This window comes from Allocatenococcus thiocycli, from assembly GCF_921292965.1.
Classification (GTDB): domain Bacteria; phylum Pseudomonadota; class Gammaproteobacteria; order Enterobacterales; family Vibrionaceae; genus Vibrio; species Vibrio natriegens.
Genome location: NZ_CAKLCK010000011.1, coordinates 57,672 through 115,342 on the forward strand (window position 1 = coordinate 57,672; position 57,671 = coordinate 115,342).

Genomic DNA, 57,671 nt, shown 5'->3' on the forward strand with positions numbered 1-57,671 from the left:
AATCGATTGTTATATAAAATATTTATACTAATTAAACGAAAAATAAGTGCATGATAAGCCGAGAGAACAATCGAAAAAATCGTGATGAAACTATCAATAGCAAATTGCCTAATAATCTTTACATAAGGAAAATAGCTGTTATAACTAAATAGTCGAAGACAGAAGTAGTCCAACCCTTTGGTTGCCCGTGGAGTAGCAATGAACGATTCACAAAACACAAACGTAGCAGCATCAATCCTTGCTGAAAAAATCCAAAAATGGACCGGTGATACCACACAATTTGATACTGAAATCCTAGGGCTTAGATTAAGTCGCTGGACAACGCCTACACCACCAACCAGCTACACTCACAACCCAAGCATCTGTCTGATTGCCCAAGGAAAAAAGCGTGTTTTTCTGGGTGACGATAGCTTCACGTATGATGCCAATCATTTCCTGATCTCGTCAGTTGATCTCCCTATCACTGCCAACATAATGGAAGCAAGCGAAGATGAACCCTACCTTGGACTGATAATGGAACTGGATTTACAAGAGATTTCCCAACTCATTGTAGATAGTGAGTTTTCTTTTAAGACCAGCAAGGAAGCACAGAAAGGTATTGCTGTAGGAGAACTGTCAGGCTCGCTACAAGATGCGTTTATTCGCCTTATGACGCTACTAGACGAGCCTGATAACATTAAGATCTTGGCTCCGATAATCAAACGAGAGATTTTTTACCGATTATTAATGACTGAGCAAGGCGCACGATTAAACCAAATCGTGACGACAGGTAGCCATAGTCACCAAATCGCCAAAGCCATTGACTGGCTAAAGAACAACTTTGTCAAACCATTAAGCGTAGGCGACCTTGCAGCGTACAGTGGTATGAGTAAATCTGCTTTTTACACGCATTTCCGTTCAATGACATCGATGACGCCATTACAGTTCCAGAAGAAATTGCGACTCAGTGAAGCGCGTCGATTGATGCTGACAGAAAACTTAGATGCAATGGCAACAACATTTAAAGTTGGATATGAAAGCCCTTCCCAATTTAGCCGCGAATACAGTCGCTTGTTTGGTTTGCCACCATCGAAAGACATTAAAGCGCTCAAAGAAGCCAACATCTCTTAAATTTGCTTCTACTCAACCCGTTATAAAATAATGAAAAAGTGGGCATATCGCCCACCCCAGATGCTCTCTAAAACGCAAACGGCTAGAAAACACTCGTTAATCGCGGTGTTTGCGGAATCACTTGCTCTAGCTGCTTAAAACATACTTACAACGCTTCAACCAGACCTGCGCCATCTTTAGCTTTGCACACATAAATCGATGCTTTTAAACCTGTCGCAGCTTCATATTTAGCTTCTACCGTCGATTTCACTTCATCCACCAATGCAGGTGGAACGAGAGAGACGATACAGCCACCGAAGCCACCGCCGGTCATACGCACACCTCCTTCTTCGCCAATCACCTCTTTCACCATCTCAACTAGGACGTCGATTTCTTTGACGGTAATTTCGAAATCATCACGCATTGATGCATGAGACTGAGCCATCAGTTCACTCATTCGTTTAATATCATGCGAACGGAGCGCTTTTGCCGCTTCGACTGTGCGATCGTTTTCAGTGATCACGTGATGCGCACGTTTTGCCACCAATTCATCCAACTCAGAAACTTTCTCGTTGAACTGCTCAATGGTGACATCGCGTAGAGCTTTAACACCAAAGATTCGTGCCGCTTCTTCACACTGTTCACGACGAGTGTTGTATTCGCTGTCTACCAAGCCACGTTTTTTATTCGAGTTGATGATCACGACTGCCATGTCCTCTGGCATAGAAACCGCTTCTGTTTCCAGGCTGCGGCAGTCCAATAACATGGCGTGGTTTTCACGGCCTTCTGCCGAAATCATTTGATCCATGATGCCGCAGTTACAACCAACAAATTCGTTCTCGGCTTGCTGACCATTTAATGCGATTTCCGACTGGCTTATTTCCAGGTTGAAGAGCACTTTGAACGTCTGACCAATCACGACTTCCAGTGCCGCTGATGAGCTCAACCCCGCACCTTGAGGAACATTGCCGCTGACAGAGATATCAGCACCGGTAAACTGGTAGCCACGAGCCAACAGACACTTCACGACACCGCGAATGTAGTTTGCCCACATTTTGTCTTCTTGGTATGTGATTTCTTGAGTGATATCGAATTCATCAATCGCGTTGGCGTAATCAACCGATATTACGCGTACTAGGTTGTCGTCACGCTTTGCTGCCGCAACAACCGTCTGATAGTTAATTGCACATGGCAGTACAAAACCATCGTTGTAGTCGGTGTGTTCACCAATCAGGTTTACACGACCAGGCGCTTGGATAATATGGCTTGGCGCATAGCCCAACACGTTCTCAAAAGACGCATTCACATTTTGGATTAAATCAGACATATTGAATTCCTAATCTCATAAATTCTTTTCAATTTCTCTTTAACTGGCAGATAGTCCGAGAAAATTTTGTTAAGCCCTAAATATTTGGAATTGCAGCTAGGCGACAAGTAAATTCAGCCCTATGAGCATAGATTTCCTATGTGATTAGGGCGGCCGGCGATCCGGTGGATTTATGCAGGCAACAACGCTGCGGTTTCAAATATGACGGGGTTACTGTTCTTTGTAGTGCAAATCACTTAGATCACGCAGACGCTGTGCCGCTTGCTCTGCGGTTAAGTCGCGTTGACTTTCGGCCAGCATTTCGTAACCCACCATAAACTTACGAACTGTCGCGCTACGTAAAAGTGGCGGGTAGAACAATGCGTGAAGCTGCCAATGGTCTACATCTGTGCCTTGTTCAAAGAAAGGGGCGTAGTGCCAACCCATTGAGTAAGGGAAAGAACATTGGAATAGATTGTCATAACGGCTGGTCAGCTTTTTAATAGCAACAGCAAGATCGTCACGCTGCTCATTACTTAACTCGCTCATACGGCGAATGTGTGTTTTGGGTAGCAGCATGGTTTCGAATGGCCACGCCGCCCAGTAAGGGACAACCGCCAACCAATGCTCGGTTTCAACGACGATACGGGAGCCATCTTTTAGCTCAGCTTGAACGTAATCCACCAGCAGGTTGCTACCATGTTCCTGGTAGTAAGCCTTTAGGTTTTGCTCTTTACGTTCAATCTCATTTGGTAAGAAACTGTTCGCCCAGATTTGACCATGTGGGTGAGGCTGAGAACAGCCCATGGTTTCACCCTTATTCTCAAACGCCTGAACCCAAACGTAATCTTTACCTAGCTCTTCAATTTGCTCGTTCCACGTATCAATCACGCCACGGATTTTGTCTACCGGTAGTTCAGGTAAGGTTTTGCTGTGGTCAGGACAGAAACAAATCACTCGGCTCAAACCGCGTACACCTTGGGTTTTGAATAGTGGGTTGTCTGATTCTGGCGCATCTGGTGAATCCACCATCAGAGCAGCGAAGTCGTTATTAAACACGTACGTGCCCTGATAATCTGGGTTAGCATCGCCAGAGATACGCTCATTTGTCGGACACAGGAAACACTTCTCATCGTAGCTTGGTAACTCATCAATCGCCGCTTTCTCATCCGCCCCACTCCAAGGACGTTTTGCACGGTGTGGTGAAACTAAAATCCATTGACCCGTTAGTGGGTTGTAACGGCGGTGTGGGTGATCCACTGGGTTAAATTCAACGTTCGACATTTTACTTACTCAACTGATTCTTCTTACTAGTCCGATGTACTGCACCGGATGAAAATTAGTAACCTTGTGGGTTATTTGATTGCCAATTCCAAGTATCGGCAGTCATTTCAGCAACGCTGCGTGTTGCTTTCCAACCAAGCTCTCGCTCTACCTTGTCTGTGCTCGCCCAACATTCGGCGATATCACCCGAACGACGCGGGCATAGCTCATAAGGCACAGGTTTACCGCAAGCGGCACCGAAAGCTTCTACCATTTCAAGTACACTAGAACCTTTACCTGTACCCAGGTTGTAAATATGCAAACCCTCTTTCTCACCCACAGATTTCAATGCCGCAATATGGCCATCAGCCAGATCCATTACATGGATGTAATCACGCACACCTGTACCGTCCGGCGTTGGGTAGTCGTTCCCAAATACCGAGAGCTTTTCACGACGACCAACCGCCACTTGTGCAATGAACGGCATCAAGTTGTTTGGAATGCCTTGTGGATCTTCACCCATGGTGCCCGATGGGTGCGCGCCGACAGGGTTGAAGTAGCGCAGCAAAGTGATGCTCCAATCGCTTTCAGCATTAAACAAATCACTCAAACACGCTTCCACCATGTGTTTACTACTACCGTATGGGTTAGTGGTTGCACCTGTTGGTGAGTCTTCTGTGATCGGAACGATTTCTGGATCGCCGTAGACGGTTGCAGAGGAACTGAATACGATGCTCTTCACACCCGCTTTACGCATACTACGCGCCAACACCAATGAGCCATTGACATTGTTATCGTAATATTCCAATGGCTTGACGACTGACTCACCTACCGCTTTCAGACCTGCAAAGTGAATGACCGCTTGGATATCATGCTCAGCGAATACCGAATGCAAAAACGCTTCATCACGAATATCGCCTTGATAAAAAGTTGGCTGTTTGCCAGTTAGCGCTTCAATACGGCTCAATACTTCTGTTTTGGCGTTACACAAGTTATCGACAATGATGGGCTCCATGCCCGCCTCAATCATCTGAACGCATGTGTGACTTCCGATGTAACCCATACCACCTGTGACAAGTACTCTCACTTTTACTTCTCCACTGTTGCTGCTTCCTGCTCGTTACCGGACCTGATGCTCACTGAGCCAGCGTTATTCACACCAAGTCGATACGCCCAATTCTTCGCTGATTAAAATTCTATCAACCAAAACCGATTTAGATCCGTGATCAAACTCAAATTAGTGTAAACGTTTCCACAAATAAAAGCACTGTTTAATCGTGGAAAAAAAAACACGCATAATCTAAAAATAAAAAGATTATTAAAACTTTAATTGGTCACAGCTCTAAGATAATCAAGAAGCGTCAACTTACATAGTAAATTGTAAATACGCCAAAATTGTAAACGATACCACTTAGTGACAGTTAGCTCTGAATGAGTAATAACTCATGAGTACTAAGAAACAGGAAAAAGATGGGTATGGAGAAGCGAATTGAATTTTCTCCATTAAAAAGGGACCTGAGTCAAACTCAGATCCCTCATTTTTATTCACTTTCTGCTAATCGTATGACTACGCCAGAGAAGACATATCGATAACAAATCTATGCGCTAAATCACCAGAAGCGAGCTGCTTAAATGCATCGTTAATTTCATTCATTTTGATCATTTCACATTCTGGGTAGATGTCATGATCAGCACAAAAATCCAGAAGTTCTTGCGTTTCAGCGATACCGCCGATCAACGAACCAGCAACGCGACGACGACCAAATACTAGAGGCACGCTCATTAGCTCGTCTAATGGACCAACCTGACCAACAATGACAAGTGATCCGTCTAGATCCAACAATGGCGTGTATAGATTGACATCATGCTTGGTTGGTACTGTATCGATGATGAGATCGAACGAAGAAGCCGCAGCTTGCATTGCCTGCTCGTCTGTTGACGCCAGGATAGCTTTAGCTCCCAATGCTTTTGCTTGTTCTTCCTTGCTTGTTGTACGGCTGATTACCGTCACTTCAGCACCCATTGCCACAGCAAGTTTAACTGCCATATGACCCAGACCGCCCAAACCAATGACGCCAACTCGCGAACCTTCAGTTACGTTCCAAGTACGTAATGGTGAGTATGTTGTAATACCTGCACAAAGAATTGGCGCGGTACGAGACATATCCAACGAGTCTGGAATGCTTAATACAAACTCTTCACGAACCACGATGTGTTTAGAGTAACCACCTTGAGTGATTTCACCGGTATGACGATCTGGTGCACCGTAAGTCGGCGTCATGCCATTGCGGCAGTACTGTTCTTCGCTGTCGTGGCAGTGGTCGCATTCCTGACAACTGTCCACCATACAACCGACGGCAACTCGGTCACCTACTTTGTATCGAGATGCTTTTGCACCTACCGAGGTAACGATACCAACAATTTCGTGGCCAGGAACCAGTGGATATGGTTGAGGCCCCCAGTCACCATTAACGGTATGTAAATCTGAGTGGCATACACCACAATAGGTTATTTCAATCGCGACATCATTTGGACGTAACTCTCTGCGTTCGAAATGATATGGTACAAGATCCGTATTTTCTGATTGTGCCGCGTACCCAATTGTTTTCATGTCACAATATCCTTTTATTCTCTATTGCTAATTTAGGATGACTATCAGTCACAAGTCATCACTATCACCTTATACACTTAGAGATCACAGTTCTTGCCCGATAATCTTTTATCCTTGCTCGATAGTAATCACGGGGGCTTCAGATTAAGCGAGGCTCAACGATAATCATTCATATAGTGTAGTCTGCGCACAAAAAGCAAAGGGTTGCTAGCTATTCACTTAGCCGTGGTATAACACCTAAAGTCACGAGGTAAATCAGAAAAGAAGCCACCAGTTCCTCTCCCATTCACACACCTTCACAATCTCAGTCAAAGTGATTAGCCGTCGGGAGATATTTATGCCTAAATATAGGAATAATATCCATATCCAAGCGTATGCCCCAACCTACGAGAAAGTGAGAAGTAAATGCAGGAAAAAAAGCCGCAATCTATTGAGCGTAATCCTTGTCCTGAGCCAATCAGAATCGGTTTTATTCTCCAACCACATTTTTCTCTTATGGCATTTACTGCTGCCATGGATGCGCTTATTACGGCAAACCTAGTCCATGAAACCAGCTTATTTCAGATTCAAACCTTTGGTATCGATTCGCGTAAAGTATTGAGTGATATAGGCATCGATATCGCAACAGATGCAACGGTTGAATCGCTAAATCTACACAAAAGAGGCTCGCTGGATTGGCTGTTTGTGTGTGGTGGTTATCGTTGCAGTACGCAAGCATCCCAGCCGCTTACGGAATGCCTGACCTCTGCCTGCAATCAAAAGATCAATCTAGGCAGTATTTGGAATGGGACCATTGCATTAGCCCATGCAAACGCCATTGAAGAAAATACCGCTTCCGCTGTGCACCCTAACAGTCATCAGTTTATTCATACCACTTTCCCTACGCTGGAATTATCCTCCCATACGTATGAAGTCTCGGACAATCGCGCTAGTTGCGCGGGACCAAACAGTGCGATGGAAATGATGCTGAGTATCGTTGAGGCCAAGTTTGATAAACAGTTAGTACGTGCTGTACGCGAGATCTTAAGCTGTGATCAAGCATCTGAGGGAAGGCAAGCAATATTACACAGCCAGGCGAACAAACCAACGGTGGATACCCTAGCCCGCCCCGAGGCGCTGGAAGACGCAATTGTATTAATGGAAAACAACATTGAAGAGCCCCTGACACCTGATGAGCTCGCACGATTTTTATCGATGTCACGCAGACAGTTGGAGCGGCTATTTCAAACCCATTTAGATATTTCACCGTCAAGGTATTACCTAAAGCTACGTCTGTTAGCGGCTCATAAAGAGTTGGAAAATAATAAAGAGCCAATTATTCAGATTGGCTTGAGCTGTGGTTTTGTCAGCAGTAGTCACTTCAGTAACTGTTTTAAAGACTTTTTTGGTTACACACCGACTCAACTGCGCCAAACCATGAAGAATAAAAACTCCACTCATTCGACACGCTAACCAGTCAAGTTCCAATAAAAATGGAAGCTAGCAATAAAAAAAGAAGACACAGAGCCCGCTGTGTCTTCTTTGGCTTAGTAAGTGAGTGTCAACACCAAGGACGAGAGATAGAAAATATCAACACTCAATCACATTAACAGCTAAGCCACCTGTTGATGTTTCTTTGTATTTATCCTGCATATCCAGGCCAGTATCGCGCATTGTTTTGATAACTTTATCCAGAGACACAAAGTGCTCTCCGTCACCACGCAATGCCATTTGAGCTGCATTGATGGCCTTCATTGCAGCGATCGCATTACGTTCGATGCAAGGCACCTGAACAAGTCCGCCAACCGGATCACAGGTCAATCCCAAGTTGTGCTCCAAGCCGATTTCGGCTGCATTTTCTACTTGCAGCGGCGTTCCGCCAAGAACGGCACAAACACCCGCAGCAGCCATTGCACACGCTGAGCCCACCTCACCCTGACAACCGACTTCTGCTCCGGAGATTGACGCATTTTTCTTACACAAAATACCTATCGCTGCTGCAGTCAAAAGATAATCGACCACCTGTTCGTCGGAACAATTTGGAGTAAATTCTTTAAAATACATTAACACTGCTGGGATAATGCCCGCCGCACCGTTCGTCGGTGCCGTTACCATTCGGCCACCAGCCGCGTTTTCCTCGTTAACGGCCAGAGCGTATAAATTGACCCAATCCATGCCGCTAAGTGTGGAGCTAATGACATTCGGGTTGGCACAATAAACGAGGGAGTCGAATAGTTTCTTCGCACGGCGTTTAACGTTTAGCCCGCCTGGTAACACGCCCTCAGCACTGAGGCCGTTAGAAATACAAGACTTCATTGCGTACCAGATATTAAGCAAGCCGTCTCGGATCTCCTGTTCTGAACGCCAAACCTTTTCATTTTCCAGCATCAGTTCACTGATACTCATTTGGTTTTTCTGGCATAGCTGGAGAAGTTCTTCACCACTATTGAAATCATAAGGAAGCGCGACAGAATCCGCTGAAGAGGTCTCAGACAGCGCTTCTTTCTTATCTAAAATGAAGCCACCGCCCACAGAAAAATAAACGTTTCGGTATAGCGTATGACCGGATTCGTCGATGGCGATGAGTTCCATTGCGTTCGGGTGATAAGGGTGCACTTCACGCAAGAACTTCATGTCGTTTGACCAGTCAAAAGGGACCAGCTTTTTACGTTTTAGCCATAAGTCACCACCTTGCTTTAATTCCTGTGTGATGACAGGGATCGTTGCCGTATCAACGGTGTCCGGTAGCTCTCCCATTAGGCCAACGACGATGGCAGAATCCGTACCATGGCCAACGCCAGTCGCACTCAAGGAGCCCATTAACTTAACCACGATTCGCTGAGTCGATTCTAAGAAATTTAACTCATCTAACTCATTGGCAAATCGATTGGCGGCAACCATAGGTCCAACAGTATGGGAACTTGATGGCCCAACGCCAATTTTAAACAAATCGAAAACACTGATAGACATCCCTTGCTACTCCTATCAATGGCTTAGAATAATTGTGCGAGTACCGGATAAAAATACCCGTCTCTCAACATGATGTTTTACAGCATTAAACAACGTGATTCGTTCAACATCCTGACCTTTAGCAATCAAATCTTCTGGATAGTGAGCATGCCCTACTTCCTGAAGCCCTTGAGAGATGATCGGACCTTCGTCCAAATCGTTGTTTACGTAGTGAGCCGTTGCACCTACCATCTTCACGCCTTTTTCCCATGCTTGGTGGTACGGACGTGCACCTTTAAAGCCTGGTAACAGGGAGTGATGGATATTGATTGCGCGTCCACTTAAGCGTTCACAAAGCCAAGGAGAAAGAATCTGCATGTAGCGCGCCAGTACGACCAATTCGATGTCGTATTCATCTAACAAGCGAACAATTTCCGCTTCCTGCTCTGGCTTGGTCTCGGGAGTAATCGGCAGATGGTGGTAAGGAATACCGTGCCACTTCGCCAAGTCTTCCAAATCTGGATGGTTTGAGATGATAACCGGCACTTCAACATTTAACTGACCAGTACGATAGCGATAAAGCAAATCGTTCAGACAGTGATCATATTTTGAAACCAGGATAGCCATACGCATGCGTTGACCAGAAGCGGTCAGATTCCACTCCATTGAGAAATCTTTCGCTCTTACACCAAACTCTGAGTCAAATTGCTGCGGATCAAAATCTGGTTCAGCAGGAATAAACTCAATACGAATAAAAAACTGCCCTGTTGCTCTGTCATCAAAAGACTGGATTTCATTGATGTAATGACCAACGCTCGCCAAATAACGCGTAACGACGTCAACAGTGCCGCTTACACTCGGACAATGTGCGGTAAGAATCCAAGTTTGTGTTGAATTTTCCATAGTTCCCTCTACTCATGGTATAGCCGGTACATCCCGTACCGGCTCGATTACAACTTAGCTAGCGCTTTACTTAGCGATCGACAGACCAAACTCTAGGCTTGCATCTTGAATCCACAACCATAGGTAGTCAGAGAAGCTACGGCGAACAACCAACTCGAACTTATCTTCTTCAAGGCGGCGAATGATCGCGCCACTTTTCGCAAATACGGTTGACACAACTTTGCCAACTGGGAATTCCTTCAAGTGAACATCAATCGGCGTCGACTTTTTCAGAACATCAACAGCATGAGTACCAGAGAGCTCTAGAATCGTTGAACCGCCGCTACCGTTAACCAGAGAGTAATGACCCTTCATTTGCTCACGAAACGCTGATTCCACGTCAAATGCTGCTAGTCCTGGAACCGTAATCAACCATTCATCCGGCGCTAACCAACGAGCGGAAAAATCGCCTTTAGACGTTGATGTCAACGGTTCAAGTGGCAATGAGAAGCCAAGAATTGAAGACACTGTTTTGACCATTTCTTCATTTTCTGGGTTGCATCGTAATGTTAGATGCCCCATCAACTTCACTTCTTTAAGAACCACACCTTGACGATCTGGCGGCATACTTGCCAATTTATCGAACTCTGCATGATGCAAAGGAGATTCACCGAAAATTTCTCCACCAGGAACCTGGTTCATTAGGTCAACCAATGGTTGTTTGTTTTCTTGTTCAATCAATGTTGTATCAGACATTTTGGCGCTCTCCCTTTGGATCCAAAAATACAGTGCTGCAGATTTCAGCTTCAATCACGCTACCGTCTACTTGTGGGTAGTAAACCTTTTCGCCCATGCGGTCCAGACCACCTTTTACAAAGCCCATCGCGATACTGCGATTCAGGTTTGCACTCCAGTAGCTAGACGTAATATGTCCAACCATTGGCACAGGAATCGGCGCATTTGGATCGAGAACACCTTGTGAACCTTCAGGAATAACGACATTCGGGTCGATGGTTTTCAAGCCAACCAGTTGTTTACGGTTTTCTCTTACACAGTCTTCACGTGCCATGCCTCGTTTACCGATAAAGCTGAATGATTTGCTGTTCGCGACACACCATCCCATACCTAAATCGTAAGGGTGAACACTTCCGTCTGTATCCTGACCTGCGATAATGAAACCTTTTTCTGCACGCAAGATGTGCATAGTTTCAGTACCGTAAGGCGTGATGTCGTATTTCGCACCGTGTTCCATCAACTTCCTCCAAACGTGTAGGCCGTAGTTTGCCTGAACGTTGATTTCGAATGACAGTTCGCCAGTGAAAGAGATACGGAAGATACGCGCTGGTACACCAGCAACCGTAGCTTGTTTCCAGTCCATAAACGCGAAGTTATCTTTGCTTAGGTCGCAATCTGTCAGCTCTTGGAGCAGCTTGCGGCTGTTTGGACCTGAAATTGTTGCTGTCGCCCAGTGATCGGTAACCGAAGTAAAGTACACTTCCAGTTCCGGCCATTCTGTTTGATGGTAAAGCTCAAGCCACTCAAGTACGCGTGCAGCACCGCCAGTTGTGGTAGTCATTAAGAAGTGGTTTTCGCCAAGACATGACGTAACACCATCGTCGAACACCATACCGTCTTCACCACACATCAAACCGTAGCGACATTTACCAACTGGCAGTTTTGCCCAAGCGTTGCTGTAAATACGGCCTAAGAATTCACGCGCGTCTTTACCTTGAATATCGATCTTGCCAAGTGTTGATGCGTCCAGAATGCCGACAGAGTTACGTACTGCGAGACACTCACGGTCGAGAGCTTGTTGCATGGTCTCTGCCGCTTTAGGGAAGTACCATGGACGTTTCCATTGACCAACATCTTCAAACAATGCGCCATTGTCTAAGTGCCACTGATGCATTGCGGTGTAACGTTTAGGGTCAAACAACTCTTTACAGTTACGTCCCGCAATCGCGCCAAAGGTAACCGGCGTGTAGTTTGGACGGAAAATCGTCGTACCTGTTTCTGGAATTGACTTGTTCAGCGCGTTCGCGGCGATAGCCATACCGTTAATGTTACCTAGCTTACCTTGGTCAGTACCAAAGCCCATCGCTGTGTAACGTTTAACGTGTTCGATTGACTCAAAACCTTCACGACATGCCAGTTCAATACCAGCCGCTGTTACATCGTTTTGGAAATCCACAAACTGTTTCGGTGCTTTCGACGTCTTTTTAGGGTGCGGAATATGGAACAATGCCATTGGTTTCGCGACTGGTAACTCATTAGTCTTTGGAAGCGTAACATCCACTGCACTCAGACCTAGTTCTTGAATCGCTTTATTACCCGCTTCAATACCCTCTTGCATCGCACCTTTAGTGGTGAAATTGCCGTTAATCGCACCTGCAATCAATTGCTTCTGTTTTGTTTCACCTGGAACAAAACCGATAACTTCTTCGTTCCATACTGGACGGCTGCCAGTGTGACAAGATAGGTGCACTGCTGGGCTGTAGCCGCCAGATGTTGCAACCGTATCTACTTGAATTGTCTCGCTTGAGCCTTCAACTTTCTTACCGCTCGCATCGAGTTTATTAATACGTACCCCAGTCACACGTTTGCTTCCCAGCGCTTCAACAACCGCAGAGCCTTTGATGACACGGATTCCCGCTTTAATCACGCTCTGGATGATTGCACTGTCCGCATTTGCTCGGGTATCAACAACCGCTTTAACTTTACGACCTGCGCTATGCCAATCCAATGCTGTCTGGTAGCCACTGTCGTTCGTCGTCATAACCACAAGGCTTTGACCTGGTACCACTGAGTAGCGGTTTATGTATGTAGATACAGCGCTACAAAGCATGCTGCCTGGTAAATCGTTGTTTCCAAATACAAGTGGACGCTCGTGAGAACCTGATGCCAATACCACCCATTTCGCACGAACGCGATGCAAACGCTGGCGAGCAGTATGCTTAGGCGCAAGATCCGTCAGGTGATCAGTACAACGCTCGTGGATAGTTAAGAAGTTATGGTCATGGTAGCCGTTCACAGTCGAGCGAGGTAGTAACTTCACTTCCGGACATGCTTCCAGCTCAGCCAGAACCTCTTGCACCCACTGAGTCGCTGGTCGGTTATCTACTTGTTCTTTAGTGTTTAGTAGGTTGCCGCCCATCTCACTTTGTTCGTCTGCAAGAATTACGCGAGCACCGCTGCGTGCTGCTGTCAATGCAGCCATTAGACCTGCAGGGCCAGCACCAACGACTAAAACGTCGCAGTGTTGGTTGATATTTTCGTAACGGTCAGGGTCGTTCTCTAGTGGTGAGCGACCTAATCCCGCAGCGCTACGAATGTATTTTTCGTAGGTTTCCCACATTGATTTTGGGTACATGAAGGTTTTGTAGTAAAAGCCTGGAGGCATCATGCCGCCGCCGACTTTACCTAAAACGCCCATTACATCTTTATCAACATTCGGCCAGCCATTGGTTGACTGACAAACAAGACCATCGTAAAGCTCTTGCTGAGTCGCACGAATGTTAGGAACCTGCGTCGCTTCTGTCGCACCAAGCTGGAAGATTGCATTTGGCTCTTCTGCACCTGCTGCGATGATGCCGCGAGGACGACTGTATTTAAAACTACGGCCAACAACATCAACACCATTTGCCAATAGCGCTGAAGCCAGTGTGTCACCCGCGTAGCCTGGGTACGACTTACCATTGAATTCAAAATTGATTGACTTCGACTGGTCAACTCGACTTTGTGATGAAATACGATTTACTTGTGTCATCCTTAACACTCCTTACTCTGCAGCCAGTGAAGGTTGCTCTCCAATCTTGTAGACTTCTTTAATTTCGTAAGTCTGTGTATCGCGCGTCATATTGAAAAACTTGCGACACCCCGCTGAGTGCACCCACATTTCGTGGTGAAGGCCTCTTGGGTTCTTACGGAAGAATAGGTATTGGCCCCATTCTTCATCTGTGCAGCTGTCCGCATCGACTGGACGTGTAATGTGAGCCTGACCTTTTGGGTGGAACTCTTCTTCTTCGCGATACTCACAGCAGTGAGGGCAATAAATCAGAAACATAATTCTTCTCCTGTTAGTGCGCTACGCCCGCAGCACCGTGTTCGTCGATCAATGCACCATTGTTGAAGCGGAACATTGAGAAAGGTTTAGCCAGTTCATGCATTTCGCCTTTAGCCAAGCTGGCTGCGAATACGTTGCCTGACCCTGGAGTCGCTTTAAATCCACCCGTACCCCAACCACAGTTGAAGAATAAGTTTTCAACCGGTGTTTTGGTCATGATTGGACAAGCGTCCGCTGTTGTATCAACAATGCCACCCCACTGACGGTTCATGCGTACACGGGAGAAGATTGGGAACATTTCAACAATCGCTTGTACGGTATGCTCAATCGTCGAGTAAGAACCGCGCTGACCGTAACCGTTGTAGCCATCGATACCTGCACCGATAACCAAGTCACCCTTGTCTGATTGGCTGACGTAACCGTGTACGTGGTTCGACATCACAACGGTGTCCAGAATTGGTTTAATCGGCTCTGATACCAACGCTTGCAGAGGGTGAGACTCTAATGGCATTTCGAAGCCAGCCATTTTCGCTAGCACGCCTGAGTTACCTGCAACCACACAACCCACTTTGTCAGCCATGATGTTGCCGTAACGGTTCGTTTTCACACCAACAATCGCGCCATCTTCGATAATCATGTCGACCACTTCAGTTTGCTGAATCAGATCAACACCCATGCTGTCTGCACCGCGAGCAAAGCCCCATGCAACGGCATCGTGACGCGCAACACCAGCGTTTGCCTGCCATGACGCACCAAGGATTGGGTAACGAGTGTTCTCAGAACAATCCATATGCGGAACAAGTTCTTTAACCTGTTGTGTATCAAGTACTTCACCTTGGATACCGTTCAGACGGTTTGCTGCAACACGACGTTCGATATCACGCATGTCTTGCAGCGTGTGTCCCAGATTGAGACAGCCACGACGAGAGAACATCACGTTGTAGTTCAGGTCTTGTGATAAGCCATCCCATAATTTCAGCGAGTGTTCGTATAGAAATGCAGCTTCATCCCACAAGTAGTTAGAACGAACGATGGTTGTATTACGCGCGGTATTACCACCACCTAAATAACCTTTTTCAATGACAGCAACGTTAGTAATGCCATGTTCTTTTGCCAAGTAGTAGGCGGTCGCTAGTCCATGACCACCGCCACCAATAATAATGACGTCATACTTTTTCTTAGGCGTAGGATTGCGCCAGACACTTTGCCAATTTTCGTGATGGGAAAGAGAGTGTTTAAGTAGACCAAAACCTGAATAATGCTGCATTTGTCTATTCCTTCATTTCAGCTAAAGTCAAATACCGTTTTCTATTGGTATGCAGGGAAATCACGGCATAGTGACTGCACTTTGCTTCCTACGACTTCAATCGTGCTTGCCAGCGCTTGCGGGTCATCAAGGACATCAAGAATGTCTGAGATCCAACCTGCTAGCATTTCACATTCCGCTTCACCGAAACCACGCGTTGTAATCACTGGCGTACCAATGCGCAGGCCTGAAGTAACGAATGGAGATTGTGGATCGTCCGGTACAGCATTTTTGTTTACGGTAATACCCGCCATGCCAAGTGCTGCGTCTGCCGCTTTACCTGTCAGCTTCTGACGGATTAGGCTCAACAGGAATAAGTGGTTGTCTGTACCACCCGATACAACGTCGAAACCACGCTCGATAAATACTTTCGCCATTACCTGAGCATTAGCCACAACTTGTTTCTGGTATTCAGCGAATTCTGGCTCTAACGCCTCTTTAAACGCTACTGCTTTTGCCGCAATCACGTGCATTAGAGGGCCACCCTGACCACCAGGGAAAACAGCAGAGTTGATCTTTTTCTCTAGTTCAGCGTCGCGAGAAACAATCAAACCACCGCGTGGACCGCGTAGCGTTTTGTGTGTTGTGGTTGCTACAACATCCGCGAAAGGTACTGGGTTTGGATAAACACCAGCTGCAACTAATCCCGCTACGTGCGCCATATCAACGAATAGGTAAGCGCCAACTTTGTCCGCGATATCGCGGAAGCGTTGCCAGTCAACGACACGTGAGTATGCTGAGAAACCAGCAACGATCATTTTAGGCTTGTGCTCAAGAGCTAGTTGTTCAACTTGTTCGTAGTCAATTTCGCCCGTTTCAGCGTTTAGACCGTATTGAACAGCGTTGTAAATTTTGCCTGAAAAGTTAACGTGCGAACCGTGAGTCAAGTGACCACCGTGAGCAAGGCTCATGCCTAGTACTGTGTCACCTGGTTCACAAAGAGCCATGTACACGGCAGCGTTTGCTTGTGACCCTGAGTGTGGTTGTACGTTCGCGTATTCCGCACCGAACAGTTGTTTTGCACGTTCAATCGCCAATACTTCTACTTCATCAACGAATTTACAGCCACCGTAGTATCTTTTTGCCGGGTAACCCTCAGCGTATTTATTGGTTAGTTTACTACCTTGAGCTTGCATCACTCGTGGGCTGGTGTAGTTTTCAGAAGCAATCAGCTCAATGTGGTCTTCTTGTCTCTGTTCTTCTTTTACAATCGCCGACCATAGTTCACTGTCGTACGCTTCGATGTTTTGAGTAGTGTTAAACATATCTTCTCCTTGATACTGGAATCTCGCTTCCCTGTTTAGGCATCAGGTTTGCCGCACGACATTGAATTCAAAATCGTTACAATGAAAACCTAATCGACAACTCAATAGTAATTAATTCGTAATATTGCGCTTGCGTAAATACGACAAAATCTGCGGATTTGCGACATCATTTAATTTATTTTTAAATAAAAAAAGCAGAGCTCGCGCTCTGCCAAAATCCCGATAAAAATCAATAACTATTTGTATATACACCTCCTTGTCCACATTCCAAAATATCATTATTAATACATTTATTAACAATGATATTTAGAGCGCAGGGCTTCAGTCCTTAATTCAAATAAATGAGCGCAATAAATTTTATAAATTAAATTTATAACCACTTATTGTTTGAATTAAGCACTGAAATTAAGGTAATAATTTTCTACTAATTGATTAACATTCGATAACAACGTTTCCGTTAGGAACACTACAGCAAGAAAGAATGTAGCCGTCTGCGACATCTTCATCAGTGATACCACCGTTGTGGCTCATTTCAACATCACCACTGACTTTCTTAACCTTACATGTGCCACAAATGCCCATACCACAAGCTTTTGGAATAGTAAGCCCTGCTTTAGCTGCGGCAGCATGGACGGTTTCACCCGGCGCAACCTGAACTTGCTTGTCGCTTTCGGTAAACATGACTTCGATTAGGTCGCTTTCCGTCAATAGTTCCGCTTCTTCTGCTGCAATTTCAGCATCCTGAACCGCTTGTTCTTCTACGCCAGCTGGAGCCTCACCAAATGCCTCTTCATGGTAGTGATCCATGTTGAAACCTAGTTTGACAAGGATAGATTTTACCGCGCGCATGTATGGCGTTGGACCACAACAGAAAATCTCACGTTCATGCAGATCTGGCGTGATCATTAATAGTTTGATGTCATCTAAATAGCCACGGTATCCCGACCAGTTTTGTCCTGACTCCAAACGCTCACAAATCAGATGCAAGTGAAAGTTGGAGATGCGAGATGACATAAATTCAAGCTCACGGTGGAAGATGATGTCGCGTGGCGTTCGAGCACTGTGCACGAACGTCACATCAACGTCGCTATTGGTATCATAAATCCAGCGAGCCATAGACATGAGTGGCGTTACACCTACCCCACCAGATAGCAGAAGTACTTTCTCTGCCGGGAAGTCAATACTGTTAAATGCCCCAACTGGTCCATGAACGGCCAGTTCAGAACCTTCTTCCAGATTGTCGTGGATCCAGTTAGATACAAATCCACCCGGAACACGTTTTACCGTGATCGAAAAACTGTAAGGGACTGAAGGCGAACTCGAAATGGTATAAGAGCGGAAAACTTGCTCACCTTCGATTTCAAGCTCAAGCGTGACAAATTGGCCAGGCTTAAAGAAAAACATGGTTGGCTGCTCAGCCATAAAACAAAATGTTTTGGTGTCCCAAGTTTCTTGAATGGTTTTTACGCAACGAACTGCGTGACGACCGTTATCCCAAATTTGAGTTTCAACAGGTATAAAAGAGCCACTGGTGGCTAGAGAGTTCATTGGGGTATTCATATCCGGCTTCTCCGCAACGGTGTATTTGGTGGATTCCCTCCATGGGTTGTGCTTATTTTGGGTATTATTGACTATTCGAGTTATCCATTAACGACACGGAGTTATCCAAAACGGTCACGTAAGGGAAAATAGTTTATTGCGTGTCTCAAATAGGCTCACTCAATGTCGCATTTAGACCACTTCTTAACATGCCAATAATGGCAGGATATCTGCGAGCCAAACATTTACCCACTTTTAGTAAGGCTGTTGGCCAAAAACGCATGGAAGCCCCCTAGTAGGGCGTATCGTCCACATTTTCTAGAAGAAGATAGACAATGACACAAAACGATATTCTCAACATCAGTTACTCGAGCTTAGAAGTAGCACGAGCAGAAATGAAAAAAATGCTCGAAGAGCGTCGTATTAATTATTCACTACCACGTCCGTTATATAACGATCCACTTCTATTCAAAATTGATGTCGAAGAGATCTTTCAGAAGGAATGGTTATTCGTTGGCATGACGAGTGAAATACCGTCAAAAGGTGACTACTTTACGGTAGAGATCGCGCAAAGCCCTGTCCTTATCGTCCGTGACGCTGATGGACAAGTCAACGCGTTCCACAATACGTGTCGTCACCGCGGCTCTCGTATTTGCTTGGAACACAGAGGGAAAGTGGCCAACTTAGTTTGTCCTTATCACCAGTGGACATACGATACGAAAGGTAACTTGCTATTCGCTGGCACTGAGATGGGCGATGAGTTTGATATGCAGAAGCACAAACTTAAACCTGTTCACTGCAAAACGGCGGGTGGCTTTATCTTTATCTGCCTTGGTGAACAGCCACCAGAATCAGATTTTGATGAGTTCCTGGCGACACTTGAAGAATACATGGAACCGTACGACGTTGAGAACACCAAGCTTGCCGTTGAATCAAACATGTATGAAAAAGCGAACTGGAAACTTGTTCTAGAAAACAACCGTGAATGTTACCACTGCAGCGGTAGCCACCCAGAACTGCTAAACACACTTCTGGAGTGGGATGACACGAACGATCCACGTGCTCCAAAAGAATTCTTAGACTACTACGAGCGTATGGCTGCAGAGTGGGATGCAGAATCTATCCCGCACGAGCATAAAAAATATGGTCGCAGAAACCGCCTGGTACGTATGCCTTTGAAAGAAGGGACGTCTGTAATGACCATCGATGGTTCGGCTGGTTCGAAGAAAATGCTGGGTCGCATCAAGAATGATAAGTTAGGCTCTTTACGTATTTTGCACCTGCCTAACTCGTGGAACCACATGCAAAGTGATCACTTTATCGTATTCCGCGTTCTGCCAATCTCAGCGCAAGAATCGATGGTAACGACTAAGTGGTTTGTTCACAAAGATGCGATTGAAGGTGTGGATTACGACCCAGAAAACCTACGTCGTGTTTGGGACGCAACAAACGAACAAGACCGTCGACTTGGCGAAGAGAACCAACGTGGTATCAACTCGCTAAGTTACGAGCCAGGACCTTACTCGGAAACCTTTGAGTTTGGTGTTATTGATTTCATCAACTGGTACGCAGAACGAATCCAGGAAAAGTTGTAATCTACAATACTTGTCTATACCGTGCTCCATAACCCAAGCCCCATCTCACGATGGGGCTTTTTTATACTATTGCCTCTCCTGAACTGAATAAAAAGAGCTCAGAAATTTGAGCAACTTAAACCAGTTCTTTGATGATTTTCTCTAGTTTATCCAAGCCTTCGCTTAGTATTTCAGATTCGATGGTCAATGCTGGAAGTAGACGAATTACGTTCGCTTTTACGCCACAAGAAAGCAATATCACACCATTCTCTTGCGCCTTGCTAATGATTGCCTTAGTAAGATCTTGTAGTGGCTTGCCAGATTCTGGATCAGTGAACTCGATTGCCATCATCGCGCCAATCGTACGTACCTGACCGATTTGTGGAACCGTCTCTTGTAGCTTCGTCATACGTGCATTAACAACTTCACCAATACCGATCGCTTTTGCACACAACTGCTCTTCTTCAATGATCTTTAACACTTCCAGACCAGCAACACAGCCCATCGGAGAGCCTGCATAGGTACCACCAAGACCACCTGCTGGTGCTGAGTCCATAACGTCAGCTTTACCAACCACGGCTGAAATTGGGAAGCCACCAGCAATGCCTTTTGCCATGGTCACCATGTCTGGTTCGATACCCAAGTACTCAGTTGCAAACATTTTACCCGTACGTGCAAAACCCGCTTGGATTTCATCTGCAATCAACATGATTCCATATTTATCACAGATATCACGTAAGCCTTGCGCGAAGGCAACTGGCGCTTGGTAGAATCCGCCTTCACCTTGTACTGGCTCGAAAATGATCGCCGCAACACGTGCTGCTTCGATATCACAAGCAAATAGGTCCTCAAGTGCTTGCAAGCTCTGTTCTACAGATACACCGTGGAACTCGTTCGGGTACGGTGCATGGAAAACTTCGCCAGGGAACGGACCAAAACTCGCTTTGTACGGCGCAACTTTACCCGTCAGAGCCATCGTCAGGTTAGTACGACCATGGAAAGCACCTTTAAATGCAATCACGCCGCTACGACCAGTGTGTGCACGAGCCACTTTTACCGCGTTTTCCACGGCTTCTGCGCCTGTAGTCAGGAAAATCGCTTTCTTTTCTGAGTCGCCCGGTGCGATTTGAGTTAACTTCTCTGCCAACTCAACAAACGATTCATAAGGTGTCACCAAAGCGCAGGTATGAGAAAAGTTATCTAACTGTGCTTTTACTGCCTCAGTAATACGCTTGTTGGCGTGACCCGTATTGTTTACCGCAATACCCGCCGCAAAATCGATATATCTATTGCCTTCCACATCCCAGATTAGGGCGTTTTCAGCTTTGGCAACATACAGTGGGTAAAGTGCGCCCATACCGTTAGAAAATACCTGATTTCTTCTCTCGTGTAGTTGTTGGTTAGTCATTTTTGTATTCCTTGAGTTGTACATATACCTCCGCCAGGAATGATTCCCTTTGGCGACTTTAGTTTCTATTTATTGTTGTATGCGTTAGCTAAACGCGAAGAATCGTTAAGTAGGATCGCCTTTCACCACAAACACTGAACAGTGAGAATGGCGAACTATCTTTGCGGCATTAGAACCTAAGCAATATGAGCGAAAATTCGGATTTGCAGATGCCATAACAATGGCATCCACTTGAGAGTATTTGGCTTGCAGCAACACTTCATCAAACACCACACCATTACGAACAATCGCTTTGCCACGATGTTGTTTTGGCACGTAGGTTTCTAACATCGTCTGCACACAATCAAAGGCACTTTGATGTTGAGCTGAAAAAGCACTTCCAGATGCTGTCGGTACCATACTGTGATGCACCCGTGCCTCATCGACATACAACATGTCTATGACACCTTGTTCGTCTATCAACTTAAGCGCCATGTCGACCTCTTTTTTCACTACATCAGGATACGAAAGGTCAACTGGCATTAGAATTCGCTTGAGGCTCATATTAATTTACTCCCATCACTGTGTTTGGTAACCACATCACCACTTCAGGGAACATCATGCACAGAATCAATACGCACAGCTTTAGAGCGATAAACGGAAGAATCGAGCGATAGATGTCCATCATACTGACGCCAGGAGGTGAAATTCCTTTCAGATAAAACAGCGCGAAACCATAAGGCGGCGTTTGCACTGCGATTTCGATGTTTAGGATCATCAAAATACCGAACCAGATCGGGTCATAACCCAGAGACACGACGATAGGTGTAAACAACGGCGCGCACATCAAAACGATGATCAATTCATCAATAATGAAGCCAAGCAGTAACATGATCACCTGCATTAAGATAATCACGCCCCAAGGCGGTAAGCCCAGATCCTCAGTGATTTGCGCCACCATATTTTGCACGCCACTTAACATGTGGAAGTTACTAAATAGTGACGCGCCTAAAATGATCCACATCGACACGCTGACCAGCATCGCAGTTTCAAACCCTGATGATTTGAACATCTCGAAACGGAATCGTTTAAAAACAATCGCAAGTATGATCGCGCCAACAACCCCGATCGCACCCGACTCTGTTGGCGTAGCAATACCAGTAATAATGCTGCCCAATACCGCCACGATCAGTAACAGAGAAAAAAGACCATCACGTGCCGTCGTGAATTTCTCTTTACCCGTCATTTTGCTTTCACTGCCCGTGCCTAGCGGTGCTTTTTTCGGATTAAGCTTGCAGCTAATGATCACGTAAGACATCAGCAAAACGATAGAGATAAGAGCTGGAATGATTGCTGCTAAGAACATACGACCGACCGAGTTTTGTGTCGTCGCTGCGTACATAATCATCGGTATGCTTGGTGGGATCAAAATTCCCAATCCACCACCAGCCATGATGACACCAAGAGCCAGCCTTTTATCATAGCCACGCTCGAGCATTGGTTTTAACGCAATGCTACCTGACGTCATGATCCCTGCCCCGATAATGCCGACCATAGCGCCAATCATGGAACACACCCCGATCACACTGACCGCAAGTGAGCCGCGAATACGCCCAATAACCATTTGACTGGCGTTAAACATCGCGTCGCCAATTCCGGAACGGGTCAGCAATTGTCCCATATAGATATACAGAGGAATGGCCAGCAGAATAAAACTAAAAAAGTTGCTCTCAATGGTTGTTGGAACTAGGTTGAAGATGCCTTCACCCCAAGTAAGGTAACCTATCCCCATCGCAATTCCGCCCAAAGCAAGGCCGACTGGGGCACCTAGAGCAAAGGTAAATAGAATACAACCGACCAATAACAGCGTAAGAACTTCAATACTCATATGCCCTCCGCTGAGTCTACTAGTGTCTCTTTTTGTTCACGTTCTTCAGGAACTTGTTCGATAAGCGCTTTACCTGTTACCAGGTAGTAAAGGTCTTGAATAATGTCGCTGGTAAACTGCACGATAAACGCCCCACAAGCGACAATCATCATCACCCAGAAATGTGCCATAGAAGGCGCCCACTCAGACTGGCGACGATAATTAAACTCGATAGCTTCTTCAAATTTGCCCAGTGCCATCATTAAAACCACACAGAGAAAGAATATGGCCAATGAATAAGACACAAGGTTAAATAACGAACGGACACGCTTAGATACCGACAGGTACAGCACATCCACATTAATATGAGCTTTATTTTGTTGAGCCAGTGCCCCACCCAACGCCGCTATATACCCGAATAAGAAAAGTGAAACGTCATACGCCCAAATAGTTGGACTGCCGAGCACATAACGAGAAAAGACTTCGAAGGCAACGGTAGCAGCGAGAACAGGCATTAAGATGGAGGCAGAAAGGCCAATCCAATAAATTATCTGATTAATTCCGCGACAGTAGATTTTTAATACTCTAATCAACATAGACATCACCTATAACAATGTGAAAGAGATAGGGGGAAGGTATTTCCCCCTTGAGTGCTGATTCAACCGGAGAGATTCCCCCAGCGAAATCATCTAAAGTGCGTTATTGGGTGTCTTGAACGATCTTAATTAGGCGCTGGCTGTACTTGTCAGAATCTGCATATTCTTTCCAAAGTGAACCTGCACTTTCGTTCCATTTCGCTTTGTCTTGCTCGCTCGGCTCAGGGCTCCACTTCATGCCTTTCGCTTCCATTTCTGCGATAGCTTGTGATTCCCAAAGACGAGATTTAGTCATCTGCTCACGGGCATGAACCGCACTTGCCGCTCGAACAATCGCTTTCAAATCATCCGATAGTTTGTTCCATGCACCCTTGTTAACCACAATCGGTAAAGTTTGCGCGCCAGCAATTGGTAGGCGGTACATGTATTTCGCTACTTCAACGTGGTTACCGTCACGGTGGTCAATAATATTACTGCCGATCGAGCCATCAATAACGCCCGTTGCTAAACTGGTGTAAATTTCGCTGTAAGAGAGTGACGCAGGCGATGCGCCCAAATTACGTAAGAATTTGCCGTATGCACCAGGAGCACGAATCTTCAGACCTTGAAAATCTTTAATAGAATTGATTGGTTCTTTCGTTAGGACATAAACGGGTAGCTGGATGTAAGGTTCAAGCCAAACTAGGTTTTGCTTGTCATATGCTTCTTCCAGGACTTCTCCCCAGCCTTTTTCATGAAACAGCGCGCTAAGTTCACCAACATCATCGGTCATACCTGGCAAACCAACTTCCACAACACCTGCTGGGAATTCACCAGCATGCATTGGCTGGAAAGGAGCGCCCATTGTTATCAAGCCTGATTTTACTGAGCCAAGAACACCCGTTTGCCCTACACCTTCACCTGAGTACATGACCTGAACAGAAATACGACCGTTTGACATCGCTTCAATGTTATCAGCAAAGTCTTTGTACACTTCACCGTATGCCGTACCACGCGGGTATAGGTTTACAAAACGCCAATTATGTTCAGCTGCAAACGCTTGAGGAACCGTGAATAAAGTGCTTGAAATTGCAAGAGAACAAGCAGCAACAATCTTTGCCAGGCTTCCTTTGTTCAGCTTTCCTAAGTTTTTAAACATAAACTTTCTCCTTGGATTATTTTTTGCTCTGACTCAGCCAGAAACAATGAGAAGTGACTCGTCACTCCTTGTTACAGTCACGTTAAGCATTGTTACGTTTTAATCACATTCGTTAAATTCATATTTTTTCACCTAAAGTTTTACAGCCATCAAACCAATGAGATGGGATAACGACATCATGGCGAATTACCTGTTTTTAAAACAAAAAAAAGCAGCACTCGAAGTGCTGCAAAATATTTTTATCAAATATATGGAAAAGAACTGCTTAGGGTAAATCATTTAAAATAAAGACTGAGCGTTTCTCACACTGAGCGGAGGACTCGTTAAATTCCGTGACATAGGTATTTGATTTCCATATAGTCTTCAATGCCATATTTAGAACCTTCACGCCCACATCCCGACTCCTTCACACCACCAAATGGCGCAACTTCCGTCGAAATAATGCCTTCGTTGATACCAAGAATCCCATACTCAAGCGCTTCACTCATGCGCCATACGCGGCTGTGATCTCGTGTATAGAAATAAGCCGCTAAGCCATATGGCGTGTCGTTGGCTCGACGAATCACATCCTGTTCGTCATTAAATCGGAAGATGGTTGAAATCGGACCAAACAGCTCCTGATGGGCAATATCCATCGCTTCAGTCACATCGGTTAAGATGGTTGGCTGATAAAACTGCTGACCGTTCTCCAGCCCCTGGCCACCTAACGCTAACGTCGCGCCTTGCTCTATTGCTGTTTCTACCAAACTCGATACTTTTTCAAACGCTTTTTGATTGATTAGCGGACCGATCTCAGTACCTTCGACTAAACCATCACCTATCTTGAGTGCTTTCACTGCTGAAGTGAATTTATCCATAAACTCATCGTACACAGCATCATGGATGTAGAATCGGTTGGTACAGACACAGGTTTGCCCTGCATTACGGTATTTAGAAATCACGGCACCCAAAACCGCTTTATCAATATCTGCATCATCAAAGACAATAAATGGCGCGTTGCCACCGAGTTCTAAAGACACTTTTTTCACCGTATCAGCGGCTTGGCGAAGAATGAGTTTTCCAACAGCCGTTGATCCTGTGAAAGAGATTTTGCTTACTAGAGGGTGGCAACACAATACATCGCCGACTTCAGCAGGACGAGAAGTTGTCACAACGTTAACCACACCTTTTGGTATACCCGCTTGCTCGGCAAGTTTTACCATTGCTAACGCACATAGCGGTGTGTCTTCACCCGGCTTAATCACGACAGTACAACCCGCGGCCAAAGCCGGGCCAACTTTACGAGTGATCATTGCGACTGGAAAGTTCCATGGTGTAATCGCAGTAACGACACCAATAGGTTGCTTGATAGTCATGTAACGGTTGTTTGGATTGCCTGACGGAATCACATCGCCGTACATTCTCTTCGCTTCTTCGGCAAACCATTCAATAAACGACGCGCCATAAAGCACTTCACCATAAGCCTCTTTATATGGCTTACCTTGCTCTGTCGTAAGTATCTTAGCGAGTTGCTCTGCGTTTTCGATAATTAAATCGAACCACTTTTTAAGTAATCCAGCACGGTGTTTCGCGGTGGTAGTGCGCCATTCTTTAAATGCTGAATGAGCGGCCATGATAGCGGCTTCCGATTCTTCCTTCCCCATATCAGGGACAGAAGTAATTAACGCACCTGTGGATGGGTTTATTACATCGACTTGCTTGCCATCGTGCGCTTCAACCCACTCCCCATTGATAAAACCACGGGATAAGATCAAATCTGTCATTAGTTCTATTCCTACTGTTATAAACATTAACAATGTCAAAGATATAAAAAGCCAAATCGCGCAAAATAGCGATGGAACTTAACCTAATGATAACAATCTATTGAGGCATATAAATATTCCTCGATAAACATAAAGTTTTACGAGCATAAAACAATGACCAGAAACGCCGTACCTATTGGTCACATTGGTGACTACGAAATAAAACAACTGAAAATTTTTAAAGTCGTCGCTGATTGCGGTGGTTTTTCCGCTGCAGAAACTGAGCTCAACGTGAGTCGCTCTACAATCAGTATTCATATATCGGCTCTTCTCCGCTTTCATGAGTCAAACAACATCAATGAACCTATCATAATCACATGATTTATAATGCTTATTTTTATTATAAGTTTGTAGTGTATTTTGTCGTCTTTGTATTCCTCGTTGTTTTGCTTTAAAGGTCAGTGTGTCGAATCTTGTTCAATAGAAGAAGTGTCCCAATCAGTTTTCGTTCGTTGCCGTCGAGACCGAAGATATAAGGTCAAAGATCCAATCACAGGTGCAACCTGCACCGTAGACCACTATGTCAAAAGACGACTTCAGGATCTGCCTGTTAGCGGACGGCCATGCACGATAGAAGTTGAACTGGCTAAAACCAGAGATAAAGACGGAAGACGGCTAATTGAAGATACTGACTATGTCTCTAAAGGAGGTCGCTATACCGCTCGCTTTTGCAAGTTTATCAGTGGATTATGCCGCCACATGAGCATACATGCCGTGTCTCAGCATTTAGGTATTCGGTGGGAAACAGTCAAAAACATCGATAGAGAATACTTGCGTTCAAGCCTGCCAGCTTTAGAACCCGAGAAACTAAAGAACTTACTCCACATTGGCGTTGATGAAGTAGCTAGAGCTAAACGACACGATTATATGACCGTCGTTTACGACCTTGTTTCTGGTCATTTAATTTGGGTAGAACATGGACGAAAAGCAGAAGTCCTTATCTCATTTTTCGAGCAACTATCAGAGGAAACAAAGGCTGGAATTAAAGCGGTATCAATGGATATGGGGCAAGCTTACCAATCAGCGGTAAGAAAAATGTTACCTCATGCAGACATCGTTTTTGACCGATTCCATGTGATGCAAAACTACTGCATTTTAATCAGAAAAGAGAGAGCGAAAGCTTTTAGGATTGGCTCGCACGATGAGAAAAGGATGCTTAAAGGCACACTCTTCCTCCTACTGAAAAATGCACAGAAATTGGATGACAAGCAGTCTGACAGACTCGACGATTTACTTGAGAGTAACAAGACGTTGTGCGTGATTTATATGCTAAAAGAGCAGCTACAAGCGATATGGGATGAGCCTTGTTACGAGACCATGACAGCCGCTCTTGAAGCTTGGTGCCGTCTAGCAAAGTCAACTCGGATAATGTCACTAAGCAGCTTTGCAGACTCAATATTAGAAAGAAAAGTAGGTATCTGTAACTACGCAAAATACAAGCTGACCAACGCTCGGGTTGAGGCTGGCAATGTATCTATAGGGTTACTCAGACGAAGAGCCAGAGGAGTAAGAGATACAGATTATTTTAAGTTGAAGATCAGACAAACATCGGTTCCTGATACCCACTCAACTTTTTACCCAAATATCAAGCTCACCTAAGCGGAGAAGAACCATATATCTAATCTCGAATCTCGATTAAATCTTGTCTTATGTCGTCGTGGACGATCCGGGTTTGCTTTAACGGAAGAAGGCGCCGTAGTCTACGAGGCAACAGTAAAGTTACTGGGGGAGCTTGAGGACTTTCGTAACACCATTAACCATCTCGACATTCAACCGTCTGGCAGCTTAGAAGTGCTATTTAGCGATAACATAAGTTTGGATAATAGGGCGAAGATGCCTGAAGTGATCCGTAACTTCTCCAGCATCGCCAAAGAAGTTTACCTAACGGCTGAAGTAGCTCGCATGACGGAAATAGAACGCAAAGTGCTGCAAGAAGAAGCCGATATCGGTTTTATCCCTTTTCACCGTGAGCTTGATGGCTTGGAATACGAACACATCTATACCGATATTTGTTACCTTTATGCCAGCAAAGATAACCCGCTTGCCAAACTATCTGAGAAAGAGCTTTCTGAGGACATCATCAACGGATTCCCTGTCGTTTACGCAGGATTAAAGCCACAGGAGCTCCTCCACTCTCCTTTATCTAAAATGAACTTAAAAGCCACGGCGTATAACTATGAATCTCGAATGGCGTTGATACTCTCGTCCAGATTTATTGGTTACTTGCCAGAAAACTACGCCAAGCCCTATGTCGATAATGGAGAACTTGTGCCAATCGCCCCAGATACAAGACACTATTATGTAGAAATAATGGCGATCACCAAAAAGACCCATTCAATCAATAAGGTGCGCTCGCTGTTTATAAAAACCATGCGCGACTTTTACCGTAAGCAGAACGCTTAAGAAAAGTTATAATTAGCTTTGCCCCCTAACCAAAGCCTCATCGAATGATGAGGTTTTTTCATTCCAAGACCCACAACGCCAATATAAACAATCATGTAACCTTTAGAAACGGACTTATCCTGTCCGAGAGCATACAATTGTAACCGGGATAAAAGCGGGCAATTAACACCCGCATATGACTTTGATCTTATTTTTAATTTAGAGTATGCCGTGTTTCGTAAAATCATTGGCTTCAGTAGCTGTCCAGTCTCCCTTAGGCTTTTCTTTCATTTCTGCACACCATTCTTTGCTTCCAACTTCAGGCGAGCAGCCTTGTATAGCCAAAACGCCCATCAACAAACCAAATATACAAGAATAAGTTTTCATTAATTTTTTCATCATTTCGTCCAAGAAAAACACATAAGTCGTTCACTGCATAATGAAATATTAAGTTGAGTGGGTCAATGGATAGTCACTGACCAATATATAGGGACACTTATAATGCAAACAAGATCGGTTGGTCATGGACGTTGATGTCGCGACTCATTGATATCGCGACTAGAGCTAAGCCGTTATTGGGCAAAAGTGAGTTAGCAATTGTCACTGCCATCCACTATCTGAAGTATGGAAAATACACTTTATAGCGTAACCTACTCATACCGTGTGACTTTAGCAGTCTTCTTCTTTAATAACATACGTCATAAGATGTTGGTGGTTTATATCCAGCCATGTGTAATGCTCATTAATCCCCATTTTCAGTACGTCAGAGGTTTCGCAAGCGCGAGCCCTTAAACCATTTTTATCAATATCTAGTATTTCGTTTTCTGAAAATGTGTCTTTATAAACATAGACATTTTCTAGGTAATTATGGCCAGCTATAACATCTAAATAAATTTGAAATTCATCTACAGCAACCGGGAATTCCATCTCTTTTTTTGTACGATTTACAACACCTTTAATGAGCTTATACTTTTTAATCATTTCGACAAGTTGAGGATGGGTACTTCTTACAAACTCGTCTTTGATTGATGATAATAAGGCTTTAATTTCTTCTCTTTGTTTTACCGTCGTTGAGTGTTCTAATAAAGAATAGCAGGCTACTATTTTCTCTTTAGTAATATTGTTGTCTAACGCTTCGACATTTTTATTTACTAATTTTGCTTGGATTGCAGTTTCCCAATTCAACATTGCACGGCAAGCCTCTGAATTATGCGCTGATACATATACCTTCATTTCATCTGGCGTAAAAATTTCTCTATACCCCTGACTCAAACGAGCTTTATATTTATCGTTAAAGACATACTTTGAAGCGTACTCGTTCAATATTTCAGAATAATTAGCGTCATCACCAACACTCAACTGCTCTGTAAGAGCACTTACTAATTTTTCAGTGCTACCTGCGTTTATAATCTCGTCAATAAAATTGTCATAAATATAGCTATTTTTATTGGATGAGCACGCACTTGTATTTAATAATAAAATTAATAATGCGAAAAACTTAATATCTATTTTTATCATCACAGTCCCTTTTGCTTACTACAGTGACATCAAGAAACAAGGTTATTTGACATTAGTATGTATGACTTCAGTTTGAGATGTATGCATCAACAGTAGAGAAGTGCGACTCAAATTACAAAAAGTATGACTAACGGGAGCATCTACCAATCCGAGTGACAGTTAGACTAAACCATTTGGGGGCAAAAACCCGTTAGCGAAGATCGTCATTTAGTGTGGTCACAACACTTGATAATCACAGGCTTGCTCCCGATTCATTTTGTATCAATAGTAATTATTTTTTGAGGGTCAAAACCAGAAACTAACTCATGTTCAACATATCCACGTTGATTTGTATGGAAGTTTATGCCGAAGTCTATTTGTTCATTGCAATCATGATTGTGCCCGTAACACCAAACTGCAATTTTATTCGCAATACTTTCAAACTCATCACAGTGTGACGCAAAAGCAGGGGCAAGTGGGCTTCCGAGGTATTCAACCTGAATCAGACTTCTTGATGGAAGATGGTGGGTAACAATGACGTTTTTTTGCTCTGGCGACTGCTTTACAGAATGATAGAGCCATCGTCTCGATTCACGGTGGATACTTTGGCTATCTTGGGGAGTAAAAACATTTCCATGATAAAGAATTTGCTTAAAGTCATTCATTCGACCTTCTGCTATCTTCATTGAAACATCGGTGCTGCCATCGAGACAAAAATCTGTCCATAACGTGCATCCATGAAAACGAACGCCTTCGATAACGATACTGTCGTTTTCTAATAAATGGACATTCTCATATTGGTTCGCTTTAACGCGGCATTGACCTATCAGTGAATCTAGAGAAGCTCCATAGGCTTCGTGGTTGCCCAGAACATATATTACGGGCACATCAAATTGCGAAGCCCAATCGATACCCTGAGTCCCTATGTGAATATCGCCGCTCAGTACTATCACATCGGCATCAGATTGAGGTACTTCCATTGAACCGAATTCCAAGTGGAGATCCGAAAGGTGACAGATTTTCAATATACTTCCCCCGCTAAAAGCCTTTAGGATAATAATAAAAACAGGCAAGAATTGGTCAATGAGAACAGAGACCGAGTATCTAAAATCAATTTAATGCGTACTTAAACATACCTAAAAATAAACTCGCATTATGCCTTATCTGTATCCATCATTCCGATTTTGCATCAGCTCCATGCTCGGAAAGCTGAGCACCAAACCATCTATGTATTGCGGTTACCATACTTATCTCTTTAGTTTCAAAGGTGATCTGTGCACCTTCAGGAAGTTCTGAATATGACACGTTAACTTTTGAGGAATTAGCGCTAAGTTTCGCAATTCCAGGCATGTCTGCGCCATGTAATTTTGTTGGGTCTGAATAATTTCCGTGTTTAAACATTTGCGCTTCGTGCTCTAAATGTTGCCGAATAAGTAAGATTTGTTCAGTTTCTTCTGTGTTCCTCGCCAAAACCTTTTGGACGCCACCTGAATCCGTCATTTTGAACACATGAAGAGTTTTAGACATGTCGAAGGGCATTACCTGATGCGACATATGATGCACCTGCTCTTGCTTGGTTTGTGCGAAGGCTCCCAGGTGGACAAAGAGCAGCATGACCGCAGGTGTTACCGTAAGTAGTGTCACCTTATGTTTTGTAGAAATCATTTACGTCCCTCTTAAGTGAAATGACAGTCACTATCCGTTTCGACAGCATTTTTATTTATAGACACACAAATATCAGGCTCAAGCGTGGATGCCACATGTGCATTTAACCAATGGGAAAATCGTCAAAACTACTGGCATTAAGTAAAATTACTTCAATTTCTTCGGTAATCTCTTCTCGGCGTAAAATATGGCATTGCTGGGTCAACTCATCCGCTTTAGTTTCAAGATGTTTAACCGCGCCTTCAAGATGCATGATTCGATTGTGATTTTCCTCTAACAGAGAGGTATAAACAATTTCATGCAGAGCAGTAAAAAGAAACTGCTCGGCAACTTTGAGCAAAAAGTCTGCTGGCGGTAAGTTTAGCTCCGGAGGGTACTGAAAATTAGCGGGTTGTTGATCCTTCTGCTGAAACGGCGGCAATAGTTTTTTTGTGATAATCCCCTGTTCGCCACTGTGGTAAACGCTGTATAAGCCCATCAACGACTGTTCCCTCTGGATCTTTGTCAGTACCTGAACGGTTTGTTCGAGAACGTTAGGCACCTCTTCGACAACATTTGGCCCTTCAATCTGCGCATATACATGACCATCGTCTTGCATTAAGTTATAGAGCTTGCGGCCAACCGTAATTAAAGTGGGCTTTACATTGGAAGGAATCGTTAAGACCTGCTCAATATAGTTCACCAGTTCCTGATTGAAGTCACCACAGAACCCGCGTTCAGATCCAATTAAAAGATAAACAGGGAAGACTTCAGACTCTTTTAGTTGGGTTCCGGGATAAAAACTAAGAAAATCGTTAGCTGCTGAACTGATGGCATCTAGCGCTTGATGTTGAGTGTCAAGGAATGCACCCAACTTATGCGTTTCCATGTAAGCCAACATTTTCATCGCATCTAAGATTTTTATAATTTCGTTCAGACTATGATGGTGATTGTCCAGATCGAGGCGTCGGCTCATCACTTACTGCCCTGTATGTTGTTAGGTGATAACCATTTAGCGACCGCTACACTCCATTCATCTTTAGGGCTATCCAGGGTTAGGCTGGAAGATTTCACCTCCTGCTCTAGAAGTTTGAGACGTGAGGCCACTTCTTTTCGTTCGCAATCCTTGAAATGCCCATCATTAAAAGCGACAAGCCATGCCAGTTGAAAAGTCTCGTGAAGCGGAGAAAATTGCTCTTGCTTGAGAATCTCTCTTAATAACAGACCACGTTGAATCGCTTGCTCCATAGAAGCTTCAAGACGGGCACCAAAGCGGGTGAAACTCTCGAGCTCGAGAAACTGAAGATAGTGTAATTTCATACTTCCGGCTTCTTCCTTGATTCTGGGATGTTGCGCTTGTCCGCCGATACGAGAAACCGATCGAGCGATATCAATGGCCGGACGAAAACCGGCTGAAAACAATCCGCGTTCCAGATAGATTTGCCCGTCAGTGATGGATATTAAGTTAGTCGGAATATAATCGGCGATTTCTCCCTGTTTGGTTTCAACGATTGGTAAAGCCGTCATGCTACCACCACCATGAGACGGACTCAGGCAGGTAGTCCTTTCCAATAACCCAGCATGGACTGAAAAAATATCACCTGGATAAGCTTCCCGCCCGGGAGGACGACGCAGAAGCAATGACAGTTCTCGGTAGATTTTGGCATGCGTACTGAGGTCATCATAGACAACAAGAATATCGTGCCCCTGTTGCATCCAATACTCAGCGATAGCACAGCCGGCAAAAGGCGCTATATGCTGTAATCCCGGCAAGCTACTCGCTTCCGCGACAACGACAGTGGTGTATTCAAGCGCACCAAACTCTCGTAATATCTCAATCGTCTTAATGACCGTAGAGCGCCTTTGCCCAATGAGCACATAAACACACCGCACATTTCTGCCTCGTTGGTTAATCACGGTATCAAGTGCCAGAGCACTACGCCCTAGGCCTTCGTCACCAATAAGCAACTGTCTCTGCCCTTTACCTATCGGGATTAGGGTATCTATGATCTTGATGCCCGTATACAAAGGCGCATTCACAAAATCACGGCTGATTATCGGAGGCGACAACGTATCCAGACGCATCCACGCTGATGGGATTGGGGCCGCTTCCCCATCATGTGGACTACCCAGCGGATCAATAACCCGGCCAAGCAAATTGTCACCCACCGGGACACTTAAAGAATGACTGGAATGATGTACGGAGGTTCCGGCGGTCAATAAGCTGGTTTCATGCAAGAGCACCGCACTGACCAGCTCTTCCGTCAGGTCAAACACCATTGCCTGACTGCCATCCTCCATGGTTAAGATATCGTTCATCGCCGCCGAAGGAAGCCCTGAGATCCTGGCAATGCCATCTCCGATGGACAGCACAACGCCCCGCTCTTCAAGGCGTAGCCCCGGTTTATAGTCCTTGAGCCACATCGCCTGCTGGGTCAACGGGCTCTTGAGTTCGTCTTCATCGGGTAACATAGGCGAACTCCATAAACCCTTTTAAATCATCTCTTATATTGGCACGCAAACACCAGGCACCTATGGAAATAAACACACCAGCGATCAACTCAGGGTTTTCATCATATTGGACAGGGATGGATAATTGGCTGACGGTCTTCAGGGCGCTTTCCAGCTCTTGCCGTTTTTGTTCAGGTATTGGATAAGCGCTGCTTACCTCAATTACTTCAGGCATAACTCCCCATTGATGTAACAAACTGGCCGCTTGCTCCTCAGAAAGGGAAGATAAATCCTCCAACAGAATATCCAGTAACCTAGCCTCCAGCTCAGGTCCAGAAGCCCTGCTAAGCAGAGAAGCAGCAAATTGAGCGCTCTGGTGTAACGCCTGTTGTTCACTATCACGAATCGCTTCTATACGCTGGCGAGATTCAACCACTTGCGCTTTTTTCTTTTCCTGCTCTATCGACTGCTTCAATAAATCTAACTGGGATACCCGCTCTGAGTCAATTTCCCGGCGCAGTGCCTCTCTTGCCTGCTGACACTGGTGTTCCCAATTAACCAGGCGATTTTCATACTCATCTTTCAGTGCAGCCGATTCATCATTCAGCCGCTGGGATTCAAGCAACTGTTTATCAATATCCGCCTGGCGCTGACTAACCACCGCCTTTACCGGCTTAAACAGAAAGCGTTTGAGAATCCAGATCAACACCAAAAAATTGATGATTTCCAGAACAAAAGTAGTCCAGCTAAACTCCACAGTAATTGCTCCTCAACGTGGGTGATAAACCATCATAGAGTGGCTAGCAGACGCTATTTGATAAGGTATTCAAGCAATGGGTTACGGAAAAGCACAATCAACACAATAACGAGCACATAAATGGCCAGTGACTCTATCATTGCCAACCCGATAAAAAGCGTCCGCATAATTGACTTTTCAGCCTCAGGCTGACGTGCAAGAGCATCCATTGCCCGACTCACAGCCCACCCCATGGCTATCGCTGGAGCAAGGACACCAATAGAAATACCGATAATGGCAACAGCGGTTGAAGTCAGAACAAAGGTTGATAACTCATTCATGAGTGGCTCCTTCTTGTTGCTGTTGTTGATATTGTAGGCTACCTGCTATGTAAATGAGGGCTAACATGCCGAAGATATAAGCCTGAACTAAGGCTTCAATGACATGGAGCATTAAAATTGGCACTGGCGCCAGAAATCCTGCGACTAACAAAAATAGCAAGGCGGCCATTTCCAGGCTCATCATGTTGCCAAATAATCTCACCGCTAAAGCAACCGTACGGGTTATTTCCCCGATAATGTGGAACGGTAATAGAATCGGGCTGGGTTTTAAATAATGGCTTAAGTAAAGCTTTATTCCTTGCAGGCGAATGCCGAACCAGTGTGTCGAAAGGAAAACAATGATTGCCAGCGCAGAGGTAGCAGATAGGTCGCGTGTTGGAGAATGAACGCCCGGAATAAGCCCGCACAGGTTGGCGATAACAAGAAATATCCATAGGCTGCCAATAAATGGCATCAGGCTTTTTATATGCCGGGGAGCGACTTCTCTAATCACATTTTCAATACTGGCAATCATGCCCTCTACCGCAGTCTGTACCAGCCCGGGTTTGATAGATAACTTCTGAGACAAAATCCAGGCAAATAGCCCGAGTGCGCCAATGATTCCCCATGTTGTGACTACCGTATTATCTATCATAATGACCGTCCCACTGAGTCGGTTTCCTTAATCCCAGTAAAAACCCATAGCACTATTGCCGAATTAAAAGGTAGACGTTGATCATCCCAACGATCACGCCAAGCAAGATAAAACTTATTGTCCAGCGAACCGAATATCCCTCTATCATGCTGTCTATCCAATGACCAAGGTAAGCGCCTCCCACAATGGGTAACGCAAGCAATAGCCCCAGGGTTCCAAGATAAATAGTTTGGCCGATAAGTGTATGTCGTTCGCGCTCAGCTTTCTTCATACGGTCAACCTGACGCTCAGTTTTCTTTTTCAAATCATCAAGTTTACGCATGGCACTAAAGTGTCTCTCTTTTGCCTATTTTCCACAGCCGCAGAAATACCTCTTCTTCCATGTGGCGTAGGCTCTGTTTAAACGTCTGTGATTTTTCTTCTTCTATCACTAATTGTTGCTCCAGTGCCTGGCTAATACGGCTATAGTCATCATCGAGCAAAAAGCGGTATGTACATAATGTCAGGTGATTATTTTTAAAATAGAGCACCCCACCAGCCGCTGCCAGGTATTTCCAGTCACTATCCCCCGTGCGGTACTTCGCAATTCCCGTAGACAGAACCGTCATAAAACGACTGTGATTCGCCAACAATCCGAAGCTACCCGTTTGGTCCTCGCCAATAAACGAAGTGACGCCCTCAATCTCTGTAGAGTGCGTGGCATCCAACAGGCTGATCACAAAATTTTTCATCGTAGCTGGCTCTCCATACTTCCCTGCATATAGCAGCGCTCTTCCGGAATTTCGTCGAAATGACCAAGCAGAAAATGTTCACAGTCATTTAGCGCAGTTTCCAGCGGCACGGACACTCCCGGCATGCCGGTATGTGCCGCTGTTGTACAAAATGGCTGGGTCAGATAGCGTTGAAGTTTTCGGGCACGCATAATGATGGTGCGGTCAGCCTGTGACAACTCACCGACTCCTAACATGGTGATAATATCTTCCAGCTCATGGTAACGAGCTAAATGTTCCCTGACGCCTTCAGCAATACTGTAGTGACGTTCACCTAAAGTATGCCTGTCCATAAGCTTATTGCTGGACTGCAACACATCGACCGCAGGGTAAATCCCTTTACCGGCCTGTGCCCGGGATAACATTACCGTGCTATCCAGATGACTCAGGATGGTACTCACCGCTGGATCAGTCATATCATCAGCCGGAACATAGACAGCCTGTACCGAAGTGATGGTGCCATTATTGGTTGAAAGAATACGATCCTGAATCTCTGCGATATCTGTCGACAGTGTCGGTTGATAGCCTACCGTAGCGGGCATCCGCCCGAGCAAACTGGATACTTCACTGCCCGCTTGCACAAAACGGAAAATATTATCCATGACAAACAGAACATCTTTTTTCAGGGTATCGCGCAGGTATTCCGCATAGGTCAGAGCCGATAGTCCTATCCGAAAACGAACGCCCGGCGACTCGTCCATTTGCCCGAACACCATTAATGTCTGTGGCAGTACCCCTGCATCTCGGATAGCGTGCCAAAGTTCATGACCTTCGCGTATGCGTTCACCTATTCCGGAAAAAACCGACACCCCCTGATGTAATGAAGCCATCGCGTGCATGAACTCCATAATTAACACCGTCTTGCCAACCCCAGCACCACCGAGTAATCCTGTTTTTGCTCCTTCAATGAAAGGACAGAGAAGATCGATAACTTTAATACCCGTTTCTAATACGTTTCCGGCACCGACAGATTCATGAATCGGGACTGGCGCACTGTGAACATTGCGAAACATTGACGTATTCAATCTGCTCCCGCCATCCAATGGCTCACCAAAGATATTGAGCAAACGACCGAGACAATCCGGCGTGACCGGAACATGAAGTGAAGCCCCGGTATCATAAACGGTGAGCCCACGATGCAACGAGGAGGTTTTGTGGAGAATAATGGCGCGGATATGCCGCTTATCAAGATGTTGATGAACCTCAAACAGATAGGTTTCATTATCGACATTAGCACATAAAGCCTGATGCAAGGGAGGCAAGGTATCACAGGCAATTACGGTTACCGGGCCATGTATTTCAGTAATGACACCAACCGGGACTTGTTTCCTTCCTAGCTCCATTATTTACACCCCTGCAAAGGCATATCTGCTTTAGCAATTTTATTAACGGAAGAGCACCAACTTCTGTTTTTTAGTGTAGCTTATAAGTAGTTACGTTGAGTGAGCGTGAATTGAAGTTTTAGGCAAACAATAGCGAATATTGAACAATTCGATGTTGGCTATTGCGTGCCATAATTACTCCACCCCGTGATAAGGGAAATGTATGAGCTCCACTGATTTTAAAGGATTAAGCACCAATAGAGTTCATTGTCTTACGTCCAATCAGCGCAATGGAGATATTCTACAATGGAATATACAACATTAAGTAACAACCTAGAGATGCCAATGGCAGGCTTTGGTGTTTTTCAGGTTACCGATAAAGAAGAATGCAAACAGTCAGTACTCAGTGCTATCCGTGCTGGCTATCGCCTCATTGATACTGCCGCAGTCTACGGTAATGAAGATGCCGTCGGTGAAGCTGTCCGTGAAGCCATTGAAGAAGGCATTTGTACGCGCGAAGATCTATTTATCACGTCAAAGTTATGGGTTCAGGACATGGCAAATTACGATACCGCTAAAGCAGGTATCGAAGCGTCACTGGAAAAATCTGGTCTAGAGTATTTCGATTTATATCTACTACACCAGGCAATGCGTGACTACTTTAGCGCTTGGCGTGCGATGGAAGATGCTTACGAAGAAGGCAAGCTCAAAGCGATTGGCGTGTCTAACTTCTACGCACATGTATTGGCGAATTTCTGTGAAACAGTGAAAATTAAGCCAATGGTAAACCAGATTGAGCTGCACCCATATCATGCTCAGCCGGCCGCGCTAGAAACAATGAAGCATTACGGCGTTCAGCCTGAAGCATGGGCACCATTAGGTGGTGGTCGTCATAAACCTTTTGAAGACGAGATGCTAAAAGGTATTGCAGAAACACATGGAAAGACAGTGGCTCAAGTTATTCTGCGCTGGAATTTACAACGTGGTGTTACCGTTATTCCTAAGTCGGTAAAACAAGCACGTATTGAAGAAAACTTCGATATTTGGGATTTCACGCTTTCAGATGAAGAGATGGAGAAAATCAGCAGCCTTGATTTAGGTTACGTTGGCGATGCAGTTAAGCACTTCAACCCTGATTTTGTACGTGGCTGTCTCGGCGTGAAAATCCACGACTAAAAACACGGTTCCGGCGAGAAGAAAACAGAAACACCGTTGGTTAGTGTGTATCAGAAGATTCTCGTCGGTGCCGTACCCCAATAAAAAGTCCCTCTAAACATGAAGTGACCCCATAAAGTTGGACATTTCTGTTAAGCGGCTTGCAAGGCCTGATTTCGATACTCTATCGGAGTCAGGCCTTTTAATTTCACTTTAATTCGTTTGGTATTGTAATACTCGATGTATTCGTCAATATGAGCGATCAGGTCATCAGCATCTTCAAAGTGCTGGTTATGGTACATTTCTGTTTTCAGTAAGGCAAAGAAGTTCTCCGCAACTGCATTGTCTAGACAGTTTCCTTTCCGCGACATGCTCTGTGTTAAGCAACTTTCAGATAGCTTTTTCTGATATTTCTTATGCCTATATTGCCACCCTTGATCGCTATGAACGATTGGCTTAGCGCCTTCGCCTAAAGTCGCAACCGCGTCTGTCAACATTTCAGTGACCAGAGGTAGACGCCCATTTTTTGCGACCTTATAAGCCACAACTTCCTGTGTGAACAGATCAACGATTGGTGATAGATAGACTTTCTGCTGTTTAACTTTAAACTCAGTGACATCAGTTACCCACTTCTCATCTGGCTTCGTCGCTTTAAAGTCTCGTTCAAGAACATTGGGGGCCACAGTTCCCACTTCTCCTTTGTAAGAGCGGTACCGTTTGGGTCTGACGGTAGACTTCAAGCCTAGTTGACCCATGAGCCGTTGAACCGTTTTGTGGTTAAGCATAACGCCCTGTCTTCGTAGCTCTAAGTGAATACGACGATACCCATATCTGCCTTTATGCTCATGGTAAATTTGCTCTATTAGACTCTTTTCATCTTGATACTGTTCGGCGTCGTTATTTGGCTTCGCATGATAATAGAAAATACTTCTCGCTAACTTTAAGGCATGCAAAAGGTGTTTTAGTGGATAACAGCTTTTAAGAGCTAGAGCTACGTTCGCTTTTTCTTTGTTCGGCGAGGCTTTTCCTGCTCCAGCTCTTCTAACTTTTTTAGAACGGCATTCTCGGCGCGTAAGTAGGCTAACTCCTCTTTTAGCTCCTCCAGCGTTTTTTCATCATCACTTTTTTGCTGGATAAAAGGGTGCTTACTCATTGGTGATCGTCCTCTACTACGTTCAAGCCCCTGAATGCCATATTGTTTGTACTGTTTAAGCCAAACGGAGAGTGTTCCAGAGGAGGAGAAATTTAATACCGCACTAGTGTGGTTGATAGACCAGCCATTCGTCCACATTTTTTTTAACGCTTGGAGCTTGGTTTGAGCATTTTTAGCGAAATCATGAGGCTTAAATGAATCAGAACCATGAATCTCAAACACTTTTCCCCAGTAACGTATTATGCGTGGTGCAATGGAGTAAGTTTGAGAAAGTTCGTAAGATGAACACTCACCCAGTAAATATTGTTTGGCGACCGCACACTTAAATGCTCGGCTATATTTGGACATAAAGAGACCCCCAATAATTGGTGTCCAACTATTGGGGGTCAGTTCAACATAAGTGGGATTTTTTTGTTTTAGGATGATGCTGTGAGTTCTTTCGCTTGCAGCAACACTAAGTACGAAATAGTCGGCAAGGTTTTTATTTACTGATTCAGATGGAAGTTTTGACGTTTCAGCTCATGCTTAAGATTAGCTTTACGTCGGTATAGGAGTAGGAATTACCCACTACGACTTATAGTAGATAATATCGACTCCCCTTCAGCGATTAACGTGAGCAAAACCGCTCAGCGCTATACTGCTTTGTTCAGAATACTGAACTTGTCCTCATGCTTTCAAGATTTGCACAAGAAGCGAAGATTTGTCTCATCGAGGTAGTTGTTGAGCGCCCCATCGAACGACATTTTCGATATCTGGTAACAAAATACCTTTTTCCTCAATACAGAATAACAGTTTCGAGAATCGGTCACGCTGAGAGCTGTCGACCGTTTTTAACCACTCATCAATACTGCTTTTTACGCTATCCACATCTGCACTTGGGCATTCAATGCCAAGCTGGCTAAGATCAGTAATAAAGTCATCCATATCTACAAGATCTACGTGCATCATAACTACTTACTCCTACCAAATAAGAGGGGATTCCTTCCCCCCAACAAGCCTACAATAGACGATTAAAAAATAGGCTGTGATCTATTTTTATGTCACACAGCCAAAAATGTTAGTTGCGTAGCATTTATGCTTTACGGTAAAGGTGAATCTCAGTTTTTAACCCTTTGTACAAGCTCCAGCACATCAGTACCAAAACAAGTGTGAAAGGCAGACCAGTTGTTATCGCGCCAGCTTGCAATGCTGTCAGTGCTTCCGAACCACCACCAAGTAGCAGTGCTATCGCGATAAAACCTTCTACAATAGCCCAGAACACACGCTGACCTACTGGCACATCTTCTTTACCACCCGCAGTGATACTATCGATTACAAGTGAGCCAGAATCTGAAGACGTTACAAAGAAGACCAGTACAAGCAAGATACCAACAACGGATAACAACGTAGAAAATGGTAAATTCTCAAACATTTGGAACATCGCCAGAGACACATCGCTGATACCATTTGCTAGCTCACCGACACCTGTCGTAGCCTGTTCCATCGCAGTGCCACCCATCACACTTAACCAAACCATAGTGACTAAGGTTGGGATAAGTAGTACTGCAGTGACAAACTCGCGAACCGTACGTCCTTTAGAAACTCGAGCAATAAACATACCTACGAATGGTGACCAAGATACCCACCACGCCCAGTAGAACACAGTCCAACCATGGAACCAGTCTGAATCTTCACGTCCGATCCAATTAGAAAGCGGCACAAAGTTATCAACATAGCCCAGCGTGATATCACCAAATGTATGCAAAATAGATAGCGTCGGTCCAATAACAACCAGTAGCGCAACTAAACCTGCCGCGATTAGCATATTGATGTTACTCAATATCTTCACACCGCCATCCAGTCCTCGTGCCACTGAGATGACAGCAATGCCGGTAACCACAACCACAAATGCTATTTGAGTTGAAATACCGCTTGAGACACCAAACAGATGGCTAAGACCACCAGCGGCTTGTTGAGCGCCGAAGCCAAGAGAAGTTGCAAGACCAAAGATGGTTGCCAGAACGGCGAGAATATCGATGAAGTTACCAATTGGACCCCAGCAACGCTCACCTAAAATTGGGAAAAATGCAGAACGGATAGTAAGTGGCAAGCCTTTATTATGTGCAAAAAAAGCCAAAGCCAGGCCAACTACGGCATAGATCGCCCAAGGGTGTAAACCCCAGTGGTAAATCGTCGCACTTAGCGCCATTTGTTTTGCTTCTTCGGTATTGGCTGTCACGTTAAGTGGCGTTCCGTACCAGTCGGTGTAATACGCGACAGGTTCAGCAACGCTCCAGAACATCAGCCCTATCCCCATACCCGCAGCAAATAACATGCTAAACCAAGATACCGTAGAGAATTCCGGTGTGGCGTTTGCGCCTCCCAAACGAATTTTGCCCATTGGAGAAACAAGCAAAAATAAGCAAAACACTACAAACAAGTTACACCCGACCATGAAAAACCAGTCAAAATTGTTGATAGACCAGCTCCGAGCGGCAATAAGTGCGTCTTTTGCTCCTTCAGGAAAAATTAACGTCAAAATGATGAACAATAAAATTAAGCTAGCGCTGATACCAAACACGGGGTTATGGATATCCATGCCAAAGAGTTTGACATTGTCTTGCCCAGCACAATAATCCGTTTCGTATTTAACGGTATGAACGGATTTATATCTTCTTCGACTACTCACTATGCTTTTCATGCGATCCCTCTTTAGTGATTAACATATATTGAACAGTATTCAGTAATTCCTTTCCCTGAATCGTTCTTCGTCGTAAGTCATACCTAGTTGGATAAGTAATTGTTCAAGTACTTATTAACGTTGGTATTAACCACGTAGGTACCGAACTTTTCTTCTAATTGTCGGTACCGTTAACGTGGATATATTCCTTAGATGAACCTAATTGGGTTCAATAAGTTGAATTCCTAACAAGTCAATTTTTTAGTTATTTATTTACCACTCCTTCTTCAAGCAGTAAGTCATAGACTACCTGAGCCATTTCACTAACAGGCTGGTCTTTAAGGACTTTACCGCCTGTCGATTCTGCTTTTGCTGTCGCCGCTTTAAAACGGTCAGCCGCACTTTTAGCTTTCACGACTTTCAAACGCTTCGCTTTTGGCTTCGCGATACTTGTTTCCCAAGTTAGTCGCTCTTTATCCAGTTGCTTGCCTTCCACCTCTTCCGTGACAATGTCACATCGGCGAGCTCGACCAAATGCACTTTGTCGTGGTTCTTGCGCAGCAAAGTCCACACTAGCGATAAATGGCAGAGATACGTTTAGCGCTCGACGCTGTCCCCTTGGTAGCGCTTGTAATACTCGCGCTGTACCATTTTTGACGGATAGAATTTCCGCGACGCCCATAACAATCGGACAATCCAACTCTTGAGCAAGAAAGAAAGGTAGCGTGCCTGAAGATTCGCCATTTTCCGCACGCATTCCTGTTAGAACGATGTCGGGCATGTCATCTCGAAAGTAAGAAGACAATGTGTTGACCGCATCGTCCTGTTCGTCCTGAGCCAAAACGCGAATTTGAGAAAGGCCCATGCCGCTGTAGTACGACAGTGCTGGATCCTGAGGGTTGCCTGCGTGAAGCACCTCTAACTCACAACCTTCTAAGTTCATCGCCAGTTCAACAGCACGTGCATCGGTCGCTGAACGGCGCGCACGTCCTGTATCAGGGTGGGCACCAATGGAGACTAACGTACTGACACGCAGTGTATCGGTTTGATTATGCGGCATCCTTCAGCTCCTTTGATTGATGTTGTTGAATAAGAGAAATCAACTCTCTTAAAAACTCATTACTATCAGCAATCACACTCAGATCCGCGCGCTTGACCATGTCACAACCCGCATCTGTGTTTACGGCGATGACTTTTTCACAAGCACCAATACCTTGTAGGTGTTGAATTGCCCCTGAGATACCAACAGCCACATAGACTCGAGCGGTCACCCAGCTACCGGTAGCACCAACCTGACGGTCGCGAGGCATAAAGCCATCATCGACGGCTACGCGGCTCGCGCCTTCGGTTGCACCCAGAACATTCGCTGCTTCGTGGAATTTCTCCCAATCATGGATGCCGTTACCTGCAGACAGAATGAATTCAGCCTCGGTAAGTGGAATCGCCTGAGGATCCACCGCGACTGGACCAAGATCTTCGATGCGAGATTCAATGCTGAATGTGCCTTCAAATTCAACCGGCAGCACTTCGTGTCGGGTTTCATCAATTGGTAGCGCACATTCTTGAGCCAGCAGAAGCACTCGAGGTGTCACACGTTTGATGTCGTGACGAAGCCCTGCTGCTCGACATACCGCATGCTCAGTATCGACTTGCCACGCTTGTGTTGCAGGACGTTCATTAATCGCCGCAGACAAGCGCGCACCAAGTTCAAATCCACCTTGAATGCTATCCGGGAATAGCCAGTGCTTAGGCGAATATTGCGCTTCTATACTCGCCAGAACCTCTGCTCGCTGTTCCGGGCTGTAGTGATCAAACACTTCATCCGGAATCGTTAGCAATCGGTCGACGCCTGCAAGATCAAACTGCTCTTCTTTGTGGGTGCCGAATACCACGGCCATCACAGCACCCTCACCGTCAGACTGTTTAACCAGCTGATGGGCTTGGCCAAGAACGTCTTTATCATGGCTGCTCAAACGGCCACCCGGCATATCTGGCACAACCACAATGTAAAAGTCTGGAGACTCAACCTTGTGCAACGGCAGCTCGACACTTGCTTGGCTGCTTTGGCGAGCACCCATCATCGAGGTTGCAGCATTATTGTTCAGACGATCGATGCGCTTAATGCCGTTCGGTCCAATAAAACCAACTCGATGCGGATAACGCCTAGTTAAGCCGCTTGGTCCAATCTCTTCAACTGGCTGTACCATCAAGCTATCATGCTGTGGGTGTAGCCTGTTTCGTCTAATCCACTCGACACGAGGGTCACGGCGTAAAATAAATTCTCCCATGATCTTCTCCTACACACCGACGGTTTCAGATTCTGGTGTCCATACGTCCACCTGATCATCACTAATCTCAACCAGCATCTCAGCAACAAGTTCAGCAATGTCTTTCACTTCTGGTCTTGGCTCAACAACACCTTCAAGCATCGCAGTACATTGCTGACAACCTACTGCCACAAGATCGGCACCTGTTTCACGGATGTCGTCCATACGCATATCCGCAATACGACGTTCGCCAGGGATATCGGTAATCGGAGCGGCACCACCACCGCCACAACAACGTGAGCGGAAACCAGAACGTTCCATTTCAGCAATTTCAACACCGAGGTGTTTTAGCACCGAACGAGGCGCTTCATATTCGCCGTTGTAACGACCTAAGTAACAAGGGTCATGGTAGGTAACTTTTCCGACTGACAATGGTTTAAGACCGATTAACCCCTTTTCAACCAATTGGTTAATGAAGGTTGTATGGTGCCAAACCTGGTAGTTTGGTTTTTCATTCTCTGGGTAAAAGTCCGGGTATTCGTTCTTCAAACAGTGGAATGCGTGAGGGTCTGTTGTCACGATGCAGTCAAAGTCGTACTTCATCAGCGTTTGGATGTTACGTTTTGCTAAACGCTGATAAGTTACGTCGTCACCTAATCGGCGCGCAACGTCACCACAATCCAGTTCTTCATCGCCCAGGATAGCTACATCAATCTTGGCTGCTTTGAGAATTTGCACCATCGACTTGAGAATACGCTGGCTACGCATATCAAACGCACCGTCAGACACCCAGAACAGAACGTCTGCACGTTTGACTTCAGACATCAGTTTAAGATCTTGGTCTGCTGCCCAGTTAGAACGTTTGTTCGGGTTATGACCATTCGGGTTATCAGTGAAGATGATGTTTTCCAGTACTTCCGCACCTTTGTTTGGTGTTTCACCTTTTTCAAGCGTTAAGAAGCGGCGCATATCAACAATCGCATCCACGTGTTCGATCATCATCGGACACTCTTCTACACAAGCGCGGCAAGTTGTACATGACCATAGTGTTTCTGCGTTTAGCACACCGCCCACGATTGGTTTGTGCGGGTCGCCTTTTGCACATCCGGTTTCTTTACCTGGATATGGGCTACCAGCGTACTTTTCATCCGTACCGCCAGCCAGTCCAACAACCATATCTTGAATTAGCTTTTTCGGGGTTAGTGGCAGCCCTGCCGCAAATGCCGGACATACCGCTTCACAACGACCACACTGAACACACGCATCAAAGCCCAGTAACTGATTCCATTTAAAATCACTTGGGTTTTCAACGCCCAGCTTTTTAGCATCAAGATCTACTGGTTTTAAACCGGTTGAACGACCACCACCAAAACGCTCTGGACGACGGTGAAATGCCAAATGTAGCGCACCAGCAAACGCGTGCTTCATTGGTCCGCCCCAGCCCATACCAAGGAACATCTCACCGACGCCCCATACGATAGCAGCAAGGAGAACAACGGCAGCAACCACGTTAAACACATCGCCAACTAACTGAGTCGCTGGCAGTGTCACGATGAAGAAGCTCACCGAGAACATGATCAAGCTTTTCGGCAACCGCATCCAAGGGCCTTTAGACAGGCGCGATGGCGGGTTTAGTCGACGTTTTGCGACAAACAATGCGCCGCAAAACATTAAGCCAAGTGAGCCAAGCAGTACCCAAGATAAGATTTGCGGCTCCAGGTTAAACACGTGAACCGCGAAAATGAGCACAACGGACAGGACAAAACCACCTGCCGTTGCAACGTGAGTGTTAGACATCACTTTGTCGCGCGCTACCACGTGGTGCAAGTCCACGAGGTAACGACGCGGCATAGCCGCTAACCCTGCAAAAAAGGCAACACTTTCGGCTTGCCCTCTCCGCCACATCATAATGCGGCGGAGCATCCCTATAACAGCCAGGGCTCCGGCTGTTATAAGTAAGATAGGAAGTAGTGACTCTAGGAACATAAGCCCCCCTTACAGATCTTTACACAGACGTAGTGCGTCGTAGAGTGCAGCGTGAGTATTACGTTGTGAAACACAGTCACCCAAACGCCACAGGATCATGCCGTCGTTGTCTTGAGATAAGACTGGCTGAGCCTGTGATGCAAACAAGGTTCCAACGTCAATTTGGCCTTTGTTCACAGACTTTGCTTTCAACTCGTAGTACAGCGCTTCATTTGGACGAATGCCGTTTTCTACTACCACTTGGTCAACAACGCGTTCTTCTTTCGCGCCCGTGTATTCGTTCTCTAGCAGAGCGATCAGGTTGTCACCTTCACGGTATACTTTCAGCAGTGCCAGATCCGAAGTCATGATGACTTCTTTCTCATACAGACTACGGTAGTAAGTTGGGAAAGTCGTACCGCCGATACCAACACCTGGTTTGATATCATCAGTAACAAGTTCAACTTGTGAGCCTTTAGAAGTCAGGTAATCTGCCGCCGACATACCAGAGAATTCACAGATAGTGTCGTAAACCAGAACATTCTTACCTGGTTCCACTGTGCCGTTGAGGATATCCCAAGAAGACACAACCAACCCTTCTTCTGCGCCCCAGTCAGGGTTCTGCTCGATGAATGGCGTACCACCAGTTGCAAGGATACAAACGTCAGGTTTAAGTTCACGAATCATGTCTGCGTTTGCAGCTGTCTCTAGAATAACTTCAACGCCAAGACGGTCTAACTCCATTGCCAACCAGCGTGTGATACCCGCCATCTGGTCACGTTGAGGGGCTTTCGCTGCGATGGTGATCTGGCCGCCAAGCTCACTCGCTTTTTCAACCAGAGTAACCTTATGACCACGTTCTGCTGCAACGCGAGCCGCTTCCATACCACCAGGGCCACCACCAATTACGACAACTTTACGGATAGGTCCGGTTGTTTTTTCAATGATATGAGGCATGCCCATGTGCTCACGGGATGTCGCCGCGTTTTGGATACACAATACATCCAGACCCATGTACTGACGGTCGATACAGTAGTTTGCGCCAACACATTGACGAATTTGGTCGGTTTGACCCAGTTTGATTTTGGTGATCAAGTGTGGATCCGCAATGTGCGCACGAGTCATACCAACAAAATCAACGTAACCCGCTTCAAGGATACGCTTAGCCTGGTTTGGATCTTTGATGTTTTGCGCGTGGATAACAGGTACAGAAACCACTTCTTTAATACCAGCCGCCAAGTGCAGGAATGGCTCTGGCGGGTAGCTCATGTTAGGAATAACGTTTGCTAGTGTGTTGTGCGTATCACAACCAGAACCAACAACGCCGAAGTAATCAACCATCTTAGTTGCATCGTAGTACGCCGCGATTTCTTTCATGTCGTCATGGTTCAAGCCATCAGGATGGAACTCATCACCCGTAATACGCATACCAACAACAAAGTCAGGACCAACCGCTTCACGTACCGCTTTCAGTACTTCCATACCAAAGCGCATGCGGTTTTCAAACGTTCCGCCCCACTGGTCAGTACGTTTGTTAACACGTGGAGACCAGAATTGGTCGATCATGTGCTGGTGAACAGCAGACAGTTCAACGCCGTCTAAGCCACCTTCTTTCGCACGAACGGCTGCTTTCGCGAAGTCGTCGATGATACGCCAGATTTCTTCTTCTTCAATGGTCTTACATGTTGCGCGGTGCACTGGCTCACGTACGCCAGACGGAGACATTAGGTTTGGCCAATGCTCACCATCCCAACGAGAACGACGTCCCATGTGAGTAATCTGGATCATGATTTTGCCGCCATGCTTATGCACAGCATCGGCTAGATTCTGGAAATGAGGAATGATGCGATCGGTTGAAAGGTTAACTGAGCTCCACCAGCTTTGCGGGCTATCAATTGAAACCACACTTGAACCACCACAGATACACAGACCACAGCCACCTTTGGCTTTTTCTTCGTAGTATTTTACGTAGCGGTCGGTCGTCATACCACCGTCTGTGGCATAAACTTCTGCGTGCGCTGTACTAACAACGCGGTTACGGATGGTCGTTTTGTTAATTTTTAATGGTTGGAATAGAATATCGAACTGAGACATGATTTACCCCTGTACCAGCCTCGCTTGCGAACAAGCAAGGCTGTCTTCCTTGACTGACTTACAAATGGATTGATGTTGGTGTTTAGCCGATTGGTGTTACTTCAAAGACGCCGTAATCACACCCTTCCTCAGCACCACTTTGTGTTTGTACTGCTTTGGTTTTCACTGACAGACCCAGGCTCTCAGCGATTTGGTCGATTGCGCCAGCGAACCAGCCTGTAAACATGTAATCCACTTTGCGGTTAACTTTTCCGTACTGGTATACGAAACATGAATTTTCCAAACGAACTCGAGCTTCGCCTTTCGCAATATCAAGGTGCTCAGTGACAAAGAAACCCCAGCCGCGTTGAGATAGGCGCTTCATGTAGTGTTCAAATACGGCATCGCCAGAAAGACCGTGTTCTTCGGCTTCTTTCTCACACCAGTAGTAAGCGGACTTGTAGCCAGCTTTGTATAGAATGTCTGCGTAACGCTCCGCACCGATCTCTTCTTCAATACCCATATGGTTATTTACAAAAAAGTGACGCGGTACATACAACATTGGTAAGGCATCCGTTGTCCAAACCCCTGTTTCGTCATCGACCAAGATTGGCATTTCAGGTGCGTGTGTACTCATATCGTATTCTTCCTTTTATACAATTAACTAACTCGTTATATATTTATATTTTTATGGTGAAACACTGTTGTTATTCGCCCCAGACTTCGCCTAGTACGCGAAGCCAGTTTTCGCCCATGATCTTGCGAACTTGAGTTTCAGAGAAACCGTGACGCAACAGCGCTTCTGTTAAATTAGGGAACTCACCTAAAGTACGAATGCCTTCAGGGTTAATGATTTCTCCAAAGTTGGTTAGTCGGCGCGCGTAACCTTTGTCATGCGTTAACCACTCGAAGAAAGGCTGACCGTGACCTTGAGTGAAATCAGTACCGATACCGATTTGGTCTTCACCAACCAGGTCGAAGATGTAAGCGATCGCTTCAACGTAGTCATCAACCGTTGAATGAATGCCATTTTTAAGAAAAGGTGCGAACATCGTTACACCAACAAAGCCACCATGGTCTGCAATAAATCTCAGTTCTTCATCTGACTTATTGCGCGGGTGATCTTTTAAACCACTAGGCAGACAGTGTGAGTAACAAACTGGTTTTTCAGAAGCCAGAATTACTTCTTTGGAAGTCTTAGCACCCACATGCGACAGGTCACACATGATGCCCACTTTATTCATTTCCGCGACAATCTCGTGGCCGAAACCAGACAAGCCACCGTCGCGCTCATAACAACCGGTACCAACCAGGTTTTGTGTGTTGTAACACATCTGAACAACGCCAACGCCAAGGTCTTTAAACACCTGCACATAGCCAAGCTGGTCTTCAAAAGCATGGGCATTTTGAAAGCCCATAATAACGCCGGTTTTACCCTGCTGCTTCGCTTTGCGGATGTCGTCTGTCGTGCGAACTTTAATAACCAAATCATTGTTTTCTTCAAGAAGGTTATTCATTTCTACGATATTGTTTACCGTATTCAGGAAGCCTTCCCAAACCGAAACCGTACAGTTTGCAGCAGTGATGCCGCCTTTGCGCATGTCTTCAAACAGTGCTCGGTCCCACTTCGCGATAACCAGGCCATCAATCACTATTGAATCATCATGCAAGTCCGTTGCGTTCATTTTTAAACCCTATTCTTCCCTTTCCTCGTTAGTCTCCAGAATAGGTATTACGGTCGATTAAAAGTGTTCTAAAAACGGCATTCTGAATCCCTTTTGCGTAACGCTAAGCGACAAAATGCAAACCAAAAAAAACCGCCATCCTGCTGGATGGCGGTCTTTTTTAGAACAAACGGATTAGATGGAGATTGAGCCGTAGGTAGGCTCATGCTGCGCTTCAAATAGCGCTTTCGATGAGCGTAATGGAGCATCAAATTGCATTAAATCTACGATGGTATTCGACTCTAAAGCCGGAGGAGCGACACTCACATTAGCCACCGCTGCTGAATGTGTCCCCAACCTTTCCGCTTTCGGTGAAATACCAATGTGCACGCGGTAACACTTACTAAAGTGTGGTGAAGAGACAAAGCCACATGCAGTTGCGATCTCGATAATTGACATCGATGTTTGTCTTAGTAACTGTCTTGCGCGGTTCAGTCTTAGCTTGAGGTAGTATTTTGATGGTGAGCATTGCAAATATTTCTGGAACAGACGCTCTAATTGGCGACGGGATAAGCCGACATACACTGCCAATTCATCCAATTCGATAGTCTCTTCTATATTCGCTTCCATTAAAATAATAGCTTCGACTAGTTTAGGCTGAGCCGTACCAATCGTATGCTTAAGCGGAATGCGCTGTGTATCACTTTCACCGCGAATATTGTCGCAAATGAACATTTCTGAAATGCTTGAACCAAGTTCACGACCATAATCTTTCTGGATCATGGTAATCATCATGTCTAATGGCACAGAACCACCACTGCATGTCATTCGATCTCGGTCAATAACAAATAAGTGGTTGAGACAATTAACGCGAGGATGACGCTCCTGCAGCGTAGCAAGACATTCCCAGTGCACGCTGCACTGATAGCCGTCCAGCAACCCCGCTTCCGCTAACACGTAAGCCCCCGTACATACCCCACCAAGGCCAACATGTTTACGGGCTAAAGACTGTAACCACGTTACTTGTTTACGTGTAAAACTGCGTGTGATATTTACACCACCCACTACAATCAATGTATCTAATTGGGGGGCATCTGCCATTGAACAATCTGGCTTGATAGTAATACCGTCACTAGCTTCAACGTAATCACCATCTTCTGATATCACATACCAATCATACAGTTCTTTCCCTGTCAGCTGGTTTGCCATGCGCATCGGTTCCACCGCTGATGAAAACGCGAGCATAGTAAAATTATCTAACAACAAAAAACCAATACGGTTTACTTCCTTGTTCGACGAGCCATCGAACTGATTTATTGAGACTGACATAGCGCACTCCAATGTAAAGGAGATTTATTATTAACCGGTAGCACTAGCTATTTTTTGTTTTTGCTTAGCACACCGAATCGAGCACTTTTGTCTAAGCAACAACTATGCCTGTATATCTAAATACAGCGCATACTTTTGCAACATCAAGTTTAAAACTACAAGGGTCAATATATCTGCTTGAATATCTTGCTTATTTTTTGGCAAGCCGAAAACAAATTTTGTCTCCGCAGCATCCTAAAGATGTCTCTTACCAACCGACTGCAATCTCACGCACCAAAACGATGCAAAGTTAAACAAACATTCAACATAATTGACCAAATAAAAACCTTACAACTTAGAGGCTTAGAGCAATTATTCGGTTCCATTTAAAACAATGATATAGCTAGAAAAATCCGTCTATCTATTGGCACAACAGAACGGTAAACTTATTGTTTTAAAAGTTAACCAATAGTTACGATATAGTTAACAAATCAAGATTTCAGTGAATTCGCACACATAAATAATCATCATGACGAAAAAAATTTATTGCATCACGGGATATATCTATGCGGCACATAAACAAAGAAGCCAACATTTATGGTCAAGCGATGTTGGCTTCTCTTAACGGGTGTTTCACTGGTTTCCAGCCTCAATACTTTAAGGTCAGATATTTCTATTTTGACCTTTATACCTTGGCTTACTTAGTGGGCTGGCTTCTTTCTTAAGCTAAATGCTCCTTAAAGAAACCTTCCATTTTGTCGAATGGAATCACATCCATCTGATCATAAAGATCGGTATGGGTTGCATTAGGAATAATCATCAGTTCTTTTGGCTCAGCAGCTGCTTCATACGCCGTTTCACTGAAATAGCGCGAGTGTGCCTTCTCACCGTGGATAAGCAGAACCGGACGTGGTGAGATTTCTGCAATGTACGTCAAGATCGGCATGTTCACAAACGACAGAGGCGTCGTGATGGTCCATGAAGCATTGGAGTTGATTGCTCTTGGGTGGAAACCGCGTTGCGGATCTTTATAGTAAGCCGCATATTCAACCACAAATTGTGGCTCGCCGCCCTGTAATTCAAGAGACACAGGGCCGTAAGCTGGCTCACCGTTTTCAGCGTCTTTCCAGCGTTGCTGACCCAATTGCTCTAGCCCTTGAGTACGTTGTTCAAGAGTAACGCTGTCGTTGTAGCCTTTGGACATAACTCGAGTCATATCGTACATAGTGCTAGCCACAACCGCTTTAACGCGCTTGTCAATTGCGACTGCATTTAATGCCATGCCGCCCCAACCACAGATACCGATAACGCCGATTCGCTCGCGGTCAACATTTTCTAGCAAACCGATAAAGTCGACTGCAGCACTGAAATCTTCAGTATTGATATCTGGGGAAGCAACATTACGTGGCTCACCACCACTTTCACCAGTGTAAGATGGATCAAATGCTAGCGTAACAAATCCACGTTCTGCCATCGTTTGCGCATACAAACCAGATGACTGTTCTTTCACTGCACCAAATGGGCCACTCAGAACGATAGCAGCTAACTTGCCAGTGCTTTCTTTTGGCTGATACAGATCAGCGGCAAGCGTAATACCGTAACGGTTTTTGAACGTGACTTTTTTGTGCTCAACCTTGTCGCTTTTAGCGAAAGTTTTATCCCAGCTATTACCTAATTCTAATGTCGTGCTTGCCATGGCCTGGCCTCCTGAAAGCGCACCAACACCTAAAGCAACCGCGCTTGCTCCTGCCATTTTCAATGCATTTCGGCGACTAGCGTCTGGCAAGTCGTGGCTAGCGTTTGTGTTGTTGGTATCGTTGTGTTTGTTCATCTAGTTTCTCCTAGTAAGCCTGATAAGCTTGTCATCTCAGTTTCGGAATTTGCTCAAATTAGTCATCCCCAACTTGAGACAACATGACTAGCTTAAGAGCGTGCACCGTTTAGGAGAGTGTCTCTCCTAACGACGTTTCTGCTATTTATAATGCGACAAGTCACCAATTTACCGTTATCCGGATACTACGAATTCCTTGTACAATCTTCCAAGTTGAACCATGAAATGTAAGAAAACCGACCTAGACCAATCAGTAAAAACACCCAAAAACAAACAATAAACATTTGATATAAAACAATAATAAACCTAAATCTCAACCAATAAGCATTCCATTACTTATTACTTACGTAAACGCTATTTAATGCCTAATTTTCTACTTTAACTTGCCTTAGGTGAGAAAAACGAACAAGCCTAGTCAACATGTGACTAGGCTTGTTCTTAACTCACTGATTCGAATCGGTACTATAACGCTTTCTTATACAGCTCAATCACCTGTTCTTTTGTCATAGGACTTGGGTTACCACCAGCGCATGGATCGGCTAATGCGTCATCGACCCAACTCAAAATGTCCTGCTCAGTCACGCCTAGCTCACCAAAACCTGCTGGAATGCCAACTCGACGGTTCAGAGCATGAAGCGCGTCAATTGCAGCCAAACTTGCCTGTTCTGCTGTCATGTCAGAAGTATCTACGCCCAATACTTCAGCAACCTTGGCAAATTTTTCTACACGGTGCGGGCGGTTAAATTCACTCACGATAGGTAACAAGATTGCGTTACATACGCCGTGAGGTAAGTCTTTATGTGCACCAGCAGGGTGAGCCATTGCGTGAACCATACCTAAACCCGCACTGTTGAAAGAAAGACCAGCAATAAACTGACCATAAGCCATCATTTCGCGCGCGTTAATATCGGTGCCATCATCTACCGCTGCTGGAAGGTTTTCTGCAATGGTTTGTATCGCTTCCAGAGAGATATAGTCGGTCAATTTATGCGCGCCAACAGAGACATATGATTCAAGAGCATGAGTTAATGCATCAATACCTGTTGCGGCTGTCGTTGCTTTAGGAATACCCAACATAACGCTTGCGTCATTGACTGAAATTTCTGGAATAATTTTATCTGAGATAATGACGTGTTTTACATGCGTTGCTGTGTCCGTAATAACCGCGTTACTGGTGACTTCTGCAGCCGTACCCGCAGTGGTATTAATCGCATAAAGCGGCGCCCCTAAGCGTTCGACTTTCTCGACACCGTTATAAGCGGCGATTGGTCCTGGGTTTGCGGATAGGATCTTGACCGCTTTTGCCGTATCAATCGAACTACCACCACCAAAACCGATAATGTATTGCGCACCAGAATTCACATACATGTCATACGCATTTTTCACCGTGTCGGTATCAGGGTTAGGTCTTACATCTTTAAACAAAGTAAGCTCTAAGGCGCTCGAAAGTAGTTTTTCGGCAAACCCCAACTCAACAAGCATTGGGTCACAGATAAGTAAACCTTTTTCCAAGCCATGTTCATTCGCTAAACGCTCGACTAAGGCTTCAATCGCGCCTACACCAGAGTAATTGATTTTAGGAAACGCCAGTTTAAATACGCTCATCGTGTTTATCCTTATAAGTTAAGATCTTGTTGAGGGTGTCGATCTTTTTTGCTATTTATTTACCCTCTTTCTTTATAAGGTTATTAAAGCGATTTTTTGCTCCGAATAACTTTGCTTTTTTGCCTGTCAGCGCATGAATAAGGGGATTTTTTTAAGGTTAGAGAGCCGAAGTTCACAAATTGAAAAACAGGCAATTAGCACTTTGAAAGTACAGGTTATAACTGGAGAATTGATTACAAAAATGAAGATGGCAAGCAGAATCCCGAATCCAATTTATGAATTCGGGTTAGAGTTAAATATTAATTTATAGAGATATTTAATGACTGTCTGATGTAGGTGCCCGCGCCCAGCAAGCCAGGTTCGGAATGAGTGATTAAGAACACAGGGATGGATTGAAGGTACTCTTTAAATCGGCCTTTATCTTCAAAAGCCACTCGAAAGCCGGACTTGATGAATAGTTCTTGAACTTTAGGAACAATACCGCCAGCAATATACACACCGCCAAATGATCCATTAGTCAGTGCCAGGTTACCACCAAAACGCCCCATCAAAATGCAAAACAGATAGAGTGCGCGCTCACAATCCTTGCATTCAGATTTAAGTGCTTTCTCTGTAATCTTTGCCGGAGTGTAATCTTCAGGCTCGGCACCACGGTGTGACACAGCAAAGTCGTATATATTTCGGATACCTTGACCAGACAAACAGCGTTCCGCAGACACACGACCAAACTTGTTACGTAGGTAAACAATCAAATCGTCTTCTTCAGGGGTACAAGCTGCCAGGTCAACATGCCCACCTTCTCCTGGTACGCTATGCCATAGGTTTCCGCCATGAATCAGCTGAGCGACACCAAGCCCGGTTCCCGCTCCGTATACGGCTATCGGCTTATTGGCTATCGCTTCACCGCCACCGATCTGAACTCTGTCCTCAGGTTTTAAACTTGGAATAGCAAAGGAAACCGCAGTGAAATCGTTAATGACTTCCAAAACCTGAAGGTTAAGTTGGGATTTTAGTTCCTGGATAGAGAACTCCCAGTGGTGGTTAGTCATGGAAACCCAATCCCCCGTTACCGGACAAGCAATCGCAATACAGGCCGATGAGATCGGAGTGTCGTGACGATCAAGGTATTGACGCATGACGACTTCCAGCGATTCATATTCGGCAGCAGGGTAAGTCACGATATCGCTGATCGTTCCTGTCGATAACTCACAAAGAGCTAAACGCGCGTTGGTTCCCCCGATATCCCCTACCAAGGCATACTGTTCCGACATTGCTTCTCCTTAATAATACTCAAAACGATCACGTGTATTTATTGGCGATAAAACGCACGCACAACACAAAATGCAACACCATGAAAAGTGACACAAAACAAACTAGTTAATGCTCAATAATCAGAAATCGTTAGCTTTACGACATAATATTTGCACTTAAATATAGCAGAGGGTTGGAGCCTATCTATGCGAAATGGATTACAGGTTAACGATTTACTGATTTCAGCGGTAAATTCCATATAGCGCGAAAAATAGTACGAATGAGCAAAAATAACACAGGAATGGGTCTTTATTCTCCACAGTAAATTGATGAAAATACTCGGTTCA

At 45.1% G+C, this 57,671-nt stretch carries 49 protein-coding genes and 3 pseudogenes; 8 read left to right on the forward strand and 44 right to left on the reverse strand.

What is annotated here, in order from left to right:
• Positions 1 to 198: 198 nt before the first annotated feature.
• Positions 199 to 1,110, forward strand: a complete 912-nt coding sequence (locus L9Q40_RS05225; RefSeq protein WP_329353622.1) for an AraC family transcriptional regulator — start codon at positions 199 to 201, stop codon at positions 1,108 to 1,110.
• Positions 1,111 to 1,255: 145 nt separating this feature from the next.
• Here the strand turns inward: L9Q40_RS05225 and galK are convergent, their stop codons facing one another.
• From galK to L9Q40_RS05245, 4 genes are all read right to left on the reverse strand, one after another.
• On the reverse strand, positions 1,256 to 2,416 hold the full coding sequence (gene galK, locus L9Q40_RS05230) for a galactokinase (protein ID WP_498792464.1): 1,161 nt from the start codon (positions 2,414 to 2,416) through the stop codon (positions 1,256 to 1,258).
• A gap of 210 nt (positions 2,417 to 2,626) precedes the next feature.
• Positions 2,627 to 3,679 carry a UDP-glucose--hexose-1-phosphate uridylyltransferase gene (locus L9Q40_RS05235; protein WP_498792466.1) on the reverse strand — a complete coding sequence of 351 codons (1,053 nt, stop codon included), beginning with the start codon at positions 3,677 to 3,679 and terminating at the stop codon, positions 2,627 to 2,629.
• Positions 3,680 to 3,734: 55 nt separating this feature from the next.
• A complete protein-coding gene (gene galE / locus L9Q40_RS05240; RefSeq protein WP_498792468.1) occupies positions 3,735 to 4,745 on the reverse strand; it encodes a UDP-glucose 4-epimerase GalE in 1,011 nt (336 codons plus the stop codon).
• Positions 4,746 to 5,225: 480 nt separating this feature from the next.
• The gene (locus L9Q40_RS05245; protein ID WP_498792470.1) at positions 5,226 to 6,269 is read right to left on the reverse strand and encodes an NAD(P)-dependent alcohol dehydrogenase; all 1,044 of its coding nucleotides are present in this window, start codon (positions 6,267 to 6,269) and stop codon (positions 5,226 to 5,228) included.
• A gap of 405 nt (positions 6,270 to 6,674) precedes the next feature.
• Between L9Q40_RS05245 and L9Q40_RS05250 the strand changes: the two genes are divergently transcribed.
• Entirely contained in the window at positions 6,675 to 7,721 is a 1,047-nt protein-coding gene (locus tag L9Q40_RS05250; protein WP_498792471.1) for a GlxA family transcriptional regulator, read from the forward strand.
• Positions 7,722 to 7,838: 117 nt separating this feature from the next.
• Here the strand turns inward: L9Q40_RS05250 and L9Q40_RS05255 are convergent, their stop codons facing one another.
• From L9Q40_RS05255 to gbcB, 8 genes are all read right to left on the reverse strand, one after another.
• A complete protein-coding gene (locus L9Q40_RS05255; protein ID WP_498792474.1) occupies positions 7,839 to 9,218 on the reverse strand; it encodes an L-serine ammonia-lyase in 1,380 nt (459 codons plus the stop codon).
• Positions 9,219 to 9,233: 15 nt separating this feature from the next.
• The gene (gene purU, locus L9Q40_RS05260) at positions 9,234 to 10,100 is read right to left on the reverse strand and encodes a formyltetrahydrofolate deformylase (protein WP_014234558.1); all 867 of its coding nucleotides are present in this window, start codon (positions 10,098 to 10,100) and stop codon (positions 9,234 to 9,236) included.
• 66 nt (positions 10,101 to 10,166) lie between these two features.
• Positions 10,167 to 10,835 carry a sarcosine oxidase subunit gamma gene (locus tag L9Q40_RS05265; protein ID WP_498792477.1) on the reverse strand — a complete coding sequence of 223 codons (669 nt, stop codon included), beginning with the start codon at positions 10,833 to 10,835 and terminating at the stop codon, positions 10,167 to 10,169.
• Entirely contained in the window at positions 10,828 to 13,845 is a 3,018-nt protein-coding gene (locus tag L9Q40_RS05270; protein ID WP_498792479.1) for a sarcosine oxidase subunit alpha, read from the reverse strand. Before L9Q40_RS05270 ends, L9Q40_RS05265 begins: the two co-directional genes overlap by 8 nt.
• A gap of 12 nt (positions 13,846 to 13,857) precedes the next feature.
• Positions 13,858 to 14,142 (reverse strand): sarcosine oxidase subunit delta, encoded by a 285-nt coding sequence (locus L9Q40_RS05275; protein WP_014234561.1) that lies wholly within the window; start codon positions 14,140 to 14,142, stop codon positions 13,858 to 13,860.
• Between the two features lie 13 nt (positions 14,143 to 14,155).
• The gene (locus L9Q40_RS05280; RefSeq protein ID WP_014234562.1) at positions 14,156 to 15,409 is read right to left on the reverse strand and encodes a sarcosine oxidase subunit beta family protein; all 1,254 of its coding nucleotides are present in this window, start codon (positions 15,407 to 15,409) and stop codon (positions 14,156 to 14,158) included.
• Between the two features lie 41 nt (positions 15,410 to 15,450).
• Positions 15,451 to 16,713: a serine hydroxymethyltransferase gene (gene glyA / locus L9Q40_RS05285; RefSeq protein ID WP_014234563.1), complete on the reverse strand. Its 1,263-nt coding sequence runs from the start codon at positions 16,711 to 16,713 to the stop codon at positions 15,451 to 15,453.
• A 432-nt stretch (positions 16,714 to 17,145) separates the two neighbouring features.
• On the reverse strand, positions 17,146 to 18,261 hold the full coding sequence (gene gbcB, locus L9Q40_RS05290) for a glycine betaine monooxygenase reductase subunit (RefSeq protein WP_176292745.1): 1,116 nt from the start codon (positions 18,259 to 18,261) through the stop codon (positions 17,146 to 17,148).
• Positions 18,262 to 18,587: 326 nt separating this feature from the next.
• Between gbcB and gbca the strand changes: the two genes are divergently transcribed.
• On the forward strand, positions 18,588 to 19,847 hold the full coding sequence (gene gbca / locus L9Q40_RS05295) for a glycine betaine monooxygenase oxygenase subunit (protein WP_014234565.1): 1,260 nt from the start codon (positions 18,588 to 18,590) through the stop codon (positions 19,845 to 19,847).
• A gap of 115 nt (positions 19,848 to 19,962) precedes the next feature.
• Here the strand turns inward: gbca and gabT are convergent, their stop codons facing one another.
• From gabT to L9Q40_RS05325, 6 genes are all read right to left on the reverse strand, one after another.
• On the reverse strand, positions 19,963 to 21,234 hold the full coding sequence (gene gabT, locus L9Q40_RS05300; protein ID WP_014234566.1) for a 4-aminobutyrate--2-oxoglutarate transaminase: 1,272 nt from the start codon (positions 21,232 to 21,234) through the stop codon (positions 19,963 to 19,965).
• Positions 21,235 to 21,339: 105 nt separating this feature from the next.
• Entirely contained in the window at positions 21,340 to 21,777 is a 438-nt protein-coding gene (locus tag L9Q40_RS05305) for a universal stress protein (protein WP_014234567.1), read from the reverse strand.
• Position 21,778: 1 nt separating this feature from the next.
• Positions 21,779 to 23,101, reverse strand: a complete 1,323-nt coding sequence (locus L9Q40_RS05310) for a TRAP transporter large permease (RefSeq protein ID WP_020335226.1) — start codon at positions 23,099 to 23,101, stop codon at positions 21,779 to 21,781.
• Positions 23,098 to 23,676 carry a TRAP transporter small permease subunit gene (locus L9Q40_RS05315; RefSeq protein WP_014234569.1) on the reverse strand — a complete coding sequence of 193 codons (579 nt, stop codon included), beginning with the start codon at positions 23,674 to 23,676 and terminating at the stop codon, positions 23,098 to 23,100. The genes L9Q40_RS05310 and L9Q40_RS05315 overlap by 4 nt, the downstream gene beginning before the upstream one ends.
• A 103-nt stretch (positions 23,677 to 23,779) precedes the next feature.
• Positions 23,780 to 24,814 (reverse strand): TRAP transporter substrate-binding protein, encoded by a 1,035-nt coding sequence (locus L9Q40_RS05320; RefSeq protein ID WP_118121116.1) that lies wholly within the window; start codon positions 24,812 to 24,814, stop codon positions 23,780 to 23,782.
• 323 nt (positions 24,815 to 25,137) lie between these two features.
• Positions 25,138 to 26,577, reverse strand: a complete 1,440-nt coding sequence (locus L9Q40_RS05325) for an NAD-dependent succinate-semialdehyde dehydrogenase (protein ID WP_498792484.1) — start codon at positions 26,575 to 26,577, stop codon at positions 25,138 to 25,140.
• A 153-nt stretch (positions 26,578 to 26,730) separates the two neighbouring features.
• Between L9Q40_RS05325 and L9Q40_RS05330 the strand changes: the two are divergent.
• The 3 genes and pseudogenes from L9Q40_RS05330 to L9Q40_RS05340 all read left to right on the forward strand — a co-directional run.
• Positions 26,731 to 26,886, forward strand: a pseudogene (locus L9Q40_RS05330) (helix-turn-helix domain-containing protein); the annotation flags it as partial.
• A 90-nt stretch (positions 26,887 to 26,976) separates the two neighbouring features.
• The gene (locus L9Q40_RS05335; RefSeq protein WP_498791601.1) at positions 26,977 to 28,215 is read left to right on the forward strand and encodes an ISL3 family transposase; all 1,239 of its coding nucleotides are present in this window, start codon (positions 26,977 to 26,979) and stop codon (positions 28,213 to 28,215) included.
• A gap of 12 nt (positions 28,216 to 28,227) precedes the next feature.
• Positions 28,228 to 29,019, forward strand: a pseudogene (locus tag L9Q40_RS05340) (LysR family transcriptional regulator); the annotation flags it as partial.
• A 198-nt stretch (positions 29,020 to 29,217) separates the two neighbouring features.
• On the opposite strand, the gene L9Q40_RS05345 reads toward L9Q40_RS05340, so the two are convergent.
• The 12 genes from L9Q40_RS05345 to atpD all read right to left on the reverse strand — a co-directional run bounded on the left by L9Q40_RS05345 (position 29,218) and on the right by atpD (position 38,414).
• A complete protein-coding gene (locus L9Q40_RS05345) occupies positions 29,218 to 29,397 on the reverse strand; it encodes a DUF3012 domain-containing protein (RefSeq protein ID WP_498792486.1) in 180 nt (59 codons plus the stop codon).
• Positions 29,398 to 29,667: 270 nt separating this feature from the next.
• Entirely contained in the window at positions 29,668 to 30,516 is an 849-nt protein-coding gene (locus tag L9Q40_RS05350) for a hypothetical protein (RefSeq protein WP_498792488.1), read from the reverse strand.
• A 251-nt stretch (positions 30,517 to 30,767) separates the two neighbouring features.
• The gene (locus tag L9Q40_RS05355) at positions 30,768 to 31,520 is read right to left on the reverse strand and encodes a metallophosphoesterase (RefSeq protein WP_440878706.1); all 753 of its coding nucleotides are present in this window, start codon (positions 31,518 to 31,520) and stop codon (positions 30,768 to 30,770) included.
• Positions 31,521 to 31,668: 148 nt separating this feature from the next.
• Positions 31,669 to 32,160 carry a hypothetical protein gene (locus L9Q40_RS05360; protein WP_020335241.1) on the reverse strand — a complete coding sequence of 164 codons (492 nt, stop codon included), beginning with the start codon at positions 32,158 to 32,160 and terminating at the stop codon, positions 31,669 to 31,671.
• 103 nt (positions 32,161 to 32,263) lie between these two features.
• Positions 32,264 to 33,115 carry a F0F1 ATP synthase subunit gamma gene (locus tag L9Q40_RS05365; RefSeq protein ID WP_498792491.1) on the reverse strand — a complete coding sequence of 284 codons (852 nt, stop codon included), beginning with the start codon at positions 33,113 to 33,115 and terminating at the stop codon, positions 32,264 to 32,266.
• A complete protein-coding gene (locus L9Q40_RS05370; RefSeq protein ID WP_498792493.1) occupies positions 33,115 to 34,611 on the reverse strand; it encodes a F0F1 ATP synthase subunit alpha in 1,497 nt (498 codons plus the stop codon). The genes L9Q40_RS05365 and L9Q40_RS05370 overlap by 1 nt, the downstream gene beginning before the upstream one ends.
• Positions 34,598 to 35,347 carry a F0F1 ATP synthase subunit delta gene (locus tag L9Q40_RS05375; protein WP_498792495.1) on the reverse strand — a complete coding sequence of 250 codons (750 nt, stop codon included), beginning with the start codon at positions 35,345 to 35,347 and terminating at the stop codon, positions 34,598 to 34,600. The genes L9Q40_RS05370 and L9Q40_RS05375 overlap by 14 nt, the downstream gene beginning before the upstream one ends.
• A gap of 53 nt (positions 35,348 to 35,400) precedes the next feature.
• On the reverse strand, positions 35,401 to 35,667 hold the full coding sequence (gene atpE / locus L9Q40_RS05380) for an ATP synthase F0 subunit C (protein ID WP_014234581.1): 267 nt from the start codon (positions 35,665 to 35,667) through the stop codon (positions 35,401 to 35,403).
• Positions 35,660 to 36,301, reverse strand: coding sequence for a F0F1 ATP synthase subunit A (locus L9Q40_RS05385; protein ID WP_498792497.1), 642 nt, complete (start codon positions 36,299 to 36,301; stop codon positions 35,660 to 35,662). The genes atpE and L9Q40_RS05385 overlap by 8 nt, the downstream gene beginning before the upstream one ends.
• A 52-nt stretch (positions 36,302 to 36,353) precedes the next feature.
• Complete coding sequence (locus tag L9Q40_RS05390) at positions 36,354 to 36,623, reverse strand: AtpZ/AtpI family protein (protein WP_020335247.1); 270 nt, start codon at positions 36,621 to 36,623, stop codon at positions 36,354 to 36,356.
• A gap of 4 nt (positions 36,624 to 36,627) precedes the next feature.
• A complete protein-coding gene (locus L9Q40_RS05395; RefSeq protein WP_498792499.1) occupies positions 36,628 to 37,032 on the reverse strand; it encodes a F0F1 ATP synthase subunit delta/epsilon in 405 nt (134 codons plus the stop codon).
• Positions 37,029 to 38,414 (reverse strand): F0F1 ATP synthase subunit beta, encoded by a 1,386-nt coding sequence (atpD, locus tag L9Q40_RS05400; protein ID WP_498792501.1) that lies wholly within the window; start codon positions 38,412 to 38,414, stop codon positions 37,029 to 37,031. The genes L9Q40_RS05395 and atpD overlap by 4 nt, the downstream gene beginning before the upstream one ends.
• Before the next feature lie 285 nt (positions 38,415 to 38,699).
• Between atpD and L9Q40_RS05405 the strand changes: the two genes are divergently transcribed.
• Positions 38,700 to 39,569, forward strand: a complete 870-nt coding sequence (locus tag L9Q40_RS05405) for an aldo/keto reductase (protein ID WP_020335250.1) — start codon at positions 38,700 to 38,702, stop codon at positions 39,567 to 39,569.
• Positions 39,570 to 39,700: 131 nt separating this feature from the next.
• Here L9Q40_RS05405 and L9Q40_RS05410 read toward each other — a convergent pair.
• From L9Q40_RS05410 to gbdR, 11 genes and pseudogenes are all read right to left on the reverse strand, one after another.
• A pseudogene (locus tag L9Q40_RS05410) lies at positions 39,701 to 40,543 on the reverse strand (IS3 family transposase); the annotation flags it as partial.
• Complete coding sequence (locus L9Q40_RS05415; RefSeq protein WP_498792503.1) at positions 40,540 to 41,049, reverse strand: helix-turn-helix domain-containing protein; 510 nt, start codon at positions 41,047 to 41,049, stop codon at positions 40,540 to 40,542. The gene L9Q40_RS05415 and the pseudogene L9Q40_RS05410, both read right to left, overlap by 4 nt.
• Before the next feature lie 357 nt (positions 41,050 to 41,406).
• Positions 41,407 to 41,649 carry a hypothetical protein gene (locus L9Q40_RS05420; protein WP_498792505.1) on the reverse strand — a complete coding sequence of 81 codons (243 nt, stop codon included), beginning with the start codon at positions 41,647 to 41,649 and terminating at the stop codon, positions 41,407 to 41,409.
• A 124-nt stretch (positions 41,650 to 41,773) separates the two neighbouring features.
• Positions 41,774 to 43,381, reverse strand: a complete 1,608-nt coding sequence (locus L9Q40_RS05425; protein ID WP_498792507.1) for a BCCT family transporter — start codon at positions 43,379 to 43,381, stop codon at positions 41,774 to 41,776.
• A gap of 244 nt (positions 43,382 to 43,625) precedes the next feature.
• On the reverse strand, positions 43,626 to 44,420 hold the full coding sequence (gene etfB / locus L9Q40_RS05430) for an electron transfer flavoprotein subunit beta (RefSeq protein WP_498792509.1): 795 nt from the start codon (positions 44,418 to 44,420) through the stop codon (positions 43,626 to 43,628).
• Complete coding sequence (etfA, locus tag L9Q40_RS05435) at positions 44,410 to 45,648, reverse strand: electron transfer flavoprotein subunit alpha (protein ID WP_498792511.1); 1,239 nt, start codon at positions 45,646 to 45,648, stop codon at positions 44,410 to 44,412. Before etfA ends, etfB begins: the two co-directional genes overlap by 11 nt.
• A gap of 9 nt (positions 45,649 to 45,657) precedes the next feature.
• A complete protein-coding gene (locus L9Q40_RS05440; protein ID WP_498792513.1) occupies positions 45,658 to 47,613 on the reverse strand; it encodes a (Fe-S)-binding protein in 1,956 nt (651 codons plus the stop codon).
• A 9-nt stretch (positions 47,614 to 47,622) separates the two neighbouring features.
• Positions 47,623 to 49,686, reverse strand: coding sequence for a dimethylglycine demethylation protein DgcA (dgcA, locus tag L9Q40_RS05445; RefSeq protein ID WP_498792516.1), 2,064 nt, complete (start codon positions 49,684 to 49,686; stop codon positions 47,623 to 47,625).
• A gap of 82 nt (positions 49,687 to 49,768) precedes the next feature.
• Complete coding sequence (locus L9Q40_RS05450) at positions 49,769 to 50,302, reverse strand: DUF5943 domain-containing protein (protein WP_065298350.1); 534 nt, start codon at positions 50,300 to 50,302, stop codon at positions 49,769 to 49,771.
• Positions 50,303 to 50,372: 70 nt separating this feature from the next.
• Entirely contained in the window at positions 50,373 to 51,350 is a 978-nt protein-coding gene (locus tag L9Q40_RS05455; RefSeq protein ID WP_498792518.1) for a dipeptidase, read from the reverse strand.
• Between the two features lie 174 nt (positions 51,351 to 51,524).
• Positions 51,525 to 52,658, reverse strand: a complete 1,134-nt coding sequence (gbdR, locus tag L9Q40_RS05460; RefSeq protein WP_014234595.1) for a choline metabolism transcriptional regulator GbdR — start codon at positions 52,656 to 52,658, stop codon at positions 51,525 to 51,527.
• Positions 52,659 to 53,203: 545 nt separating this feature from the next.
• Here gbdR and L9Q40_RS05465 point away from each other — a divergent pair.
• A complete protein-coding gene (locus L9Q40_RS05465) occupies positions 53,204 to 53,362 on the forward strand; it encodes a hypothetical protein (protein ID WP_498792521.1) in 159 nt (52 codons plus the stop codon).
• On the opposite strand, the gene L9Q40_RS05470 is transcribed toward L9Q40_RS05465, so the two are convergent.
• From L9Q40_RS05470 to L9Q40_RS05480, 3 genes are all read right to left on the reverse strand, one after another.
• Positions 53,359 to 54,468, reverse strand: a complete 1,110-nt coding sequence (locus tag L9Q40_RS05470) for an alpha/beta fold hydrolase (protein WP_498792523.1) — start codon at positions 54,466 to 54,468, stop codon at positions 53,359 to 53,361. The genes L9Q40_RS05465 and L9Q40_RS05470 overlap by 4 nt on opposite strands.
• 462 nt (positions 54,469 to 54,930) lie before the next feature.
• Entirely contained in the window at positions 54,931 to 56,073 is a 1,143-nt protein-coding gene (locus L9Q40_RS05475; protein WP_498792525.1) for an iron-containing alcohol dehydrogenase, read from the reverse strand.
• Positions 56,074 to 56,372: 299 nt separating this feature from the next.
• Positions 56,373 to 57,344: a glucokinase gene (locus tag L9Q40_RS05480; RefSeq protein ID WP_498792526.1), complete on the reverse strand. Its 972-nt coding sequence runs from the start codon at positions 57,342 to 57,344 to the stop codon at positions 56,373 to 56,375.
• Between the last annotated feature and the right edge of the window lie 327 nt (positions 57,345 to 57,671).

What these genes read in the sequence shown, in the direction of transcription:
- L9Q40_RS05225 (WP_329353622.1), top strand. Translation starts at nt 199, where the DNA reads ATGAACGATTCACAAAACACAAACGTAGCAGCATCAATCCTTGCTGAA.
- galK (WP_498792464.1), bottom strand. Translation starts at nt 2,416, where the DNA reads ATGTCTGATTTAATCCAAAATGTGAATGCGTCTTTTGAGAACGTGTTG.
- L9Q40_RS05235 (WP_498792466.1), bottom strand. Translation starts at nt 3,679, where the DNA reads ATGTCGAACGTTGAATTTAACCCAGTGGATCACCCACACCGCCGTTAC.
- L9Q40_RS05245 (WP_498792470.1), bottom strand. Translation starts at nt 6,269, where the DNA reads ATGAAAACAATTGGGTACGCGGCACAATCAGAAAATACGGATCTTGTA.
- L9Q40_RS05250 (WP_498792471.1), top strand. Translation starts at nt 6,675, where the DNA reads ATGCAGGAAAAAAAGCCGCAATCTATTGAGCGTAATCCTTGTCCTGAG.
- L9Q40_RS05255 (WP_498792474.1), bottom strand. Translation starts at nt 9,218, where the DNA reads ATGTCTATCAGTGTTTTCGATTTGTTTAAAATTGGCGTTGGGCCATCA.
- purU (WP_014234558.1), bottom strand. Translation starts at nt 10,100, where the DNA reads ATGGAAAATTCAACACAAACTTGGATTCTTACCGCACATTGTCCGAGT.
- L9Q40_RS05265 (WP_498792477.1), bottom strand. Translation starts at nt 10,835, where the DNA reads ATGTCTGATACAACATTGATTGAACAAGAAAACAAACAACCATTGGTT.
- L9Q40_RS05270 (WP_498792479.1), bottom strand. Translation starts at nt 13,845, where the DNA reads ATGACACAAGTAAATCGTATTTCATCACAAAGTCGAGTTGACCAGTCG.
- L9Q40_RS05275 (WP_014234561.1), bottom strand. Translation starts at nt 14,142, where the DNA reads ATGTTTCTGATTTATTGCCCTCACTGCTGTGAGTATCGCGAAGAAGAA.
- L9Q40_RS05280 (WP_014234562.1), bottom strand. Translation starts at nt 15,409, where the DNA reads ATGCAGCATTATTCAGGTTTTGGTCTACTTAAACACTCTCTTTCCCAT.
- glyA (WP_014234563.1), bottom strand. Translation starts at nt 16,713, where the DNA reads ATGTTTAACACTACTCAAAACATCGAAGCGTACGACAGTGAACTATGG.
- gbcB (WP_176292745.1), bottom strand. Translation starts at nt 18,261, where the DNA reads ATGAACTCTCTAGCCACCAGTGGCTCTTTTATACCTGTTGAAACTCAA.
- gbca (WP_014234565.1), top strand. Translation starts at nt 18,588, where the DNA reads ATGACACAAAACGATATTCTCAACATCAGTTACTCGAGCTTAGAAGTA.
- gabT (WP_014234566.1), bottom strand. Translation starts at nt 21,234, where the DNA reads ATGACTAACCAACAACTACACGAGAGAAGAAATCAGGTATTTTCTAAC.
- L9Q40_RS05305 (WP_014234567.1), bottom strand. Translation starts at nt 21,777, where the DNA reads ATGAGCCTCAAGCGAATTCTAATGCCAGTTGACCTTTCGTATCCTGAT.
- L9Q40_RS05310 (WP_020335226.1), bottom strand. Translation starts at nt 23,101, where the DNA reads ATGAGTATTGAAGTTCTTACGCTGTTATTGGTCGGTTGTATTCTATTT.
- L9Q40_RS05315 (WP_014234569.1), bottom strand. Translation starts at nt 23,676, where the DNA reads ATGTTGATTAGAGTATTAAAAATCTACTGTCGCGGAATTAATCAGATA.
- L9Q40_RS05320 (WP_118121116.1), bottom strand. Translation starts at nt 24,814, where the DNA reads ATGTTTAAAAACTTAGGAAAGCTGAACAAAGGAAGCCTGGCAAAGATT.
- L9Q40_RS05325 (WP_498792484.1), bottom strand. Translation starts at nt 26,577, where the DNA reads ATGACAGATTTGATCTTATCCCGTGGTTTTATCAATGGGGAGTGGGTT.
- L9Q40_RS05345 (WP_498792486.1), bottom strand. Translation starts at nt 29,397, where the DNA reads ATGAAAAAATTAATGAAAACTTATTCTTGTATATTTGGTTTGTTGATG.
- L9Q40_RS05350 (WP_498792488.1), bottom strand. Translation starts at nt 30,516, where the DNA reads ATGATAAAAATAGATATTAAGTTTTTCGCATTATTAATTTTATTATTA.
- L9Q40_RS05360 (WP_020335241.1), bottom strand. Translation starts at nt 32,160, where the DNA reads ATGATTTCTACAAAACATAAGGTGACACTACTTACGGTAACACCTGCG.
- L9Q40_RS05365 (WP_498792491.1), bottom strand. Translation starts at nt 33,115, where the DNA reads ATGAGCCGACGCCTCGATCTGGACAATCACCATCATAGTCTGAACGAA.
- L9Q40_RS05370 (WP_498792493.1), bottom strand. Translation starts at nt 34,611, where the DNA reads ATGTTACCCGATGAAGACGAACTCAAGAGCCCGTTGACCCAGCAGGCG.
- atpE (WP_014234581.1), bottom strand. Translation starts at nt 35,667, where the DNA reads ATGAATGAGTTATCAACCTTTGTTCTGACTTCAACCGCTGTTGCCATT.
- L9Q40_RS05385 (WP_498792497.1), bottom strand. Translation starts at nt 36,301, where the DNA reads ATGATAGATAATACGGTAGTCACAACATGGGGAATCATTGGCGCACTC.
- L9Q40_RS05390 (WP_020335247.1), bottom strand. Translation starts at nt 36,623, where the DNA reads ATGCGTAAACTTGATGATTTGAAAAAGAAAACTGAGCGTCAGGTTGAC.
- L9Q40_RS05395 (WP_498792499.1), bottom strand. Translation starts at nt 37,032, where the DNA reads ATGAAAAATTTTGTGATCAGCCTGTTGGATGCCACGCACTCTACAGAG.
- atpD (WP_498792501.1), bottom strand. Translation starts at nt 38,414, where the DNA reads ATGGAGCTAGGAAGGAAACAAGTCCCGGTTGGTGTCATTACTGAAATA.
- L9Q40_RS05405 (WP_020335250.1), top strand. Translation starts at nt 38,700, where the DNA reads ATGGAATATACAACATTAAGTAACAACCTAGAGATGCCAATGGCAGGC.
- L9Q40_RS05415 (WP_498792503.1), bottom strand. Translation starts at nt 41,049, where the DNA reads ATGTCCAAATATAGCCGAGCATTTAAGTGTGCGGTCGCCAAACAATAT.
- L9Q40_RS05420 (WP_498792505.1), bottom strand. Translation starts at nt 41,649, where the DNA reads ATGATGCACGTAGATCTTGTAGATATGGATGACTTTATTACTGATCTT.
- L9Q40_RS05425 (WP_498792507.1), bottom strand. Translation starts at nt 43,381, where the DNA reads ATGAAAAGCATAGTGAGTAGTCGAAGAAGATATAAATCCGTTCATACC.
- etfB (WP_498792509.1), bottom strand. Translation starts at nt 44,420, where the DNA reads ATGCCGCATAATCAAACCGATACACTGCGTGTCAGTACGTTAGTCTCC.
- etfA (WP_498792511.1), bottom strand. Translation starts at nt 45,648, where the DNA reads ATGGGAGAATTTATTTTACGCCGTGACCCTCGTGTCGAGTGGATTAGA.
- L9Q40_RS05440 (WP_498792513.1), bottom strand. Translation starts at nt 47,613, where the DNA reads ATGTTCCTAGAGTCACTACTTCCTATCTTACTTATAACAGCCGGAGCC.
- dgcA (WP_498792516.1), bottom strand. Translation starts at nt 49,686, where the DNA reads ATGTCTCAGTTCGATATTCTATTCCAACCATTAAAAATTAACAAAACG.
- L9Q40_RS05450 (WP_065298350.1), bottom strand. Translation starts at nt 50,302, where the DNA reads ATGAGTACACACGCACCTGAAATGCCAATCTTGGTCGATGACGAAACA.
- L9Q40_RS05455 (WP_498792518.1), bottom strand. Translation starts at nt 51,350, where the DNA reads ATGAACGCAACGGACTTGCATGATGATTCAATAGTGATTGATGGCCTG.
- gbdR (WP_014234595.1), bottom strand. Translation starts at nt 52,658, where the DNA reads ATGTCAGTCTCAATAAATCAGTTCGATGGCTCGTCGAACAAGGAAGTA.
- L9Q40_RS05465 (WP_498792521.1), top strand. Translation starts at nt 53,204, where the DNA reads ATGCGGCACATAAACAAAGAAGCCAACATTTATGGTCAAGCGATGTTG.
- L9Q40_RS05470 (WP_498792523.1), bottom strand. Translation starts at nt 54,468, where the DNA reads ATGAACAAACACAACGATACCAACAACACAAACGCTAGCCACGACTTG.
- L9Q40_RS05475 (WP_498792525.1), bottom strand. Translation starts at nt 56,073, where the DNA reads ATGAGCGTATTTAAACTGGCGTTTCCTAAAATCAATTACTCTGGTGTA.
- L9Q40_RS05480 (WP_498792526.1), bottom strand. Translation starts at nt 57,344, where the DNA reads ATGTCGGAACAGTATGCCTTGGTAGGGGATATCGGGGGAACCAACGCG.